The sequence below is a fragment of the Streptomyces sp. NPDC005181 genome (genome assembly GCF_040608395.1).
GTDB lineage: Bacteria > Actinomycetota > Actinomycetes > Streptomycetales > Streptomycetaceae > Streptomyces.
Map to the genome: position 1 here is coordinate 1 of NZ_JBEXID010000050.1, position 53797 is coordinate 53797.

Sequence of the window (53797 nt, forward strand, 5' to 3'; positions counted from 1 at the left end):
CACACACCACGTGATCATTCCGGGGCCGTCGCCATGCCCGGAGGGCAGATCACGACCGTCACGCTTCACGCATGATCAGCCACCCGACAGGCTCTGAGACAGGCGCACAGCCAGATGCAGACGGGCCCCTGGATTCCACTCCGGGGGCCTCTGCGCTTCTTCCTCAACGGGGGCTGCACTCCGGACTCTTCGGGGGCGCTCAGCGCCCTGTGAGGCGCGTACGCAGGTTCGAGCGATGCCGACCCCTGCCGGCTCGGGGGAAGCCGACAGAGGCCGACATAGGGGCGCGTGTCGCTCGACCGCTCTCCTTCCGGTGTACCGCGAAAGTCGTGCTCGCCGTCTCTCGGTACTCCGGGCGTTCTGGTCACTCCGCTCGCGCCACCAGGGCGAACGATGTGCATACCCGACGGAAGCTCTGATGCCCCGTCCGGCCGGTGTGACTCATGCACTCCACATCCACGGCCGCACCGTCCGCCGACGCGGACGCCGTCCACCCGCAGGGAAACGCCAGACACTCCGCTTCGAACGTCACGTCCGTCTCCGGGTGCTGAGTGATCCGGTGCTCCACGTAGCGCAGCACCGACCGGCTCACCAGTTCCCCCGTGTCCGGTGCGGATGGTTGCGGATCTCCACGTCCGCATCCGTTGCCGCCGACAGGTCGCCCCGGTCCCGTGCCGCCTGATGCTGCGCGACCAGAGCCGTGCACACCCCGCAGCCCGGCGCAGGGTCGGGCGGATTCAGGGGCAAGGACAGGTACACCGGACTCGACATGGTCGTCTTCGTTCTGCTCATCTCGAATGCCTCCCCGCACTTCAGCGATGGCACGGAATCATTGCCCGCTCACGGGGTGGGTTCGAGGTTCAATCACGCATTGGACTAAAGATCAGGAACGGAAGGCAGCGGCCCATTCGCTCAGCCGCTCGCGCGCGTCTTCGCCGAAGAGAGCGCGTTCGTCGTACCCGGCGAACTCATCGAGGTACATCCGGATATCCCGGGGGTCTCGGAAGACCATCACACCGGCCGTCGTCTCGACCGTGGCCAGCCGTTCGTCATAGACCGTGAACGTGTTCAACGGGCACCCCGGAAATCTCGTGTCCAAGGGCAGAACACCGATACGCAGATTCGGCAGGCGAGACAGGGAAACGAGCCGGTCGATCTGTACGGCCATAGCGCCGGCTGGGAGGAACGGAGAACGTACGGATTGCTCAGTGAGCACGAACGTGAACCCGCTTCGTGCGGTCGTAGAGAACCTCCTGCCGCTCCAGCTTCCTCGCCATCGCCTTGCCGTGGTCACCGGAGATATGGGCAAGGCTGGCCCGGATGTACTCCGGCGTCGAGAGCAGTGCCGTGAGCATCGACAACAGGAAGAACCGGAACTCAGTAGAGGACGATTCGAGACCGGCCAACTCAAGCTGTTTCTTGTCCAGCCCCTTCCGGCGCATCCCCCGCGCGTCCTGCCACTCCGTGGCAGCAATACGAGCCAGCGCCGATACCTCCGCCACCAGAGGTGCCGGAGCGTCGAGAGCCGTATGGATGCGCTCTATGTCCACCAGGGAAGGGCGCACCCTGCCGTTCTCAATCCGGCTCACCTTGGACTGGGACATGTTGCAGCGCGCGGCAAGCCGGTCCCCGGAGAGACCGGCCTGTTTACGCAGCTTCCGCAGCATCGCGGCAAGTTCCTGGGAGGACTGGCCGAACTGCTCGGGCTCGAACGTCACGCAGTCACGTACTCCAGAAAGGGAACAGACTCCGCGATCGCGATGCGCTGGTATTCGAGGAAGGGGGCCACGTCCCCCTCGTGCAGCTCCCGTTCGATCTGCGTCCCGTCCTCCTCGTACTTCATGAGGACGACCGTGGAGCGGTCGAACATCCAGAAGTCATCCACATCCGGCAAGGGGTTCTCCCGGTCCGTCACGTCGAGAATGCGGATGCCCTCCCCCACGGACGCCTGATGGCGGTAGTACCGCTCGAACTCGAAGCGCAGGTAATCCGAGAGCGGACGCGTCACGATGTGCACGCGCCCGATCGACCCACCTGCTTCCCGGTGCTTACGGATGAGCGCCGTCCAGTCGTCCTCGTACGGGCCGGGAAAGCGCTCCCCGGAAAGGAAGCGGCCGAACTCTTCCGCCTCCTGCGGCACGCGGTAGACGGGCCGTGTCTCCAGTCGCCACGCCTCCTTCTGGAAGGTCTGGAACTTCGCCTGCCACGCCTCACCAGCCAAGAGCACGAACGGCCTCCCTCAGGATCTCTTCGGGGATCTCCACCAGCCCTTCCCCGCTGGGCGGGGTGAAGCCGTCGAAGACGTCGCCCTGGACCACGAACGTCCCCTTCTCGGTGCGGTAGACGTTCGGACAGTCGCCCTGCCCGCACTCGTCGGGATCATTACCGGTAAGACGGGTGAGCCGTGCACGTTCCGACATCCGTAACCCCCTGGGTAGCAGCCCTGGTTGGACCCATGACACGACGGTACGGAGGACCAGACGGACCGTCTATGCACACTCGCGACTATGCGCGCTGTCGCATAAACCGGAGCGACCGAGCGTCCAGCCCTTGCTTGGAGTGAGCTCGAAGCAGTTGGCTTGTGCACCATGAAGTACACACAGCTGGGACGTACCGGACTCAAGGTCAGCCGACTCGTGCTGGGGACGATGAACTTCGGCCCGCAGACCGACGAACCGACCAGTCACGGCATTCTCGATGCCGCCCTCGACGCAGGTCTGAACTTCGTAGACACAGCGAATGTGTATGGGTGGGGCGAGAACAAGGGCCGCACCGAGGAAATCATCGGTACCTGGTTCGCGAAGGGCGGTGAGCGCCGCGACAAGACCGTTCTCGCCACCAAGGTGTACGGCGGGATGGCCGGCGACGGCGAGCCCTGGCCGAATCATGACCGGTTGTCCGCGCTCAACATCAAGCGGGCCGTCGAGGCGTCGCTGAAGCGGCTGCAGACGGACTACATCGACGTCTACCAGTTCCACCACATCGACCGGCTGACGCCGTTCGAGGAGATCTGGCAGGCCATCGACGTACTGATCAAGGAGGGGAAGATCCTGTACGCGGGGTCGTCGAACTTCCCCGGGTACAAGATCGCGCAGGCGAACGAGATCGCCGCCCGGAAGGGAATGGTCGGGCTCGTCACCGAGCAGTGCCTCTACAACCTGGCCGAGCGCCGCGCCGAGATGGAGGTCATCCCGGCCGCGCAGGAGTACGGGCTCGGGGTCATCCCGTGGTCGCCGCTGCACGGTGGTCTGCTCGGCGGGGTCATCAAGAAGGAGACCGAGGGCAAGCGGCGGGCCGCCGGGCGGTCGGCGGAGGCGCTGAAGAACACCGAGGTGCGCGAGCAGGTCCAGGCGTACGAGAACCTGCTCGACAAGCACGGTCTGGAGCCGGGCGAGGCCGCGCTCGCGTGGCTGCTCACGCGGCCGGGTGTGACCGGGCCGATCGTCGGACCGAGGACGAAGGAGCAGCTCGAAAGCGCGTTGCGGGCCGTCGAGTTGGAGCTGAGCGAGGAAGTGCTCACCGGGCTCGACGAGATCTTCCCGGGACCGGGGCCGTCACCGGAAGCGTTCGCCTGGTAGTCGAGGAACGACTCGCAGGCAGGGGGTGTCATCCGTTCCAACGGGTGGCACCCTCAAGGGCTGATTGGCAGTGTCGAAAAAGTTGACGCCCGCGTCCAGCGCGGCGTCCATGATCGCGTGGCTGTCGGCCTCATTGGTCTGCGGACCGAAGTTCATGGTGCCGAGGACGAGTCGGCTGACCTCAAGTCCGGTGCGTCCGAGCTGCGTGTACTTCATGGGCACCAAGCCAACGCCTTCGAGTCCGCTCGAAGCAAGGGCCCATCGGGCGGTCTCAGCGGGTTTCGAGATCCTTCAGCGTCGTTGCCGGCCAGCCCAGTTCCGCCTCGCTCGCCACGCGGGCGAGCGTGAGGACGCCTCGTCGGAACGGGTCGTCGAAGGCCTCCGCGCCGAGCGGGCGCTCGCCCCCGAGCCGTAGTCGTAGAAGAAACTGCTCGGCTCCCGCAGGAACGCCGGCCTGCCGCAGCACGTCCGCCTGCTCGGCGGGTGCCTGCAGGTGGCGGAGGAAGAAATCCCAGGATGGCCAGTTCCAGCATCTGAGCATCCTCCCTCCTCGCGTTATACATCGGCACCGATATATGGTCTCGCCGATAATTTCATGGCCGGAGGGGAGCGGGAGACATGAAGAACGCACAGGTGACAGCGGGCGGCGCGCGCATCCGGTGGGTGGAGATCCCCGGCAGCGGCACACGGACCCGCGTCTATCTGCATGGGCTCGGCGCCTCGTCCGGCCCGTACTTCACCGTGAGCGCCGTCCATCCGCTCCTCGCCGGCAGCCGTTCACTGCTCATGGACATGCTCGGTTTCGGCATCAGCGACCGGCCCACGGATTTCGACTACACGCTCGAAGCGCACGCCGACGCGATCGCCGTCGCGCTCAGGACCGCCGATGCGTACGCCACGGACGTGATCGCGCACAGCATGGGCGGCTCGGTGGCCATCGTGCTCGCGGCACGCCACCCGGAGCTGGTGGCGCGGCTCGTCCTGATCGACGCCAACCTCGACCCGGTCGCACCCGGGCGGCAGCGGCCCGGCAGCAGCGGCATCGCCGCGTACACGGAGGAGGAGTTCCTCGATCAGGGCATGCACGAAGTGCGCGACCGGGTGGGACCCCACTGGTGGTCGACGATGCGGCTCTCGGGCCCGGAGGCGCTGCACCGCAGCGCCGTGCAGCTGGCGCGCGCAACGACGCCCACCATGCGCGAGCAGCTGCTGGAGCTGAAGATTCCGCGCACATACCTGCGGCCGGAGGGCGACGGGCCGCTGCCCGACGAGGACGGTCTGGTCGCGGGCGGGGTGCGGGTCGTACCTGTCCCGGAGTGCGAGCACAACATCATGCTGGACAACCCCGAGGCGTTCGTGAAGGAGACGGCTCGGGCCCTGGCGCTCGCCTGACGGGAGCCGGTGTCAGCGTCTCAGCCTCCGACCGCGGCTGTCACGGCGACAATGGCGAACATCAGTACGAGCACGGCGGCCATGATGCGGTTTCTGGTCTTCGGGTCCACCCGTCGAGCGTAACCGCACCGCTCAGTGCCCCAGCGGCCAGGAGGCCACCACCTCGTACCGCGGCTGCTCCCCCGGCACCCCGGCGATCGGCAGATTGCTGCGTACGAGAGCGATCTCGCCGACCTCCCACGGTGTGCCCTCGAAGGTGTCCAGGGCCTCCAGATAGGGGTGCAGGTCCGCCTCGGTGCGACTGCGGGCGAGGGTCAGGTGCGGGGTGTAGCGGCGGTGCTCGTCCATCGGGACGCCGGCGCGGCGGGCCGCCGCGTCGGCTCGCTCGGCGAGGAGCCTCAGCGTGTCGAGGCCGCCCGAGGCCCCGGCCCACAGCACATGGCCGTCGAATCGGCCGCCGCGGTGGATACGCAGCGGGAACCGCTCGGTGCGGTGGGCGGCGCGCTCCAGCCGCTCGTACAGATCGGGCAGCAGCCCGTCGTCGACCACCCCTAGGAAGGCGAGCGTGAAGTGCCAGGCGTCGGTGCCGGTCCAGCGCAGGCCACCGGCGCCCGGAAGGGTGTGCAGTGGGGCGACGGCGCGGCGGAGCTCCGCGATGGCGGAGTCGGGCGGCAGGGCGGCGACGAAGAGTCTCATGCGGCTCATGGGCCGAGTGTCGCACCGTACCGGCCTGTCCCGGTCGCCGCGCATATCGCGTTGTCCATACGAAACGGCCCCGGCCGGTGTCCACCGGTCGGGGTCGTGCCGTGTCGCGTACGAGCGGTCCTCAGGCCGCCGTCGCCAGCTGTTCGCGGGGGACGAACCGCACATGCGGGTGACCCGGCCGCAGGTCGACCTTGATGCGCAGGCCGCCGACGCGGGCCAGCATGAAGCCGACGCCGAGTGCGGCGAACATCGAGAACGCGCCGCCGACCGCCATGCCGGTCCGGACGCCGTACGTGTCGCTGATCCAGCCCACGATCGGGGCGCCCACCGGCGTACCCCCGGCGAAAACCATCATGTACAGGCTCATCACCCGGCCGCGCATGGCCGGGTCGGCGGCCATCTGGACGCTCGTGTTCGCACTGATGTTGGTGGTCAGGCCGATCATGCCGATCGGGACCAGCAGGATCGCGAAGAGCCAGACGGACGGCGACAGGGACGCGATGATCTCCAGGAGACCGAACACCGTGCCCGCCGCCACCAGCATCCGCAGCCGCGAGGAGCGGCGGCGGGCGGCGAGCAGGGCCCCGGCCAGCGAACCGGCCGCCATGAGGATGTTGAAGAACGAGTACATCCCGGCGCCGCCGTGGAAGATCTCGTCCGCGAAGGCGGTGAGCCAGATCGGGAAGTTGAAGCCGAACGTGCCGACGAAGCCGACCAGGACGATCGGCCAGACCAGCTCGGGGCGGCCGGAGACGTAGCGCAGCCCCTCGCGCAGCTGTCCCTTGGCGCGCGGCACGACGACCGCCTTGTGCAGTTCGCTCGTACGCATCAGCAGCAGACCGATGAGCGGGGCGGCGAAGGACAGGCCGTTGAACATGAAGGCCCAGCCGCTGCCGACCGTCGTGATCAGGACACCTGCGACGGCGGGACCGATCAGCCGGGCCGACTGGAAGTTGGCCGAATTCAGACTGACCGCGTTGCGCAGTTGGGCGGGACCGACCATCTCGGAGACGAAGGACTGGCGGGCCGGGTTGTCCACGACCGTGACCATGCCGAGCAGGAAGGCGATCAGGTAGACGTGCCACACCTGGACGACGCCGGAGAGCGTGAGGGCGGCGAGGGCGAGGCCGCAGAGGCCGAACGCGGCCTGGCTGACGAGGAGGAGCTTGCGCTTCGGGAGCCGGTCGGCGATGACGCCGCCGTACAGGCCGAAGAGCAGCATGGGAAGAAACTGGAGGGCCGTGGTGATGCCGACGGCGGTGGCGGACCCGGTGAGGCTCAGAACGAGCCAGTCCTGCGTGATGCGGGACATCCAGGTACCGGTGTTGGAGATCACGGCGCCCGTGGCGAACAGGCGGTAGTTGCGGATCTTCAGCGACGAGAAGGTCCCGCCGGGCTTGCTCTCGTGGGTGGACGTCGGTGCGGGGGCGGAGTCTGCTCCGGATCCCGTACTCAAAAGGGTTCGCCTCCTCGGGCGTGGGCTGCGTGCGGACCGACGGGATGCGGCCGTACGGGCGGCGCGCCGACTGTGACCCGGCGGACCCCCCGTACCGCTACAGGTGGGCGAGCTTCTCCAGCACGGGTGCGGCCTTGCGCAGCGTCTCCCACTCGTCCTCGTCCAGGCCTTCGGCGAGGGTGGCCAGCCAGGCATTCCGCTTGGAGCGGCTCTCCTCGAGCATGGCCTCGGCCTGCTCGGTCTGGCTGACCATCTTCTGGCGACGGTCATCGGGGTGCGGTTCCAGTCTGACCAGTCCCTTGGCTTCGAGCAGCGCGACGATGCGGGTCATCGACGGAGGCTGCACATGCTCCTTGCGGGCCAGCTCACCGGGGGTGGCGGAACCGCAGCGGGCGAGTGTGCCGAGCACCGACATCTCGGTGGGGCTCAGCGACTCGTCGACGCGCTGGTGTTTGAGGCGCCGGCCCAGCAGCATCACGGCGGAACGAAGGGAGCTCACGGCGGCGGCACTGTCGCTGTCGTGGATCAGGTCAGGCATGTTTATTAGCGTAACTCATTACCTACCCTAAAGACCACTCGGCTGGTACACGCGCGGTCTATCGATCACCCAAATGAGTGAGTCAGATCCGGAAAGTGACGCGAAACGACCTCAAAGGCCGTATCCCTGCTTGCCATGGGATCGACAGTGCTCAGCCTGCGGATGGACGGTGAGCTGCTCGACCGGCTCCGGCAGCACGCCGCCAGACGCGGAATGAGCGTCCAGGACTATGTCGTCAGGACGCTCATCCGGGACGATTTCGACGAGCGCTTCAAAACGGCCGTCGAGGAGACGGAAAAGTTCTACGGGGCGGACGACCGGGTGAATCGAAGCGCCCGGCCATCCGCCCCGCAGGGGTGACGAGTGAGGGGTTACGACGTCAGGCCGAGGGCCGGCATCGCGTAGTAGAAGACGAAGACCGCCGACACGACGTACATGGCCACCGGCACCTCGCGCCGGCGACCGGCCGCCACCCGCAGCACGGAGAAGGCGATGAAGCCGATGCCGATGCCGTTGGTGATCGAGTAGGTGAACGGCATCATCACCATGGCCAGGAAGGCCGGGATCGCGAGCGTGTAGTCGCTCCAGTCGATGTCCCGCACCGACCCCGCGATGATCAGGAAGCCGACCGCCAGCAGCGCCGGGGTGGCCGCCTGCGACGGAACCATGGTCGCCAGCGGCGTCAGGAACAGCGCCACCGTGAACAGCAGACCCGTCACCACGCTCGCGAAGCCGGTGCGGGCACCCTCTCCGACGCCCGCAGTGGACTCCACGAAGCAGGTACTGGCGGAGGAGGAGCTCGCACCGCCCGCGGCGACCGCGATGCCGTCCACGAACAGCACCTTGTTGATACCGGGGAGGTTGCCGTCCTTGTCCATCAGCTTGGCCTCGTCGCCGACACCGAGGATGGTGCCCATCGCGTCGAAGAAGCAGGACAGCAGCACGGTGAAGACGAACAGAATGCCGGTGAGCGCACCGACCTTGTCGAAGCCGCCGAACAGACTGACCTTGCCGATCAGCCCGAAGTCGGGGGTGGCGACCGGGTTGCCCGGCCACTGCGGGACGGTCAGGCCCCACGCCTCACCCGGCAGATCGGCGATAGCGTCGATGACCAGCGCGACGATCGTCATCGCGACGATCGAGATCAGGATCGCGCCCGGCACCTTGCGGACGATCAGCGCGAGAGTGAGCAGCGCGCCGAGGATGAAGACCAGGACCGGCCAGCCATTGAGGTGGCCGTCGCTGCCGAGCTGAAGCGGCACGGTGGTGTGCGCGGCGTCCGGGATGCGGGAGACGAAGCCGGAGTCGACCAGCCCGATCAGCAGGATGAAGAGGCCGATACCGATCGCGATGCCCTTGCGGAGCGACTTCGGTGCCGCGTTCATCACGCGTTCACGCAACCCGGTCGCGACGAGCAGCATGACGACGATGCCCGCGAGGACGACCATGCCCATCGCGTCCGGCCAGCTCATCCGGGGGGCGAGCTGCAGGGCGACGACGGTGTTGACGCCGAGACCGGCGGCCAGCGCGATCGGCACATTGCCGATGACGCCCATCAGCAGCGTGGAGAACGCGGCGGTCAGCACGGTGGCGGTGACCAGCTGGCCGCCGTCGAGCTGGTGCCCGTACATGTCCTTCGCGCTGCCGAGGATGATCGGGTTCAGCACGATGATGTACGCCATCGCGAAGAACGTGGCGAATCCGCCGCGGACCTCGCGCGCGACCGACGACCCCCGCTCGGAGATCTTGAAGAAACGGTCCAGGCCGCCGTGCGGCTGTGGAGCTATGGGCTGCCTGGAGTCGACCGAAGCGGTGGCCGAGGGGGACATGTATGACCTCAGTCGTGCGTAGAGAGGGGGGAGAAAAGTGATCAGCTTTGGACTTTTGCACGAATAAATCGAGACAGCCGTAAGCGGATTCAGTATGAATACATAAGGCGAAGATCGCTATCTCCGCGCGTAGACCCTTGGCCCGACTGGCCCGACGGGCTTTACATACGAGCCGCATACACTGACCCCATGGCGAAGTGGACACCGACACACGAGGCACCCGAGCCCCTGGAGGGGCCCGTCGTCGCCACCATCACCGGCGGAACGATCCTCTGGTTCGTCCTCTTCCTCGTCCAGCTCCCGTTCTACGGCTGGTTCGACGACCACGGGCACACCTGGTGGGTGTGGACGTGCCTGGCCGGTGCGGGACTCGGGCTGATCGGCATCTGGTACGTGCGGGGGCGCGACGCGGCACTCAAGCGGGCAGCCGCCACCAAGGCCGGAACGGCCGACAGCAGCCACTGACGCCACCGGCGCAAGCCGCCGGTCAAGCCACCGCCGCACGTTCCTGCCGCGCAATCATGACGAAAGTCAGGGACAACCCCCGACTTCCCTGACGCCCCGGACCGCACCCCCTCCTCCTCCGGTCCGATCTTCGGATCCCCGGCGGGTGAATCGGGCGTTCCGCCCGTACCGTCGGAACCATGACGCAGCGGGCACTCGACTCCTCCGGGAAGCAGGAACCCCGCCGGCCCCGGCCGGCCCCCATCGACGCCGGTTCCGAACTCGACCCGGTCCACCCGGTGGAGCTGCCGGCCCCGGCCGTGCGCACCAGCGGGCTGACCGCCGCCGAGGTGGCCGAGCGGATCGCCCGGGGCGAGGTCAACGACGTACCCGTCCGCTCGTCCCGCTCCATCGGCGAGATCGTCCGCGCCAACGTCCTCACCCGGTTCAACCTGATCATCGGCGTGCTCTGGCTGGTCATGCTGTTCGTCGCGCCGCTCCAGGACAGCCTCTTCGGCTACGTGATCATCGCCAACACGGGCATCGGCATCGTCCAGGAGTGGCGTGCCAAGAAGACCCTGGACGGCCTCGCCCTCATCGGCGAGGCGAAACCCACGGTCCGGCGCGACGGGGTCGCGGCCGAGATATCCACCTCCGAGCTCGTCCTCGGCGATCTGGTCGAGCTCGGACCCGGCGACAAGGTCGTCGTGGACGGCACGGTCGCCGAGGCCGACAACCTGGAGATCGACGAATCACTGCTCACCGGCGAGGCCGACCCCGTACTGAAGCAGGCCGGCGACCCGGTGATGTCCGGCAGCTTCGTCGTCGCGGGCGGCGGCGCGTTCTCCGCCACCAAAGTCGGCCGCGAGGCCTACGCCGCGCAGCTCGCCGAGGAGGCCTCCCGCTTCACGCTCGTCCAGTCCGAGCTGCGCAGCGGGATCAGCACGATCCTCAAGTACGTCACCTGGATGATGGTGCCGACCGCGATCGGCCTGATCATCAGCCAGCTCGTCGTCAAGAGCAGCAACATCAAGGACTCCATCGCCCGGACCGTCGGCGGCATCGTCCCGATGATCCCGGAGGGCCTGGTCCTGCTCACCTCGGTCGCCTTCGCGATCGGCGTCGTGCGGCTCGGCCGCAAGCAGTGCCTGGTGCAGGAGCTGCCCGCCATCGAGGGCCTCGCCCGGGTCGACGTCGTCTGCCTCGACAAGACCGGCACGCTCACCGAGGGCGGGATGGACGTCACCGAGGTGCGGGCACTGGGCGGTGCGGACGACCCGTACATACGCCAGGTGCTGGCCAACCTCGGCGCGTCCGACCCGCGGCCCAATGCGAGCCTGCAGGCGATCATCGACGCGTACCCGTCCCCGAACGGCGAGGCGTGGCGCTGCACGGAGGCGCTGCCGTTCTCCTCGGCGCGCAAGTACAGCGGCGCCGCGTTCGACGAGGGCGGCGGAAGGGCGTCGAGCTGGCTGCTCGGCGCACCCGATGTGCTGCTGCCGGGCCACGACCCGGCGCTCGGCGAGATCGAGCAGCTCAACCAGCAGGGACTGCGGGTCCTGCTGCTGGCCCAAGCCCAGGGGGAGCTGGAAGGACCGCAGAGCGCCGCCGGGGCCGAACCGGCTGCGCTGATCGTCCTGGAGCAGCGGCTGCGGCCGGACGCCGGGCAGACACTGCGCTACTTCGCCGACCAGCGGGTCGCCGCGAAGGTCATCTCCGGGGACAACGCCGTCTCGGTCGGCGCAGTCGCGAGCAAACTCGGCCTGCCCGGCGCCGAACGCACCCTGGACGCGCGCCGGCTGCCCACGGACCCGGACGACATGGCCACGGCCATGGAGGAGAACGCAGTCTTCGGCCGGGTCACCCCGCAGCAGAAGCGGGAGATGGTCGCCGCGCTCCAGTCCCGCGGCCACACGGTCGCGATGACGGGCGACGGGGTCAACGACGTGCTGGCGCTCAAGGACGCCGACATCGGGGTCTCGATGGGCTCCGGCTCGGAGGCGACGCGCGCGGTGGCGCAGATCGTGCTCCTCAACAACAGCTTCGCGACCCTGCCGTCGGTGGTCGCCGAGGGCCGCCGGGTCATCGGCAACATCACCCGGGTCGCCACCCTGTTCCTGACGAAGACCGTCTACTCGGTGCTGCTGGCGATCCTGGTGGTCTGCTTCCAGGTCGAGTACCCGTTCCTGCCCCGGCATCTGACCCTGCTGTCGACGCTGACGATCGGCATCCCGGCGTTCTTCCTGGCCCTCGCGCCCAACAAGGAGCGGGCTCAGCCGCACTTCGTCCGCAGAGTCATGCGGTACTCGGCCCCGTCCGGCGTCATCGCGGCCATCGCCACGTTCGTGACGTATCTGATCGCCCGGCACTACTACACGGGTCCGGGTGCGCTGAACGCGGAGACCAGCGCGGCGACGCTCACGCTCTTCCTGGTCTCGATGTGGGTCCTCGCGATCATCGCCCGCCCCTACACCTGGTGGCGGATCATCCTGGTCGCGGCGATGGGCGCGGCATTCCTGATCGTGCTGACAGTGCCGTGGCTGCAGGAGTTCTTCGCGCTGAAGCTGGTGGGCTCGGTCATGCCGTGGGCGGCGGTGGGGATGGCGGTGGTGGCGGCGACTGCCCTGGAGTTCACCTGGCGCCTGGTCAGTCGCCGCTTCCCGGTATAGCTGTTACCGCACGTCGACGAAGTCACCGGCGGTGGTGACGGCCGGGGTGGTGGACGTACCGGCGAAGCTGTAGCGCCAGTAGCCGTCGACCGAGGCCGTGACCGTGGTCTTCAGGGCACCGGTGCTGCTCGACTTGATCGTCTTCACCGTGGTGTAGGCGGTGCTGGTCTTCTTACGGAACTGCAGCTTCACCGGCTGGACGGTGTAGCCGGCGTAGGCGTGCGTCTCCCAGTTGGCGCGCGTCAGCTTGCCGGTGACCGTGATGGTCCTGCCCTTCTTGACGGGCTCCGGGGCCGCGTTGACCGTCAGCTTCGACAGCCGCTGCACATGAGTCGTGGCGTAGGAGTCGTAGGACGTGCTGGAGCCGTCCTTGGCCTCGACGCCCGCGAGGATGTGCCAGGAGCCGGCCAGCGCGTTCTTGGTCAGGTCGGCCCTCGGGTCGACCGTGACGGTGAGCGAGCAGGTGGCGGTGGTGGCGCTCGCGTCCTTGCAGGTCGCGTCCTGCGTCGGCACCAGCGCGCCGTCCATGCCCTTTTCCAGGCTCGTCCCGTGCCAGAGGATCAGCCAGCCGCCGGCAATGCCGGAGGCGTGCGAGGCAGTGACCAAGACGGTGACCGTCTTCGGCACCGTCGTCCCCAGGACGATGTTCTTGCCGCCGTTGACGGTGACCTTGGAGATGACGGGATTCGCCGTTGCCGCGTGCGCGGCCGGCCCGGCGAGGGCGGAGAGAGCCAGAGCGCCCGATACTGCGGCAACGGTGGCACGCATACGCATAAGTGTCCCCAGTGGAGAAAGGGGCCCCGCAGGCAGTGGCTCCGATGGCTCCGGCCTCGGCGGGACCCGATGAGTCGGTGGGTCCGCCGGACAGCGGGACCCGATGAGTCGGTGGGTCCGCCGGACAGCGGGACCTCGCTCGGAGATCCCGCTGCCCGGGTGGAACCGCTGGTGGAACTACTGCTGTGACTACTGCACGTCGACGAAGTCACCGGCGGTGGTGACGGCCGGGGTGGTGGACGTACCGGCGAAGCTGTAGCGCCAGTAGCCGTCGACCGAGGCCGTGACCGTGGTCTTCAGGGCACCGGTGCTGCTCGACTTGATCGTCTTCACCGTGGTGTAGGCGGTGCTGGTCTTCTTACGGAACTGCAGCTTCACCGGCTGGACGGTGTAGCCGTGGTAGGCGAAGTCGTCCCAGTTGGCGCGCGTCAGCTTGCCGGTGACCGTGATGGTCTTGCCCTTCTTGACGGGCTCCGGGGCGGCGTTGACGGTCAGCTTCGAGAAGCGTTGGAGCTTGGTGGTGCCCAGGCCGTCCTGCAGCGCGTAGTCGATCAGGCTCGGGTCGAAATTGGGGTCGGACGGGTCCTGGCCGTTGAAGTCGACGGCGAAGCCGTCCGCCTTCCACGTCGTGGCGTCCGCGTTGCCGATGAAGTCGATCTGCGGCCAGACGTCGATCTGCCCCTTGCAGGTGGCGACCGTCGAGGAGACGGCCTGGCACGTGGGGGCCACGTCGCCGTAGAGGAAGTTCGTCGGCTCGTCGAACGAACCGCGGTAGAGCTCTATATCGAGCGCGAAGTCGTCGGCGAAGATGTCCACGTCGGCGGCGTGCGTCACAGTGAACGTGGTCGGCACGGTCTTCGTGTTGGTGGTGCCCACGACGATCGGCTTGCCGCCGTTCACCGACAGATTGGAGAAGGTGAGGTCGAGCGGGACGCCGGCGGTCTCGGCCGCGCCGACGGAGCGCGCGCCGGTCTTCGTGCCGGACGTGGCGTGCACGGCACGCAGGACGTCGGCGAGGGCCGAGTGGTGCACGTCGGTGGCCTGGGCCGCAGACGGTACGACGAGGGCGGAGAGAGCCAGGGCGCCGGTCAGGGCAGCCACAGTGGCACGTATACGCATGTTCATTCCCCATGTGGAGAAGGGGGCCCACGGAGGTCGTCCGCCCGTGGGGCCCAAGATCGTCTGTGAAGCCTGGTGGCTTCACAGACGAGATCAATGGGACGGGTGAACGGTTGTACGGCTGTAGAGATTCTTTACGTATACATGACCAGGCCCTGGCAAGGAGGCCTGTGCCGTCAGTCGAACCAGCGGTCGCGGGCCATTTCCTCCGTACGCGACGGGTCCTCCAGCAGCGCGGCGACCTCGAAGCGGCGCGGCCACTGCCCCGCCGCCCACGCCAGGCCGGCCGCGACGCCCTCCAGCGTCGACGCGTGGACGACCCCGTCCGGGGTGCGGCGCCAGTCCAGTTCGACGCCGCCCGCGCGGAGTTCGCCGTGTTCGATGTACGTGTCCGGGGTCCCGGCACCGAGCAGGATCCGTACCGGCTCCGGCACCTGGTGTTCCTCGCCCTCCGTCGTCACCTGCGCCTCGACCGTCTCGCCGAGCCGCCGCACCTGGAACAGCTCGGCCAGTTCGGCGGCGCGCGCCGGGGCCACCGGCAGCAGCGGAAGACTGTCCGTCAGCGGCAGCAGATCGGGGGCGTCCGCGATCACCGCGTCCGCCGCGTCGACGACCCGCACCTCGCCGTCGACCACGGCCCGCAGTTCGTCGGGCAGCGTGACGTGTTCGGGGTCGAGATCGGCCAGGGCCGTGTACAGCGCGTGGAGTTGTACGGAGCCGACCGGGCGGCCCTCGTCCGCGAGCCGGCCGAGAAGTTCGGCCGCACCGCCCGGCTCGTCCAGGAGCGCCGCGACGGACGTCCGGACGCCGAGGGCACGCAGCACCTGGACGTCGTCGAAGCCGGTCGCGTCGGCGGAGTCGTACAGTCCGGACAGCCGCGGGTCGCCGCCCGCAGCCCGCAGCCCCGCCGGGCGGCGGCCGCCGAGCACCGGGTGGTCGCGCAGCCACCAGGCGGTGTACGGGCGCACGGACCGGGTCGTGCCGTCCGGGAGCAGCACCCGCACCGGCTGCGTCAGTGCGTCGCGCAGCGGCGGCCGGGAGAGCAGGGCGAGCGCCTGCGGCCAGGCGTCGTCGTCGACGAGGTCGAGGTCGCGGACGGCGACGAGTTCGGTGGCGACCGGCGGCACAGGGGTGTCCGGCAGCTGGTCGAGGATGTCCTCGCACCACACGTCGACGGCGTCGAGCAGCCCCGCGTCGTCGGGTTCGGCGAAGTCACCTTCGCGCGGCTCCAGTTCGTCCGGGTCGAGGACGACATCGGTGGCACGGACGAGCGTGAAGGTGGCCAGCACCCCGCAGGCGGTCAGCGGCTGTTCGCCCCAGCGGTCGGCCAGTTCCTCGTCGCAGAGGGCGAGTTCGCCGTCGCGCATGATCTGCGCGAACGGGCTTCCCGGCAGCACGAGTTCACCGGCCGGCGCGGGCTCGCCGTCCTCGTCCGGGAGCGCCAGGGCGCCGAGCCAGGGTTCGTCACCGGGCGACAGATCGGCGTCCCGGACGAGCGTGAGGACGGTCTCCGCGAGCTCTTCGACGTCCAGCGCGTCCTCGTCCCACACCTCGCCCGCGTCCATCGAACCGGCGACGGCCGTGCGCACCTGCGGGGTCGTCAGCACGGCGCGCGGGGTGGCGGGCAGGGCGCCCAGCTTCTCCAGGAGCGGATGGGCGGCGTCCGGATGTGCGACCTTCAGCCCGAGCCGGGCCAGCCGGCCGAGGACGGAGCCGGTGAGCGCGTCGGGCAGCGGCAGCAGGACCTGACGGGGCCCGATCGTGGTGCGCGGGGCCGCGGGGCCGTCGGGCCCGCCGGTCGCCGGATCCACCGTCCCGGCCAGCGGCACCGGCAGTCCGGAGAGCCGGTCCGGGTCGATGCCGGACAGGCTGTCGTACAGCCGCCGCCACCAGTCGGGATCGCGCTCCAGACCGGCGAGCCGGTCGATGGCCTCGGTCAGCGGCACCCTGGCCACCCCGAGCGTGCGCAGTTCGCTGCGACGCTCAAGTCCCGCGGGCAGCAGGCACGGCAGCACCTCGGCAAGCACCTGGACGGTCTCGGCGCCGACCCCCTCCAGCACTTCGGCCTCGATGGGCCGCAGTGCGGTGGTGGCCTCGCGGGCGCTCTCCGACTCCGCGTCCCAGACGTCCCACCGGTCCGGTTCGGCGGCGGCGTCGCGCGGGGCCGCGGGCTCCAGGAACGCGACGCGCGGCAGCCGTTCCAGGATCGCGCCGCGCAGCGCGCCGTCCAGTTCGCCCTTGCCGAGCGGGCCGGGCACCAGGTCGATCGTGCCGACGCTCACCGGATGCCAGTCCGCGAGGAGTTCGGCGTACGCGTCGGCGGCGCGCTGCACCAGGAAGTCGGTGAGCGGGCCGGGCGCGGGGTGGCGGCGGGTGGTGTCGAGCGGCAGCGACGCGATGAGCAGGGCGGGCACGCCGAGGGGTTCGTCGGTGGGCGTCGGGGCGTGGACGACGGGAGCGGTACGGGGGTAGACCGGCGCCCCGTCGATGTCCACGGGCACCGCCCAGGTCACCGACCAGTGCGGGCGCAGCCGTTCCTCCAGCGGGCGGTCGGCGAGCAGGGCCGGCTCGATCGGACCGTGCTGCGCGACCGTGCGCCAGCGGTTCCTGCCGTGCACGGAGTCGTCGACGTGCGTGTACGGGCCGTGCTGGGAGCGGTGCAACGTCCGTACCCCGTCGGGGGTGTCGATGACGATCTCATCGAGGCCGGGCAGCGTCAGGAGCAGCGCGTCGTCGACGGCGGCGAGCAGCCGGCCGACGAGGTCCTCGGCGACACCGTCGCGCAGCGGCAGCACGACGACCGTGTCGTACCCGTCCGGTGCGGTGCCCTCGGCGGGCAGCGGGAGCCGGAGCAGCGGTACGTGACCGTCGCGGCGGCGGAGTTCGTCACCGAGACCGGGGCTGCCGACAGCGGCCTGCCGGGCGAGGTCACGGGCCTCGGCGAGGGACCAGCGGACCCCACCGTGCCGGCCGACGACGGCGGGCTCGTCACTGACCGCGAGCACGGCGGCGAAGCCGACACCGAACCTGCCGACGGCGGACTCGTGGCCCTCGCGCTTGGCGGAGGCACGGAGCGTGCTGAGCGATTCGACGCCGATGGCGTCGAGGGGGGCGCCGGTATTGGCGGCGGCGAGGACGGTGTTCCCGGCGTCGCCGGGGTGCAGGGTGAGACGGAGGCGGCCGGGAACGCCGGCGCGGGCGGCGGCGTCGGCGGCGTTCTGGGCGAGCTCGACGACGAGACGGTCACGGTAGCCGCCGAGCGCGAGGTCCTCCTCGGCGTTGGCGTCCTCCCGGAACCGGGCGGGACCGGCGCCCCAGGCGTCGAGCACCCCGCGCCGCAGCCGCGCCGTCCCGAACGGATCGGCCCCCTCGGTCGCATTCATGCTCACGCTCTGACTCCGCTCTGTCCGGTGACGCGTTACCCGTGTGCGGCGGGGGGTGCGGGTGCACCCGTGCCGCCAGTGTGCGCCCGAAGGTACCGCGAGCGGAAAGCCGGTGCGCCGAGCCCGTGCGCCACGCTTTGTCCCCAATCGCCGGACAGGCTTGATCCAGCCCATCCGGCGATTGGGGACAAAGCGGTCACCCGGCGGCCGTGCGCCGCAAGCGATCCGCGGGCCCGGACCCCAGCGGCCAGGAGCGTCAGGAGTGGCCCAGGTCCTCCGACGGCGCATCCGGCTCCGCCGGAACCGACCCGCTGTCCCGCGCCGGGCGCAGCAGGTACTCGTCCACCTGCATCGTGTCCAACGCATGCGGCGCCGGCTTCGGCGGCTTCGGCATCACCGCGGCCTCCGAGTGCCCGCCGCACCCGTACGACAGCGAGACGACCCGCCCGTCGGCCGGGCTGAACTCGTTCGCACACACCCCGAACGCCTGCCGCAGCGATCCCGCGATCGGAACCAGGAAGGCACACGTGTCGCAGGACGCCGGTGCCGCCTGCGCCATCGGTGTCTTCACGCCGAACGCCTCGTCCCACCGGTCGGCCGCCGCATGCAGCCCGTAGCGGGACAGCACCCGTGCCCGACGCATCCCGAGCGCTTCGGCGACCGCCGCGATCGAGCCACGGTCCGTCGTCCCCGGGCGCGTCGTCAGCTCCGCGTCCTCCGCGTCGACGAGATCGGCCAGTTCCTCCGACATCTCGGAGACCACCGAGTTCGGCGGCGGCTCGTCCTCACCGGTGTATCCCGGCTCCAGTCGGAGATCCTCCGCCTCGGTGGGCAGCAGATCGCCGGGTCCCATGTCGCCGGGGCGCAGCCGCTCGCTCCACGGCACCCACTCGGGCGCGAGCAGCGCATCCGTCCCGGGCAGCAGTACCGCCTCGTCGAGCGTGACGTTCTTGGCGCGGGAGGCCCTGGCGACCGTCACCGCCCAGCGCCAGCCCCGGTAGCCGGGTTCCTTGCACTCGAAGTAGTGCGTGACGACCCGGTCCCCTTCGGAGACCAGCCCCACGTGCTCACCGACCACTCCTGGCGCGGCGGCCTCCTCGGCCGCCGAGCGTGCGAGGTCTACCGCCTCGGCACACAGGCGGTCGGGGGCAGGGGTACGGGCAGTACGGCTTCGCGTCGTAGCAGCACTCACAGGTCTCGCTTCTCTCCATACGCCGTCTCACGAGCGCGCCAGCAGATCCATCGATTACGGCCATAACGGTTGCGGGCGGAGCGGACCTGGGGGCCGCGTCGACGTCCACACCCGTTGTGCCTGCCTCGGGCGCGCCTTCTGCTATCCATTCTGCGGGATCGCCGAGAGGCGCGCGGCCAAGAACAACCGCCGGTGGCGCGCTACGCACGCTACCCTCTCCGCCGCTCCCCGCCCACCTGCCCGTCCCAAACAAGGCCGTATCCACTGCCGTGTCCGTGTCAGCTCGGTCATGGGGACGGCGACGAGACGGACCCGGGGCGCACGTGGAACGCACGCGGAACGCACGTGGGACGCACGTGGGACGCACGTGGGACGGGCCGCCAGCGGTTTCATGACTGACCCGAGAGGGCGGCACTCATCGCGACTCGTACCGTTCTCGGTTCGTTACCGATGTGACTGGGGCACTATGACGAGGTGGCTTCCGCCAGGTCGCACGACGGGTCCGGCCCGCTCCGCAGGACGGGCCGGACGATCGGTCATGCCCTGCACGCGCCGTTCACCGGCACGGCGAAAGGCATCCGCAAGGCGACCCACGCGCACGGCGCCGGCGAATCCGGGCTCGGCAAACTGATCGAGCTGCATGCCGTGAACGGCGCGGGCGACGTGATGATCACGGTCGCGCTCGCCTCGACGGTGTTCTTCTCCGTGCCGACGGACGAGGCCCGCGGGCGCGTCGCTCTCTATCTCGCCATCACCATGGCACCCTTCACCCTCCTCGCCCCCGTCATCGGCCCGCTCCTGGACCGCCTGCCGCACGGCCGCCGCGCCGCGATGGCGGCCGCCATGCTGGCCCGGGCCCTGCTGGCACTCACCATGTCGGGCGCGGTCGCCACGGGCGGTCTGGAGCTGTATCCGGCGGCGCTGGGCGTCCTGGTCTCCTCGAAGGCGTACGGGGTCGTCCGAAGCGCGGTCGTGCCACGCCTGCTGCCACCCGGTTTCTCCCTGGTGAAGGCGAACTCCCGGGTCACCCTGGCCGGGCTCCTGGCCACCGGTGTGGCGGCGCCGATCGGGGCCGGGCTGCAGACCATCGGACCCGGCTGGCCGCTGTACGGCGCGTGCGTGATCTTCATCGGCGGCACCGTGCTCGCCTTCACACTGCCGCGCAAGGTCGACTCGTCGAAGGGTGAGCGCCGGGCCCAGCTGGTCGAGCTCCACGGCCATCAGCCGTCCGCCCTCACCAAACAGCCCAAGGCCAATGGAAAAAGGGCCGACGGGAAGAAAACCACCGCGAGGTCCGGGGAGAAGGAGAAGCGGCCCGGGCTGCGGACCGTCGGGCCTTCCGTCCTGCACGGGCTCCAGGCCAACGCCGCGCACCGCGCCCTCTCCGGCTTCCTGATCTTCTTCCTGGCGTTCCTGCTGCGCGAGCACCCGCTGGCCGGGCAGAGCGCCGCGGTCTCGCTCGGCATCGTCGGTGTCGCGGCCGGTGTCGGCAATGCGCTCGGGACGGCCATGGGCTCCTGGCTCCGGACCCGCGGCCCCGAGGTGATCATCGCCTCGGTGCTGGGGCTGGCCCTCGGCGTCGCCGTCCTCGCCGCGGTCTTCTTCTCCACCCTGATGGTCGCCGCGCTCGGCGCGATGGCCGGCTTCACCCAGGCTCTGTCCAAGCTGTCTCTGGACGCGATGATCCAGCGCGACGTGCCCGAGGAGGTACGGACCTCCGCGTTCGCCCGGTCCGAAACACTGCTGCAGGTGTCCTGGGTGGTCGGCGGCGCCATCGGCATCTCTCTCCCCCTCAACGGCGTACTGGGGATGTCGGTCGCTGCGGGGATCCTCGCCCTTGGTGCGGCAGCCTCCGTACGGGGTCTGCTGAGCGCTGCGCGGCGCGGCTCGCCGCACCCCCGCGTGGCGTGAGCGGGAGCGACCGATAACCTTCGGCCCATGACCGTTGCGTTCTTCTCCGGTAAGGGCCGTCGTATCGGCGTCGCTCTTGGTGCCGTGTCCGCGGGACTCCTTGTCCTGTCCGCCTGCGACAAGCCGACGCCGCTCGCCACCGTGACGGTCGGCGACACCTCGGTGAGCACCGAGGCGTCCTGCTACAACGACGGCGATGCCCTCAAGGACTCGCAGATCCAGACCTGCTTGAACAAGAAGGCGGAGAAGTCCGTCAAGGTCGCGATGGACGACAAGGTCCGCTTCGGCGTCGACCCGGAGATCGCGGACAAGGGCTGGACGCTCTTCATCAACGGCCAGCAGGCCGAGCAGGAGCCGTACAAGAAGACCTACCGGTCCATCCCGGGCAGCGCCTTCTTCTCCAGCCAGACCGGCGAGACCCCGAACAAGACGCAGATCAGCATCGTCGAGACCGACGGCAAGAAGCTCACCGGCATCTGGCACTTCGAGCTCAAGAAGACCGCCTGATCCCCTCCTGACCCGGGAGGGCCCTCCCCGTGCGTGTGCTTGTCGTGACCGCTGTCCCGGTGGAACGGGACGCGGTCACGCGTGCGTTCACGGACAGGCCGCAGGTCCTCTATGTGCCCGGCGCCGAGCTGCACCGCGCCGGTGACTTCGATGTCGTCGCGGGCGGCGCGGGTCCGGCTTCCGCGGCCGCCACGGCCGCCTTCGCCCTGGCCTCGGGGGCCGGGGCGGGGGCCGGTCCGGGCGCCGACGCCGGGGAGGGACCGTACGGCCTGGTCGTCTCGGCCGGGATCGGCGGCGGGTTCGCGCCCGGCGCCCCCGTCGGCTCCCTCGTCGTGGCGAGCGGCATCGTCGCCGCCGATCTGGGCGCCGAGACCCCCGACGGGTTCGTGCCCGTCACCGCCCTGGGCTTCGGACGGGAGCGGTTCGTGCCGCCGCCCGCCCTGGTACGGGACGTGGCCGCGGCCACCGGCGCGCTGACCGGCGAGGTCCTCACCGTCTCCACCGTGACCGGCAGCGCGGAACGCGCCGCCGCTCTGCGCACCGCCCACCCGCACGCCGCCGCCGAGGCCATGGAGGGCTTCGGGGTCGCCGAGGCCGCCGAGCGGCTGCGTGTACCGGTGCTGGAGATCCGGGCCGTCTCGAACGCCGTCGGCCCGCGCGACCGGGACGCCTGGCGCATCGGCGACGCGCTGGCCGCGCTCACCGAGGCGTTCGGGAAGCTCATCCCCGTACTGGAAGGCTGGACCACCCACCATGACCGACACCACTGACACGGCCGGCGGCGCCCTGCGCATCGCCTTCTCGCCCTGCCCGAACGACACGTTCGTCTTCGACGCCTGGGCGCACGGCCGGGTCCCCGGCGCGCCCGCCCTCGATGTCACGTTCGCCGACATCGACCTCACCAACGGCATGGCCGAGCGCGGCGAGCTGGACGTACTGAAGGTGTCGTACGCGGTGCTGCCGTGGGTTCTGGAGGAGTACGCACTGCTGCCCTGCGGCGGGGCGCTGGGGCGCGGCTGCGGCCCACTCGTCCTGACGAAGGAGCCGGGTACGGATCTGACGGGGAAGACCGTCGCCGTGCCGAGCGAGCGCTCCACCGCCTATCTGCTGTTCCGGCTCTGGGCGGCGGAGGTCGTCCCGGGTGACGTCGGCGAGATCGTCGTCATGCCGTTCGACGAGATCATGCCCGCCGTACGGGACGGGAAGGTGGACGCCGGTCTCGTCATTCACGAGGCGAGGTTCACGTACCGGAACTACGGGCTGCACAGCCTCGCCGACATGGGCGAGCACTGGGAGTTGACGACCGGGCTGCCCATTCCGCTCGGTGCGATCATCGCCAAGCGGTCGCTGGGCGCCGAGAAGCTGAAGGTACTGGCCGAGTCGGTGCGCACGTCGGTACGGATGGCCTGGGACGACCCGGAGGCATCGCGGCCGTACGTGCTGGAGCACGCCCAGGAGATGGACCCGGCCGTGGCCGACCAGCACATCGGGCTGTACGTCAACGAGTTCACCGCGGACCTCGGTGAGAACGGCTACGCGGCGATCCGCGGACTGCTGACCCGCGCGGCGGCCGAGGGGCTGGTACCGCCCCTCGGCCCGGACGCGCTGTCGTTCGTCTGACGGTGAGCGGCGCCGGTGGACCGGCTGCAGGCTGCGCGGCCCGCAGCCGGTCCGCTATACGTCGAGCTGGTCGGCGACCGCGCGCAGCAGGCCGCCGATCTGCTTGCCGGCCGCCTTGTCGGGGTAGCGGCCCCGCTCCAGCATCGGCGTGATGTTCTCCAGCAGCGTCGTCAGATCCTGCACGATCGATGCCAGTTCGTCCGGCTTGCGGCGCTGGGCGGCCGCGACGGACGGCGTCGGGTCGAGGATCGTCACCGACAGCGCCTGGTCTCCCCGTTGACCTGCCACGACGCCGAATTCGACGCGCTGGCCGGGCTTGAGGGCGTCGACTCCGTCAGGGAGCACCGACGAGTGCACGAACACGTCGCCACCGTCGTCGCGGGAAAGAAAGCCGAAGCCCTTCTCGCTGTTGAACCATTTGACCTTGCCAGTCGGCAAAGCACGCACCCCATCTCAACCTGTATGCCGGAACCAAGCCTCAGCAGGTCAGGCCGGACCATGGTCGTGCTCCCCTGCTGGCAGAAGCCTCCACAGGTGCAGTACCCCTCGTCAAGCCTGGTCATCCGGACTGTGTCCAGAAACGGCGCACTACGGGTGAAGAGGGGTTCTTCCGGGGTGGGAACTACCCTTGCGGGGTGAGTACTCCTCCTCCTTCTTCTGGCGCAGGCGACCGGCTCGTCCGGGTCGGCGCGATCGTCTTCTTCATCGGGGCACTGGCGACACTGGTCACCGTGGCCCCGCTGTTCCTCGGGACCGACCCGTTCCCGTCCATCGCGTATGCGGTGTGCATGTTGATGGGGGTGGGCTTCCTGATCGCGGCCGCCGGCGTGGTGCGGTCGGCGTGGTCAGGATCTCCGAAGCGGGACGCCGCGCGGTAGAGCGAACACGGGCGGGACGGGGGCCGCGGGGTGCGGTGTGCTCCGCCGGACAGCCCCTAGCCGGCCCGGTAGGCGTCCAGCCAGGCCGGGAACTCCGTCAGGTTCCGCAGGATCACGTCCGCGCCCGCCGCTCGCAGTTCGTCCGCGTCGCACGGGCCCGTCGTGACCGCCACCGACAGCGCCTCCGCCGTGCGGGCGCCGCGTACGTCCCCGGTGTGGTCGCCGACGTACACCTGTGCGCCGTGCTCGCGAAGCGCCCGCGCCTTCCCCTCCGCCCACAGGCCGCCGACGATCTCGTCGGCCTCGATCCCGAGGTGCGCCAGGTGGAGCCTGGCGTTCGGCTCGTGCTTCGCCGTGACGACGATCGTCCGGCCGCCCCGCTCGCGGATCGCGGCGACGGACTCCCGGGCGCCGGGCAGCGCCGGGGTCGGGGTGATGGCGTGTGTGGGATAGATCTCCCGGTAGCGGTCGGCCGTGGCGGCCACGACGTCCGCCGGGAACCAGTTCGCCAGTTCGTCCTCCAAGGGCGGACCGAGCCTGCTGACGACCAGGTCGGCGTCGATCGGCGTCCCCGTCTCGGCGGAAAGTGCCTGGTAGGCGGCCTTGATGCCGGGCCGGGAGTCGATGAGCGTCATATCGAGGTCGAAGCCGACCGTCAGGGGGTGCGAAGCCATGGTTCCCATTGTGCCGAGGCCGCAGATCTGACCCTCGCCCTTCGGGCCCCCTCACAGCCCGCCTAGACTAAGCCAAGCCTTACCTAGCTGTGCCCGGCCACGCGTGGCTGCACAGAGCCAGGTCGTCCCGTTTGTCGATTGGGTCCGATGCCAGCCGCCGCACCTCGCCGCCACAGACGCGCTCTCGCGACGGCGGCGGCCGTCCTGGCGCTGCTGGTGGCCGTCCTGCTCAGCCTTGCCGTGGGCGCGCGCACCATCGCGCCGTCCGCGGTGCTCGACGCCCTGCTGCACGGCGGGCACTCCGACGCCGCGGAAGTGATCCGCCAGCTGCGGGTGCCGCGCACCCTGATCGGGCTGATGGTCGGTGCGGCGCTGGCCCTCGCGGGCACAGTGCTCCAGGGCATCACCCGCAACCCCATCGCCGACCCCGGCATCCTCGGCATCAGCCAGGGCGCCTCGGTCGGGGTGGTGCTGGCCATCGCATACGCGGGGATCCACACGCTGACGGGGTACGTCTGGTACGCGTTCGCAGGGGCGGCCCTCGCGTCCGTCGCCGTGTACGCGATCGCGTCGCGCGGCCGCGGCGGGGCGACGCCGGTGAAGCTCGCGCTGGGCGGCGCCGCGATCAATGCGCTGCTGGTGTCGGTGACGATGGCCGTGCTGACGACGAAGGCGTCCGCGCTCGACGAGTTCCGCTTCTGGCAGGTCGGTTCGATCGCCGGGCGGGAGGCCGAGGTGGCGCAGCAGATCTGGCCGTTCCTGCTGGTCGGCACGGTGCTCGTGCTGTCCGTGGCGCGGGGTCTCGATGCGCTGGCGCTGGGCGAGGACGTGGCGAAGGGGCTGGGCCAGAAGGTCGCGACGGTACGGATCGTCGGTGGCATCGGGGCCACCGTGCTGACCGGGGTCGGGGTGGCCGCGGCCGGGCCGATCGCGTTCATCGGGCTGGCCGTCCCGCACATCGCCCGCGCGATCGTCGGCAGCGACCACCGGTGGGTGCTGCCGATGGCGGCGCTGATCGGGCCCGTGATGCTGCTGGTCTCGGACGTCATCGGTCGGATCGTCTTCCCGCCGAGCGAGGTCCCGGCGGGTGTCATGACAGCACTGATCGGGGTGCCGTTCCTGGTCGCACTGGTACGTCGGAAGGCGGTCCCGGCATGAGCGGCACCCTCACCCGGACCCGGGTCCGGCCCGCCGGGTACAGCGTCGTACGGATCGGGGCGCGCGGGCGGTTCCTGCTGCACCGGCGTGCGACCGTCGCCGCGACGGTCCTCGTCGTGCTGCTGGCGGTCGTCTGTGTCGCGTACCTCTGCGTCGGTGAGAGCTTCGTCGCGCCGGCCGAGGTCGTGAAGGTGATCCTCGGGCAGCCGTCGCCGTACGAACTGGTCGTCGGGACGCTGCGGCTGCCGCGCATGGTCGTCGGGCTGCTCGTCGGCGTGGCCTTCGGGATCGCCGGGGCACTGATCCAGACAGTGGCCCGCAATCCGCTGGCCAGCCCCGACATCATCGGCATCAGCCAGGGTGCGGGCGCGCTCACGGTCGGCGCGATGACGTTCGGCGTCACCTCGTACACCGTGCTGCCGTATCTGTCGGTCATCGGCGGGATCGCGGCGGCGGCGCTCGTGTACGTCTTCGCGTGGCGCGGCGGGCTGCACGCCACCCGGTTCGTCCTCATCGGCATCGGCTTCGCCATCGCGCTGCGGTCGGTCACCACGCTGTTCCTGACGAAGGGCGACTATCTGGTCGCCCAGCAGGCGCAGATCTGGATGACGGGTTCGCTGAACGGCCGCGGCTGGAACGAGGTGGCGCCGATCGGCTGGACGCTGCTCGCGCTCGTACCGGCCGTCCTGTGGGCGGCGCGTGCGCAGCGCACCGTCTCGATGGACGACGACACCGCGACCGCGCTCGGCGTACGGCTGGGCCGGGTACGCCTGGGGCTCGTCGCACTCGGCGTGATCCTGGCCTCCGTGGCGACGGGGACGGCCGGGCCGGTGGACTTCGTGGCGCTGCTCGCCCCGCAGATCGCCCGCCGCATGACACGTACCGCGCAGATCCCGCTGCTCTGCTCGGCGCTGCTCGGCGCAGTGATCGTCGTCTTCGCCGATCTGCTGGCACGCAAGCTCTTCTCGCCCACCGAGCTGCCGGTGGGCGTGCTGACGGCGGCGGTCGGCGCCCCATATCTGATCTGGCTGATCATCCGCGGTCACGGTGGCCGCAATGGAGGCAAGGCATGAGCTCGACCCGTACGTCCGATGCCGTCGCCGAGGTGACGACCGGCCGGCTCACCGCGCGCGGACTGACCCTCGCCTACGAGGAACGCACGGTCGTGCACGAGCTGGACCTCACCGTTCCCGACGGCCGGGTGACGGTCATCGTCGGCCCGAACGCGTGCGGCAAGTCGACCACCTTGCGCGCGCTGGGCCGACTGCTCAAGCCGCGCGGCGGGGCCGTACTCCTCGACGGTACGGAGCTGTCCCGGATCCCCACCAAGAAGATCGCCCAGTCGATAGGACTGCTGCCGCAGACCCCGGTCGCACCCGAGGCGATCACCGTCTCCGACCTCGTCGCCCGCGGCCGCCAGCCGCACCAGCACTGGTGGCAGCAGTGGTCGGAGGAGGACGAGCGGGCCGTCACCGACGCCATGGACCGTACGGACATCACGGCGCTCGGCGACCGGCCGGTGGACGAACTGTCCGGCGGGCAGCGGCAGCGGGTCTGGATCGCGATGGCGCTGGCCCAGGAGACGGATCTGCTGCTGCTCGACGAGCCGACGACATACCTCGACATCTCGCATCAGGTGGAGGTCCTCGACCTGGTGCGCCAGCTCGCCTCTCCGGCGGCGGACGGCAGCCGCGGCCGGACGGTCGTGACCGTGCTCCACGACCTGAACCAGGCCGCGCGGTACGCGGACCACCTGGTCGCGATGAAGGCGGGCCGGATCGTCGCCGAGGGGCACCCGGCGGACATCGTCACCGCGGAGCTCGTGCGCGAGGTGTTCGGCCTGGCGGCAGTGATCGTCCCGGACCCGGTGACGGGTTCGCCCCTGGTCGTGCCGGGCGCCCCCTGGACCCCGTCCGCACCCGTCTGAGCACCCCGAAGAAGCACTCCCCCGCAGGGACTGGCGCACGTGCCGGGTTCGTCCGCGTTGCCGGCTTCCGCGCCAGTTCTGCGGAGACACCCCGGAGGGGCACCGCCCACCACTCCCCGGGCAGACGCACCGGCGCCCACCCCATGGGCCCGAACCCGCCGGACGCGGCAGGCCCGCACACCCAGTCCGTCCGGCGCCTGAGGACAGATCCGGCCGCCGGACGCCACGGCACAAGCCCCCGCCTACTCCACCCGCTTCCGCGCCCGCCACACCAAGAACACCGCAGACGCCACCGCCGCCGCCCGCACCACCACCGGCCACACCCCTCTCAGCGCCTCGCCCATCCCGTCCTCCGGGATCGGCTCGCCCCAGCGCCCGTCCATCCGCCCCCACAGCCAGACCAGGCCGCCCGCCGCGACCACCCCCGGCAGCCCCATCGCGGCCAGCTTCGCCTCCCTGCGCGAGAGCGTGCGTGAGCCGTACGCGAGCAGCCAGCCGCCTGCCAGGGCCACCCAGTACCCGGTCACCGCACCGGTGACCAGCAGCGCGGCGGCGAGCAGCAACAACGGGTGGGAGAACCGGAATCCCTTGTTCTCAGGGGGTGTACGCCGACGCAGCCGCGGCCGCCACCGACCGCGCGGCGCGTCGTCCGCCTCATCGGAGCCGCCACCGTCGGAGCCGGCCCCGGCACCGTCGCCCCCCGCGCCCTCGTCCGCACCCGTATCCGGACCGGCCCCCTCCACGGCCCCTTCCACCGACTGCCGCGGTGGCCTCAACAGCTCGGCGATCTCCACCCCGCCCACGAACCCCGGCACCTCCACCCCGTCCCCGAACGGCCCCGGCTCGATGCGCCACCAGTCGGGTTCGCTCCCGGACGCGCCCAGCTCGTCCGTCCCCGCCATGTGCGGCGGCGAGGGCACCCGTTGCGCCGGCACATCGCCCCCCGCAATCCCCGGGACTCCCGAGACCCCCGAGGCCCCTGTCGCCCCCTCCGACGCGCCCTTGCGCGAACTCTCTTTCCGGAGCGTCCCTCTGCGTGGCCGCGGGATCCCCCGCGACTCCGGATCACCCGCATCCGGTGCCCCTGCCGCCCCCGGCAACGTCACCGTTCCGTCGGCCGACCGGGCCGCCGCGGCGACCAGTTCGTCCGGTGTGCCGAGCCGTCCGATGATGCGGCGCACCGACGCCGGCGTGTCCGTGGCCTGGCTTCCGCGCTGCCGGTCGATCTCGGTGCGCAGTGCCGCCACGAGCCGCATCCGGGTGCCCGAGGACAGCTGTTGCTGCTGGGCCAGATCCCCGACCCGGCTCAGATAGTCGTAGACGAGCTGGTCGCTCTCGATCCCCACGCGATGGTTCCCCTCTGACCGGTCTGCACCGACCGTAGCGCCCTCGGGCCTGTCCGGAGCGACTACCGTGGGACGGATGGGGATGACCACACCACCGCGGACGCTCGCCGAAGCTCTGCGCGCCCGGGACGACGAGTCGTTGGCCGGGCTGCTCCGTGCCCGCCCCGATCTGCTGTCCCCCGTGCCGAACGACATCACCCAGCTGGCGACGAGAGCCGGTACCCGGGCCTCTGTCGTACGCGCGCTGGAGCACCTCGACCGGTTCGCCCTGCAGACCGCGGAGGCGCTGGCCGTCGCACCCGATCCGGCCCCGTACGACACTCTGCTCGCCCTGCTGACCGGCGACGGCCAGGACGACGGCGCGCACCGCGACGACGCGGGTGCGGCGATCCGGAGCGCGGCACCCGGCGCCCTCGCGACCCTGCGCGAACAGGCCCTGGTCTGGGGCGAAAACGACCGGCTGCGGCTGGTGCGTACCGCGCGCGAACTCCTCGCCCCGTCCCCGCAGCACCCCTCCCCCACCGGTCTGGGGCCGACCGTCGCCGAGGCCACGGCCGGTATGTCGCCGGGCCGGCTCCAGGAGATCCTGACGGCGGCCTCGCTGCCCGCCACCCACGACCCGGTCTCCGCCGTGGCCTCCCTGTCCGCGCTCTTCACCGACCGCACCAGGATGGGCGAGCTGCTCGACACAGCCCCGGTCGAGGCCCTGTCCGTACTGGACCGGCTGGTGTGGGGCCCGCCGTACGGGGAAGTGACCCCGAACCCGACGCCGCCCGTGAAGTGGCTGCGCGACCGCGGGCTGCTGCTGCCCGTGTCGACACGCACGGTCGTCCTGCCGCGCGAGGCGGCCCTGCATCTGCGGGCCGGGCGCGCCCACCGCGTACCCGAGCCACTGCCGCCCGCCGTCGTGGCGGCCGTGACGCGCGATCCCCAGGCTGTGGACAGCGCGGCGGCGGGCCAGGCATTCCTGGCGGTGTCCACCGTCGAGGAACTGCTGACGAGCTGGAACGGCGGCGGCCCGCCGATACTGCGCGCCGGGGGCCTCAGCGTCCGCGAGCTGAAGCGGACCGCGGCCGTCCTCGACGTGTCCGAGCCGATCGCCGCGTTCTGGCTCGAACTCGCCTACGCGGCCGGGCTGCTGGCCCCCGACGGCGAGGCCGACGAGCGGTACGCGCCGACGCCCGCGTACGACGACTGGACCGAACTCCCCGTCCAGGACCGCTGGGTGCACCTCGCCACCGCCTGGCTCGCCGCCACCCGCACCGCCGGCCTGGTCGGCGGCCAGGACGCCAAGGGCCGGGCCCTGTCCGCGCTCGGCCCCGAACTCGACCGCTCGGCCGCCCCCGAGGTACGTCACCACATCCTGGCCCTGCTCGCCTCGCTGGACCCCGGCACCGCCCCGGACCCGGAGGCGCTGCTCGCCCGGCTCCGCTGGGAACGGCCGCTGCGCGGCGCCTCCACGTCCGCCGGGAACACCATCGACCTGCGGTCCCGGATCGCCCTGTGGACGCTGAACGAGTCCGAACTCCTCGGCATCACCGGCCGCGGCGCACTCTCCTCCCAGGCCCGCGCCCTGCTCGACTCCGGACCCGCGAAGGCCGCCGCGCTGCTCGCCCCGCTCATCCCGGAACCCCTCGACCACGTCCTGCTCCAGGCCGACCTGACGGCCGTCGCACCCGGCCCGCTGGAACGCCCCCTCGCCGACACGCTGTCCGCCCTCGCGGACATCGAGTCGAAGGGTGGCGCGACGGTCTACCGGTTCACGCCGGGCTCCGTGCGCCGCGCGCTGGACGCCGGACAGTCCGCGGCCGATCTGCACGCGTTCCTCGCCGCGCACAGCCGTACGCCGGTTCCGCAGCCCCTCAGCTATCTCATCGACGACGTCGCCCGCCGCCACGGCCATCTGCGGATCGGCGCCGCGTCCGCGTACGTACGCTGCGACGACGAGGCCGTGCTCAACGAGATCCTCGCCGACCGGCGCTCGGCCACCCTGCGCCTGCGCCGCCTCGCGCCGACGGCACTGGCCGCCCAGATCGACCCGGCGTCCCTGCTCGAAGGGCTGCGCGAGATGGGCTACGCCCCGGCCGCCGAGTCCGCCGAGGGCGACGTCCTGATCACCCGCGCGGGCATCCGCCGCACCCCGCCCCGTACACCCCCCGCCCCCGTCCCCGAGGGCCCACCGGTCCCCGACGGAACACTGCTCGGCGCGGCGGTGCGGGCGATCCGCGCCGGGGACACGGCCGCGACGATCGTCCACAAGGAAACGGACGGGACCCCCGCCGCCGCGGCCGGCTCGCTGCCCCGCACCACGTCCGCGGAGACCCTCGCCACCGTCCAGGCGGCGGCCATGACGGGCTCCGCGGTGTGGATCGGCTACGTCAACGCGGACGGCGCGGCCAGCCAGCGGGTCATCGCCCCGGTCCGGGTGGAGGGCGGCTTCGTGACGGCGTACGACCACACGGCGGACGAGGTCCGCACCTACCCGCTGCACCGGATCACCGGCGTCGCCGAACTGGCCGACGACGCCACTTCCTGACCCGTCGGCCCGCGAGACGAGCCACCGCCGACGCGGCTGCCCGGTCACCACGGCGGCCGGCGCTACGAGTGCGGCGGCGCAGCGCAGGACGGACGGCATGCGGTCGTCAGGCCGCACCGGACCGGCCCGTTCCGGGGCTGTGTCCCCGGCAGCGGCACGGGTCACCCGCGGCCCATGACACGTCCCGCTCGCCGACACCTACGCGCCACCTACCCCGCATGCGGCACACTGGACGTTTGGCCGCACAGGTGGCCGCACCCCGTAGAAAGGGCCGAGACGCGTGACCGGACCCCTCATCGTTCAGAGCGACAAGACGCTGCTCCTGGAAGTCGACCACGACCAGGCCGATGCCTGCCGTCGTGCGATCGCGCCCTTCGCGGAACTGGAGCGGGCGCCCGAGCACATCCACACCTACCGGCTGACTCCGCTCGGGCTGTGGAACGCACGCGCCGCCGGGCACGACGCCGAGCAGGTCGTCGACGCACTCGTGCAGTACTCGCGCTATCCGGTACCGCACGCGCTGCTGGTCGACATCGCCGAGACGATGGCCCGGTACGGCCGCCTCACGCTCTCCAAGCATCCGGTCCACGGGCTGGTGCTGACCTCCACCGACCGGCCCGTGCTGGAGGAGATCCTCCGGTCGAAGAAGGTCCAGCCGCTGGTCGGTGTCCGGATCGATCCGGACACCGTGGCGGTGCACCCGTCCGAGCGCGGACAGATCAAGCAGACGCTGCTGAAGCTGGGCTGGCCGGCCGAGGACCTGGCCGGATACGTCGACGGCGAGGCGCACCCGATCGAGCTGGCCGAGGACGGCTGGGCGCTGCGGCCGTACCAGAAGCAGGCCGTCGAGGGGTTCTGGCACGGCGGATCCGGTGTTGTCGTACTGCCTTGTGGTGCGGGCAAGACGCTGGTCGGGGCCGGTGCGATGGCGGAGGCCAAGGCGACCACGCTGATCCTGGTGACGAACACCGTCTCGGCCCGGCAGTGGAAGCACGAGCTGGTGAAGCGGACGTCGCTGACCGAGGACGAGATCGGCGAGTACAGCGGTACGCGCAAGGAGATCCGGCCGGTCACCATCGCCACGTACCAGGTGCTGACGACCCGCCGTAAGGGCATCTATCCGCACCTGGAGCTGTTCGACTCGCGCGACTGGGGTCTGGTGATCTACGACGAGGTGCACCTCCTGCCCGCACCCGTCTTCAAGTTCACCGCCGACCTGCAGGCCCGTCGGCGGCTCGGCCTCACCGCGACGCTCGTCCGCGAGGACGGCCGCGAGTCGGACGTCTTCTCGCTGATCGGCCCCAAGCGGTTCGACGCACCGTGGAAGGAGATCGAGGCGCAGGGGTACATCGCGCCGGCCGACTGTGTCGAGGTCCGGGTCAATCTGACGGACGCGGAGCGGCTGGCCTACGCGACCGCCGAGGCCGAGGAGAAGTACCGGTTCTGCGCGACGACCGCGACGAAGCGGAAGGTGACGGAGGCGCTGGTGCGCAAGCACCGGGGCGAGCAGACCCTCGTCATCGGGCAGTACATCGACCAGCTCGACGAGCTGGGCGAACATCTGAACGCCCCGGTGATCAAGGGCGAGACGAGCAATGCGCAGCGGGAGAAGCTCTTCGACGCGTTCCGCGAGGGCGAGCTCAGCGTCCTCGTCGTGTCGAAGGTCGCGAACTTCTCGATCGACCTTCCGGAGGCGACCGTCGCCATTCAGGTGTCGGGCACGTTCGGCTCGCGGCAGGAGGAGGCGCAGCGGCTCGGCCGGGTGCTGCGGCCGAAGGCGGACGGGCACGAGGCCCGGTTCTACTCGGTGGTCGCCCGCGACACGATCGACCAGGACTTCGCGGCACACCGCCAGCGCTTCCTGGCCGAGCAGGGCTACGCGTACCGGATCGTGGACGCGGACGAGCTGCTGGCGGACAACTGAGCCACTGAGTCGACCGGTCCCGGGGAGCGCGGCTCAGCCGCCCGGGGCCACGAGCGGGCATTGATGCCCGCCGAGCAGTCGCCGGGGCGGCAGCTGTCCGTACTCAGTGTTCGCGGCGTGTCGATCGGTCGTGCTGTTCTCGATGGTCGCGGCGGAGGACGCCTGCCTCCTCCGCGTACTCGCCGAGGACAGCCACGCCGAACGCGGCGCGTGCGAAGACCTTCACGGCGCGCACGGCGTCGCCGACACGGTGGGTGGGCGGGTGACCGGTGGCCGCCGTCGCGCCGTGCGCGGGGCCGGTCCCGTGTGGGTTCAGACTGGCGGTGCTCATGTATCCCATGGTCCTGCGCCCGTCCCGTAGAGGCATCGGCCCGCGGGCGGAATCCCCGTGGTCTTCGCATAGGCCTCCGGTCGGATGCCGTCCCCTACGGGGTGGACGGGGGGTGGACAGAGGGTGGACCGGGCAGCCTAATTCGTTCGACCCTGCCGGTCGTGGTGGATACAATCGCCGGTCTGCCCGCCTCCCGCACCGTGGTACCGGCTCGTCGCCGGCAGCCGGGGGAGCGCCGCCGGCCGGACGGAAACCGGCCGACAGCCGTACGTGCACCTGCGTGCGTATCCCGTGATCGATCCTCGAGCGGACCGCGTCGCCCCCTGGCCAACCGGGAGCGTGCTGCGGTCCGCCGTCCTGCGTTGAAAAGCCGGAGGCCACACCGTGCCCGCGCACGAACACGAAAGCGACACCACCACCGATCCGCTGGCTCGCGAGCGCGCCCATCTCGCGGCGTCCCGGGCCGCGTTGCGCGCCATGCGTGAGGACGCCCAGGCCCTCGACATCCGCGATGTCACCGCGAACTGGGTCAACGCCGCCGTCCTGCAGGCCCAGATCGACGAACGCATCAAGTCGCTCGCCGATCTCTCCCACACCCCGCTCTTCTTCGGCCGCCTCGACTATCTGCACCCGGTCGGTGCCGAGCAGGCCGAGGGCGCGGAGGGAGAGCAGTTCTACATCGGGCGCCGCCACGTCCATGACGCCGACGGCGATCCGATGGTCATCGACTGGCGTGCGCCCGTCTCGCAGCCGTTCTACCGGGCTTCGAAGAAGGACCCGCAGGACGTCGGACAGCGCCGCCGCTTCGGGTACACCGGCGGCGAGCTGACCGCGTACGAGGACGAGCACCTCACCGACCCCACAGAGGCCCCGCAGACCAGCAAGCTGCTCCAGGCGGAGATCGAGCGGCCGCGCGTCGGTCCGATGCGCGACATCGTGGCGACGATCCAGCCCGAGCAGGACGAGATCGTCCGCAGCGGGCTCGGCGGGACGGTCTGCGTGCAGGGAGGACCCGGTACCGGCAAGACCGCCGTCGGCCTGCACCGGGTCGCATATCTGCTGTACGCGCACCGCGAGCGGCTCGCCCGTACCGGCACGCTGGTCATCGGGCCGAACCGGTCGTTCCTCCACTACATCGAGCAGGTGCTCCCGGCCCTCGGCGAGCTGGAGGTGAAGCAGGCGACCGTCGACGATCTGGTGGCGGCGCATGTCGAGGTGCGGGGTACGGACGCGGCGGACGCGGCCGTCGTCAAGGGGGATGCCCGGATGGCGGAGGTGCTTCGGCGGGCGCTCCGTTCGCATGTGAAGCTGCCGACGGAGCCGGTGATGGTGGTGCGCGGTTCGCGCCGCTGGCGGGTGCCCGCGTACGAACTGGAGGAGATGGTCACGGAGCTGCTGGCCCGCGACATGCGGTACGGCGCGGCACACGAGGCGCTTCCGCAGCGCATCGCGCACGCCGTCCTGGTACGGATGGAGGAGGCCGGTGAGGCCCCCGACGACCGGGTGCAGAACGCGGTGGCCCGCACTCCGGCGGTCAAGGCGGCCGTGAAGGCGATCTGGCCCGCCGTCGACCCGGCAAAGCTGGTGCTGCGGCTGCTCTCCGACCCGGAGTTCCTGGCCGCGCACGCGGACGGGCTGCTCACCGAGGACGAGCGGAAGACGGTCCTGTGGACGAAGCCGGCCCGGAGCGTGAAGTCCGCGCAGTGGTCGGCGGCGGACGCGGTGCTGATCGACGAGGCGAGCGACCTGGTGGCGCGTACGCACTCGCTCGGCCATGTCGTCCTCGACGAGGCACAGGACCTCTCCCCCATGCAGTACCGGGCGGTGGGCCGCCGCTGCACGACCGGTTCGGCGACCGTGCTCGGCGACCTGGCGCAGGGGACGACGCCGTGGTCGACGGAGAGCTGGGCGCAGGCGCTGCACCACCTGGGCAAGGAGGACGCCGTGGTGGAGGAGCTGACGGCGGGCTTCCGTGTGCCGAGGGAGGTCATCGCGTACGCGTCACGGCTGCTGCCGGTGATCTCGCCGGGTCTTGCGGAGGTGGAGTCGGTGCGTGAGTCGCCGGGTTCGCTGGCGGTACGGAAGGTGCCCGACGCTGCCGGACTGGACGCGGCGGTGCTCGCGGCCTGCGAGGAGTCGCTGGCGCAGGAGGGATCGATCGGGCTGATCGCGGCGGACGCGCGGATCCCGGCGCTGGCGGAAGCGCTGACGGCGGCGAGTCACGCGTATCTGTCGCCGGGTGAGGAGACGACGGCCGAATCCCGGCTGACGCTGGTCCCGGCCTCGCTGGCGAAGGGCCTGGAGTACGACTACGTGGTGCTGGACGAACCGGCGGCGGTGGTCGACGGCGAACCGGACGAGCGCACGGGCCTGCGCCGGTTGTATGTGGCGCTGACCCGTGCGGTGTCGGGGCTGACGGTGGTGCATGCGGCGGGGCTGCCGGAGGTGCTCGGGGCTACCGGGGCCGTCCGGTAGCCGCTCTGTCCTCAATCGCCGGGCGGGCTTTATCGCCCGAGCCCGTCCGGCGTTCGAGGACGGAACCGGTGTCCCCGGTGCGCCGCCTACCCGTCGAGCCGCGCCCGCCACTCCCGTACCGCTGCCGCGTCCACCGGCGCGTCCCATCCCTTGGGCCGCGCCGCGCCCCCGATGTGCACCGCGTCGATGCCCGCGGCCAGCAGCTCCGGCAGGCGTTCGAGCCGCAGCCCGCCCCCCACCAGGATCTGCGGCTCGTACCCGGGCTCGCCCTTCCGTGCCGCCTCGACGAGCAGCGTCGGGATGCCGTCGTCGACGCCGCGCGTCGATCCCGCCGTGAGGTACGTGTCGAGGCCGGGCAGATCCGCAAGCTGCTTGCGCAGGGCGTCCCGGTCGGCGGCGCGGTCGATCGCGCGGTGGAACGTCCAGCGGCAGCCGTCCAGCTCGGCGACGAGCCGCTCGACGGTCACGAGGTCCGCATGGCCCTGCGCGTCCAGGAAGCCGAGGACGAATTCCTCGGCGCCCTCGGCCCGCAGCTCGCACGCCTTCCGTACGAGTACGTCGATGTCACCGGCTGCGAAGCCGTCGGCCACCCTGAGCATCACCCGCAGCGGGATGTCGACTGCGGCACGGATCTCCGCGAAGGTCGCGCACGACGGGGTCAGTCCGTCCGCCGTCATGTCGGTGACCAGCTCGAGCCGGTCTGCACCACCCGCCTGGGCAGCGACCGCGTCCTCCGCGTCGAGAGCGATCACCTCCAGGACTGCACGGTTGCTCATGGGACCCCATTCCTCCAGTAAACAGCTATAGGTCTAGTCCAATGGCCAGCCTACGGGTCAGTCGGCTGAAGGTGCAGCCTCCCTGCGAACGTGAAGATACGCGAGGTCAGAGGGGTGCCCGAGGGCCGGACGCGCCCGGTCCGCACCTCCGCACCGGATCCACACTTGCGCTTCATAGGGGCGGGGGGTATACATGCATCAGCATTAGATACCCCCCAGGGGTATACCCCCACCCAGGGAGGACACCGTGCCCGCGCACACCGCCGCAACCGGCATCGGCACCGACACCACGGCAGAGGTCGAGCTCTCCATCGGTGGCATGACCTGCGCATCGTGCGCGGCCCGCATCGAGAAGAAGCTCAACCGGATGGACGGCGTCAGCGCCACCGTCAACTACGCCACCGAGAAGGCCAAGGTCAGCTACCGGGGCGAGGATCTCTCCGTACAGGACCTGATCGCCACCGTCGAGAAGACCGGCTACGCGGCACAGGAGCCGGCACCTCCGGTACGCACCGAGGAGTCCGCGCCCGCAGCCGAGGACGGGGCCGACGCGCTCCGCCCGCTGCGGAAGCGGCTGCTCACCGCCGTCGTGCTCGCCGTACCGGTGATCGCGATGTCGATGATCCCGGCGCTGCAGTTCACGTACTGGCAGTGGCTCTCGCTGACCCTGGCGGCCCCCGTCGTCACCTACGCCGCCTGGCCGTTCCACCGCGCCGCCTGGACCAACGCCCGGCACGGAGCGGCGACGATGGACACGCTGATCTCCGTCGGCACATCGGCCGCGTTCCTGTGGTCGCTGTGGGCGCTGTTCTTCGGCACGGCCGGGATGCCGGGCATGACGCACCCCTTCGAGCTGACCATCGGCCGCAGCGACGGCGCCGGGAACATCTATCTGGAGGCCGCGGCCGGCGTCACCGCCTTCATCCTGGCCGGCCGCTGGTTCGAGGCCCGTTCCAAGCGGAAGGCGGGCGCGGCGCTCAAGGCGCTCCTGGAGCTGGGTGCCAAGGAAGTCACTGTGCTGAGGAACAGCCGCGAGGTGACCGTACCGACGGCGGAGCTGCGGGTCGGGGACCGGTTCCTGGTCCGTCCCGGTGAGAAGATCGCCACTGACGGCACCGTCGTCGAGGGCGCCTCGGCGGTGGACGCGTCGATGCTCACCGGCGAGTCCGTGCCGGTCGAGGTCGGTGCCGGTGACGCCGTCACGGGTGCCACGCTCAACGCGGGCGGGCGGCTCGTCGTCGAGGCGACCCGGATCGGCGCAGACACGCAGCTGGCGCGGATGGCGAAGCTCGTCGAGGACGCGCAGAACGACAAGGCGGCGGCCCAGCGGCTGGCCGACAGGATCTCCGCGGTCTTCGTGCCCGTCGTGATCGCGCTCGCGCTCGGCACGCTCGGGTTCTGGCTCGGCAGCGGGGCGGGTCTGACAGCCGCGTTCACCGCCGCCGTCGCCGTACTGATCATCGCCTGCCCGTGCGCCCTCGGCCTCGCCACGCCCACCGCCCTCATGGTCGGCACGGGGCGCGGGGCGCAGCTCGGCATCCTGATCAAGGGGCCCGAGGTCCTGGAGACCACACGCCGTATCGACACGATCGTCCTCGACAAGACCGGTACGGTCACGACCGGCCGGATGACGCTGCTGGACGTCCACGTGGCGGCCGAGGCGGCGGACAAGGCGGCGGTCGAAACGCAGGTGCTGCGACTGGCGGGCGCTCTGGAGCACGCCTCCGAGCACCCCATCGCCCGGGCGGTCGCCGCGGGCGCGGCCGAGCGGACCGGGACGGCGCTGCCCGTCCCCGAGGACTTCGCCGGCGTCGCCGGCCTGGGCGTCCAGGGTGTTGTCGAGGGCCACGCCGTCCTCGTAGGCCGTGAGCAGCTGCTCGCCGAGTGGGAGATCCACCTGCCCGGGGAACTGGCCCGGAAGAAAGCGGCGGCGGAGGCGGCCGGCCGGACGGCCGTCGCGGTGGCCTGGGACGGCGAGGCGCGGGCGGTCCTGGAGGTCGCCGACGCGGTGAAGGACACCAGCGCCGAGGCCATCGTGCGGCTGCGGGCCCTGGGCCTGACACCCATCCTCCTCACCGGGGACAACAGGGCGGTGGCGGAGTCGGTCGCGGCGGAGGTCGGGATCGACCGGGACGACGTGTACGCGCAGATCATGCCCGAGGAGAAGGTCGATGTCGTCAAGCGGCTGCAGACGCAGGGCCGTTCGGTCGCGATGGTCGGCGACGGCGTCAACGACGCGGCGGCGCTGGCCCAGGCGGACCTGGGCCTGGCAATGGGTACAGGCACGGACGCGGCGATCGAGGCCGGCGACCTGACCCTGGTCCGCGGGGACCTGCGGGCGGCGGCGGATGCGATCCGGCTGTCGCGGAAGACGCTGGGGACGATCCGTACGAACCTGTTCTGGGCGTTCGCGTACAACGTGGCGGCGCTGCCGCTGGCCGCGGCCGGGCTGCTGAACCCGATGATCGCGGGGGCGGCGATGGCGTTCTCGTCGGTGTTCGTGGTGGGCAACTCGTTGCGGCTGCGGGGGTTCCGGGCGGAGGCGTAGGACCGCGCACCGGCCCGACGGGGCCGGTGCTCAGCCCGCGCTCACGAACCGCACCCGGGTGCCCGGCACCGCCTGTGCCGCCCCCGCGAGTGCGGTCTCGTGCACGACACCGACGACCGGGTATCCCCCGGTCGTCGGATGGTCGTTGAGGAAGACCACCGGCCGCCCGTCCGGCGGCACCTGAATCGCCCCCAGCACCATCCCCTCGCTGGGCAGTTCGCCCTCCCGCGCACGCTCCAGCGCAGGCCCCTCCGTCCGCAGGCCGATGCGGTTGCTGTGCGGCGAGACCCGGTACACCGCAGTGGCAAGGGTGCGCAGCGCCCGCTCCGTGAACCACGAATGGCGCGGACCCAGTTGCACAGGCAGCACGAGTTCGGTCGGCGCCGCCGGCCACGGCACGGTGTCGGGCACCGGCACAACGGGGCACGCGGACACCCCCAACGGCACCACGTCCCCGTCCCGCAGCGGCGTCGGCCCGAGCCCCGACAGCAGATCCGCCGACCGGCTGCCGAGCACGGGCTCCGGCACGAGGCCGCCCCCGAAGGCCAGATAACTCCGCAGGCCACGCTCCGCAGGCCCCGCGTCGATCACCGCCCCCGCCGGTACGTGAACGGCGGCGCCCCATGCCACCGGTCGCCCGTCCACCGTGACCCGGCACCCCGCGCCCCCCACCACGGCGACCACCGAACGCGACGGCCGCACAGCGCAACCGGTGACCGTGGTCTCCAGCACGGCGGCGTCCGCGGGATTGCCGACGAGCCGGTTGGCGAGCCGGCGAGCCGGGGAGTCCAGGGCCCCGGCCCGCGGCACCCCGAGATGCGCCCAGCCGACCCGCCCCGCGTCCTGAACGGTGGTCAGGGCTCCGGCCCTCATCACCTCGATGGCACCGGTCATGGCCGCACCTCCGCCGCGACAAAGCGCACCCGCGCCCCGGGGCTCAGCAACGCCGCCGGCTCCCGCGCCGGATCCCACAGCTCCCCCGGTTCCGGCATCCGCCCGATGAGCTGCCAGCCGCCGGGCGACGGGCGCGGATAGACCCCGGTGTACGGCCCCGCCAGAGCCACCGCCCCCGCTGGAACCTTCGTACGCGGAGTCGCCCGCCGCGGCACATGGAGGTGCCCGGGAAGACCGGTCAGATAGCCGAAGCCGGGTGCGAACCCGCAGAACGCCACCCGGAACTCCGTACCGGCGTGCATGCCCGGCACCTCGTCGACGCCGACACCCCACGCCGCCGCGACATCGGCGAGATCCGGCCCGTCGTAGACGACGGGGATCTCGACCGCGTCACCGGTGCCGCTCCGCAGCGGCGGTATCCGCCAGGACTCCAGCTCGCGGGCCAACCGCTCCCGGCCCTCCGGGCTGCTGTCCGCGATCCCGTCGAGCAGCACGGTCCGCGCGCCGGGGACGATCTCCCGTACGGCAGGCAGCTCACCGCGCGCACGGCGACGCAGCAGCTCGGCATGGAAGGCTTCGGCGTGTTCGCCGGAGCTCAGCTCGACGAGCAACGCCTCCCGCCCGGCGGGCAGCACCAGCACCTCATCAGCACCGGCACCGGTGTCCCCACTCACGCGAACGCCCGCACGGCAACGCCCGCTTCTTCCAGCGCCCCCCTGACCCGGCGGGCCAGTTCCGCCGCGCCCGGGGTGTCGCCGTGGACGCACAGGGAGCGGGCGGCGACCGGTATGCGGATGCCGTCGACGCCGGTGACCCGGCCGTCGACCGCCATCCCCACACTGCGGCGTACGACCTCGTCCTCGTCGTGCACGACCGCGCCCGGCTCGCTGCGCGGCACCAGCGTGCCCTGCGGGGTGTACGCGCGGTCGGCGAAGGCTTCCTCGACCGCTGCCAGGCCCGCCGCTTCCGCATGGACGAGCAGCCGGGAGCCGGGCAGGCCGAGGACCGCGAGCCGGCCCCCCGCCAGCCGGACGCCCTCGACGACGGCGGCGGCCTGGTCGTCGTCCCAGACGGCACGGTTGTACAGCGCGCCGTGCGGCTTGACGTACGACACCGTGGAACCCGCCGCCTCCGCGAACACCCGGAGCGCGCCGATCTGGTACGCGACCTCAGCGGTCAGTTCGGCGGGCGGCACATCCATGGAGCGGCGCCCGAAGCCGGCCAGATCGCGGTAGGCGACCTGCGCGCCGATCCGTACGCCCCGCTCCGCCGCCGCATCGCAGACCCGCCGCATCACGGAGGCGTCGCCCGCGTGGAACCCGCAGGCCACATTGGCGCTGGTGACGCAGTCGAGCAGCGCGTCGTCATCGGTGAGGGTCCAGTGCCCGAACCCTTCGCCGAGATCAGCGTTGAGATCCATCGGGTTCGTCGGGTTCGTCGGGTTCGTCGGGTTCGTCAGATCCATCACGGACGCACGCTAGCGATTGTTCAACAATCTGACAAGACCTGGCTTGGGGAGTGAGACGGCCGTACGGTTCACTGGACACAGAGTGCGCACCGGACGAAGCGCACGGCAATAGGCAGGGGACGGGGCATGGCGGGGAATGCGGGCGGCCGGACTTCTCCGGATCTCTCGGAACTGGCGGCGGACAGTGCCTCTCTGGCCCGCTCCGGCACCGCCGAGCGGGTCGCCGCCATCCTGCGGGACCGGATCACCGAAGGCTACTTCCCGCCGGGCAGCCGGCTCTCCGAGGAGAGCATCAGCGGCGCCCTCGCCGTGTCCCGGAACACCTTGCGCGAGGCGTTCCGCCTGCTGTCGCACGAACGCCTCCTGGAACACCGGCTCAACAAGGGCGTCTTCGTCCGCGTCCTCGCCGTCGACGACCTGGTGGACATCTACCGGGTCCGGCTGCTCGTCGAGTGCGCCGCCCTGCGGACGCTCGGCGAGCCGCCGTACGACCTGACGGCCGTCGAGGCCGCCGTGTCGACGGGCGAGCAGGCGGCGCTGGCCAACGACTGGCCGGTCTGCTCGACCGCCAACATCCGCTTCCACCAGGCCCTGGCCGGCCTCGCGAACAGCCCCCGCACGGACGAGCTGATGCGCAACGTCCTCGCCGAACTGCGGCTGGCCTTCCACGTGATGGCCGACCCGCGTCGGTTCCACGAGCCCTACCTCACCCGGAACAGGGAGATCGCGGACAGACTCGCCGAGGGAGACGCGGCGGGCGCCGAGCGGATGCTGGCCTTCTACCTGGAGGACTCACGGCGCCAGCTGGCGGAGGCGTACGCGGAGCGCCTGACCGCGCGATAGCCCCGCCCCGGGCACCCGCCACGCAGCAACCCCACTCCGTACGCCCCCGCGCTTCACCCCGCGCCGCGTCGTGTCACGCATGGACCGTTCCACAATCTGCACCGCCCCCCGAACCCCGGCCGTACGCCACGCGCCGGACTCCCTCTGGGCAAAACCGCAGATCAGGGCAATATCGCACCATCTGCCGCCCGCACCGACCGAACCGTGCACCACCCGCCCCGGCCACACCACGGTCCCACCTCACACTTTGCTATCCATGTACCTCACACCCTTGTGGGCTTGTTGAACAATCGCTTAATGTCTCGCGCACTACCCCGTCCCCTCAGGACCGAGCAGGCCTGCCCGCACGTCCATGCGCGGAAGAAGGCCGACGCGTGATCGTTCTCCTCGGCGTGCTCGTGGTGATCCTCGGATTCGCCACCCGCCGCAATCCCCTCCTTGTGGTGGGTGTCGCAGGCATCGTCACAGGGCTGCTCGGCAAGCTCTCCCCGCAGGAGGTGCTGGCCACATTCGGCAACAGCTTCGCCTCCGCGCGCTCCGTGACCGTCTTCGTCATCACCCTGCCCGTCATCGGGCTCCTTGAGCGGTACGGACTCCAGGAGCAGGCCCGTACTCTCATCGGCAAGCTGGGCAGGCTGACCACCGGCCGCTTCCTGGCGCTCTACCTGCTGATACGGCAGCTCACCGCCTCCGTCGGACTCACCAGCATCGGCGGTCCCGCGCAGAGTGTGCGGCCGCTGATCGCCCCGATGGCCGAGGCCGCCGCCGAGGCCAAGGCGGGTCGCCCGCTGCCGCAGAAGCTGCGCGAGAAGGTCCGCTCGCACGCGTCCGGCGTCCGGGCAGGACTTCCTCTCCCCCGCCCTGACCGAGGCGGACGCGATGCGCCGAGTGCTCCCCGTCGCAGAGTTCCGGACCTGGCTGTCCGTGTTCCTGCCGGGGCTGACGGACTCTCCGCTGCTCACCCCGCCCGTGGTCTCCGACCACTCGGACCCGCAGATCGGCCACCTCCTGGGCCTCACCCTGAGCCGGGCAGCGGCCCTCCGTACGATCGGCGACGCGCTGGGCGAGGGCCCCGCCCACACCGCTCTGACCGCTTCGGCCGAGGCTCATCTCGCCGCCGGCCTGCCCTCGGTCTCCTCCGGTGACTTCAGCACGGACCACTGGCTGGCCACCTTCGCCGCACTGGCCCTGGACACCCCGCCCGGCCACTGACCGTCGGCCTCGGCCCGAAGGGGAGCCGCCCCGGCCGGTCGGCTCCCCCGGGCCCCAGGACCTAAGGTCTAGGCATGGACGCCAGCGCCGCCCCCGACACACGTGCCACCGACGACGCCCTCCGCCGCCGCTGGCACGCGGCCCTCGTCGCCGTCCGGGGCGGCTCCCCCGTCCCCGATCCGCTGCCGTACGCCGACAACCTGCTGGACCGCTGGGCCGAACCGCAGCGGAAGTACCACACCACCGCCCATCTGACGGCGGTCCTCGACCGCATCGACACGCTGGCCGGCCACGCCGCCGGCCCGGACGCCGTCCGCCTTGCCGCGTGGTTCCACGACGCGGTGTACCGCCCGGACCGCTCCGAGAACGAGGAGCGCAGCGCCGCTGTCGCCGAGCGCGCCCTGCCCGAGGCCGGTGTCCCGGACGACATCACCGCCGAGGTGGCCCGGCTGGTCCGGCTCACCGTCACGCACGACCCGGCGGACGGCGACACCAACGGCGAGGTGCTGTGCGACGCGGATCTGGCAATTCTGGCGGCCGCCCCCAGGGAGTACGCGGAGTACGCGGCGCAGGTGCGGGAGGAGTACGGCTTCGTCCCCGACGACGCGTTCCGGGACGGCCGGGCGGCCGTACTGCGCCAGTTGCTCGGGCTGCCGAGACTGTTCCGTACGCCCCACGGCATCGCGGAGTGGGAGCCGCGCGCCCGGCAGAACCTGCTGACGGAGCTTGAGCTGCTCACCCGTTGAGACAACGGGCACGATCCGCCGATACGGGAATGTAACGGCCGACATCGCCGTTGGCACCTGCCATGCCCGACTCCGCCGTTCGTCACCGCACCCGTATGCCTCTGGCCGTATACATTTTGGGCCTTTCGGTTTTCGCCCTCGGTACGAGCGAGTTCATGCTCTCCGGACTGCTGCCGCCGATCGCCGACGACATGAACGTGTCGATCCCCCGGGCCGGGCTCCTCATATCCGCCTTCGCCATCGGCATGGTGATCGGCGCACCCCTGCTCGCCGTGGCCACGCTCCGGCTGCCGCGCCGGACCACCCTCATCACACTGATCTCGGTCTTCGGCCTCGGGCAGGTCGCGGGTGCGCTTGCGCCGACGTACGAGGTGCTCTTCGCGTCCCGGGTGGTGAGCGCCTTCGCATGTGCCGGGTTCTGGGCGGTGGGGGCGGCGGTCGCCATCGCGATGGTGCCGGTGAACGCGCGGGCCAGAGCGATGGCCGTGATGATCGGCGGGCTGTCGATCGCGAACGTCCTCGGCGTACCGCTGGGGGCGTTCCTCGGTGAGAACCTCGGCTGGCGGTCGGCGTTCTGGGCGGTCGGTGCGGCGTCGGCCGTGGCTCTGGCCGGTGTGGCGACGCTGATCCCCCGCATCCCGCTCCCTGCGGAGAAGCCGCAGCTCAAGCGGGAGATGTCCATCTACCGCGACCGTCAGGTGTGGCTGTCGATCGTGGTCACGGCGCTGGCGGCGGGCGGGGTCTTCTGTGCGTTCAGCTATCTGGCACCGCTGCTGACGGATGTCGCCGGGCTGGACTCGGGCTGGGTGCCGACGGTCCTCGCGCTGTTCGGGATCGGTGCGCTGATCGGTACGACGATCGGCGGCCGGGTCGCAGACGCACACCTCTTCGGGGTGCTGATGAGCGGCATCGCGGCCTCGACGGTCTTCCTGGTCGCGCTGGCACTGTTCGCCTCGAACCAGGTCGCCGCGGTCGGGCTCGCCTTCCTGCTGGGCCTGTCGGCGTTCTACACGGCCCCGGCGCTGAACGCCCGGATGTTCAACATCGCGGGCGCGGCCCCGACCCTGGCGGGTGCGACGACGACTGCCGCGTTCAATCTGGGCAACACGGGCGGCCCCTGGCTGGGCGGCACGGTGATCGACGCGGACTTCGGGTTCGGGGCCACGGCCTGGGCGGGCGCGGCGATGACGGTGCTGGCGCTGGTCGGGGTGGTGTGGTCGCTGCGGCTGCAGGGCGGGGGCAGGTCGCGCCGGGTGGCCGGTTCGCCCGCGGCGGCGTCTTCGTCGGAGGCGTCCGTGGAAGCAGCTGCCCCGGCGGTGTGACCCCGGCAGCCGCGTCCGCCGCATGCGTTCAACTGCCAGGAGCCGGGCGTCCCTTGGGGCGTCGCAGCCCCGCGTCCGTCAGCCGGCGCACCAGTTCCTTGGAGCCGACCTCGCGCGCCCCGGCCCGCACCGCGTCCGCGTACCGGGTTTCCGGCACGTCGTAGTGGTCGCGCTCGAAGGCCTTCGGCGGGCAGCCGATCGAGGCGGCGAAGGCGTGCAGCTCCTCGAACGAGACATCGCTGACCAGGTGCGACCAGAGACGTCCGTGACCCGGCCAGTCCGGCGGGTCGATATAGACCGTCACCGGCGCAGCACCCCGCTCAGCGCGCCGACGCGTGCCACCATCACGGTCGCCTTGGTGCACACCCAGCGCGGGTCGGGCCCCAGTTCCGGTTCGACGTCGAGGGCGTGCGGGTCGCCCGCGTCGCAGACCGGGCAGAGCGGCCACCGGCCGTATCGCTCCAGCAGCGCGTCCTGGACGTCCTGGGCGACCAGGCCGACCACGTACTCCACGCCCTCCGGCCACTGTTCGACCCACCAGCGCCGGTGCATCACCGCGTCCTCGACGAGGGAGACGATTTCGGCCTCGGCGACGTCGCCGGCGGCGAGATCGGCCATCACCAGCGCGCGGGCGGTGTGCAGCGCCTGCTCCAGGCGGTTCAACTCCATGGAGCCATTCTCACCCCGTACCCGACCGGCCTTCGCCGTAAGCGGGCCTTCGGCACAGGCAGATTCTCGGTTCTGCCAGAGGTCGGGACCAAAGGGGGTTGACGGACCGCAGGGTTGAAAATATCTTTCAAATGTGACCAAGGACCTGAAGGAAAGTTTCAGCGGTGATTCTCCGCCCGCCCCGGCCGCCCTCGCGGCCAAGGTGCGGACGCTCGCACCGTCCATGACGCGCTCCATGCAGCGGGTCGCCGAAGCCGTCGCCGGCGACCCCGCCGGCTGCGCCGCCCTGACGGTCACCGGTCTCGCCGAGCTCACCGGCACCAGCGAGGCGACCGTGGTCCGCACGGCCCGCCTCCTCGGCTACCCCGGCTACCGGGATCTGCGCCTCGCCCTGGCCGGGCTCGCCGCCCACCAGCAGTCCGGCCGCGCCCCCGCCGTCACGGCGGACATAGCGGTCGACGACCCGATCGCCGATGTGGTCGCCAAGCTCGCCTTCGACGAGCAGCAGACCCTCGCCGACACGGCCGCCGGGCTCGACACGGTGCAGCTCGGTGCCGCCGTCGCCGCCGCGTCGACCGCCCGCCGGATCGACATCTACGGCGTCGGTGCCTCGTCCCTCGTCGCCCAGGACCTGGGGCAGAAGCTGCTCCGGATCGGCCTGATCGCGCACGCCCACATGGACCCGCACCTGGCCGTGACCAACGCCGTGCAGCTCCGCTCCGGCGACGTGGCGATCGCGATCACCCACTCCGGCTCCACGGTCGACGTCATCGAACCGCTCCGGGTGGCCTTCGACCAGGGGGCGACGACGATCGCGATCACCGGCCGCCCCGACGGCCCGGTGACGCAGTACGCCGACCACGTGCTGACGACGTCCACCGCCCGCGAGAGCGAGCTGCGCCCCGCCGCGATGTCGAGCCGTACGAGCCAGCTGCTCGTCGTGGACTGCCTGTTCATCGGGGTCGCCCAGCGGACGTACGAGACGGCCGCCCCGGCGCTGGCCGCCTCCTACGAGGCGCTCGCCCACCGGCACACCCCTCGCAGCACCCGCTGACCCCGACGCCGTACCCGCTGAACCGCACGAGACACGAGATCGAGAAAGCAGAGCCGCTGTCATGACCTCCACCACCGACGCCAACGCCGCGACGCCCGGCCGGGACTCCGAGTACGGGGAGCTGCGCGCCGAGCTCGCCACCCTCACCACCGAGGCGTTCCGGCCCGAGCTCGCCGAGATCGACCGGCTGGGCACGCTGGAGATTGCCCGGATCATGAACGGCGAGGACCGGACCGTCCCGACCGCCGTCGCCGCCCGGCTGCCCGAGATCGCAGCGGCGATCGACGGCACGGCCGCCCGCATGGCCCGCGGCGGCCGGCTGATCTACGCGGGCGCGGGCACCCCGGGCCGGCTGGGCATCCTGGACGCCAGCGAGTGCCCGCCCACGTTCAACACCGACCCGTCCGAGGTCATCGGCCTGATCGCGGGCGGACCCTCCGCGATCATCACGGCCGTCGAGGGTGCCGAGGACAGCAAGGAGCTGGCCGCCGCCGACCTCGACGCCCTGGACCTCACCCCCGACGACACGGTGGTCGGCATCTCCGCCTCCGGCCGCACGCCGTACGCGATCGGGGCCGTCGAGCACGCCCGCGCCAAGGGCGCGCTGACCATCGGCCTGTCCTGCAACGCGGACTCGGCGCTCGGCGCCGCGGCCGATCACCCCATCGAGATCGTCGTCGGTCCCGAGCTGCTCACCGGCTCGACCCGGCTGAAGGCCGGTACGGCGCAGAAGCTCGTCCTCAACATGCTGTCGACGATCACGATGATCCGGCTCGGCAAGACCTACGGAAACCTGATGGTCGACGTCCGCGCCTCCAACGAGAAGCTGCGCGCCCGCTCCCGCCGGATCGTCGCCCTCGCCACCGGCGCCTCCGACGAGGAGATCGAAGCCGCACTCGCCGCCACCGACAGCGAGGTGAAGAACGCGATCCTCACCATCCTCGGCCAGGTCGACGGTCCCACCGCCGCCACACTCCTGTCCGCGTCCGACGGCCACCTCCGCGCCGCCCTCGCGGCCGCACCACGCACCACCACCTGACCCCATCCGGGGTACCGCTCCGCTCTCCCCCGCACAGCAAGGCACCACGCACCATGGCTACAGAAGACAAGAACCGCGCCACTGCCGCCGCGATCCTTCCGCTCGTCGGTGGCGCCGCGAACGTCAGCTCCGTCGTCCACTGCATGACCCGGCTCCGCCTGGGCCTGCACGACCGCTCGCTCGTCGACGACGAGGCCCTGAAGGCGCTCCCCGCCGTCATGGGTGTGGTCGAGGACGACACGTACCAGATCGTCCTCGGCCCGGGCACCGTCGCCCGGGTCACCCCGGAGTTCGAGAAGCTGGTCCGCGAGGGCCGCGCAGCCGCCCCCGAACCGGCCGTCCCCACCGAGCCGGCCCCCACCGCCGCGGCCGAACTCACCGCCCAGGGCGCCGCGATCAAGGCGGCACGGAAGGCGAAGAACGCCACCCCGTTCAAGCTCTTCCTCCGGAAGATCGCGAACATCTTCGTCCCGCTGATCCCGGCCCTCATCGGCTGCGGCATCATCGCCGGTCTCAACGGCCTGCTGAAGAACCTGGGCTGGCTGACCTCGGTGACGCCCGCGCTCGGCGCGATGGCGTCCGGCTTCATGGCGCTGATCGCCGTCTTCGTCGGCTACAACACGGCGAAGGAGTTCGGCGGTACGCCGATCCTCGGCGGTGCGGTCGCCGCGATCATCGTCTTCCCCGGCGTCGCGGACATCGAGGCGTTCGGCCAGAAGCTCTCCCCCGGCCAGGGCGGCGTACTGGGCGCGCTCGGCGCGGCGGTCCTCGCGGTGTACGTGGAGAAGTGGTGCCGCCGCTGGGTCCCGGAGGCGCTGGACGTCCTGGTCACCCCGACGCTGACGGTGCTGGTCTCCGGCCTGGTGACGATCTTCGGCCTGATGTACGTCGCCGGTGAGGTCTCCACCGCGATCGGCGACTTCGCCAACTGGCTGCTGTCCAACGGCGGTGCGGGCGCGGGTCTGGTCCTCGGCGGCTTCTTCCTCCCCCTGGTCATGCTGGGCCTGCACCAGGCGCTGATCCCGATCCACACCACCCTGATCGAGCAGCAGGGCTACACGGTCCTCCTCCCGATCCTCGCCATGGCGGGCGCGGGCCAGGTCGGCGCGGCCCTCGCGGTCTACCTCCGTCTCCCCCGCAACGAGTCGATCCGCAGGACGATCAAGTCGGCGCTCCCGGCCGGTCTGCTGGGCGTGGGCGAGCCCCTGATCTACGGTGTCTCGCTCCCCCTCGGCCGCCCGTTCATCACGGCGTGTGTGGGCGGTGCGTTCGGCGGGGCGTTCGTCGGCTTCTTCAACCAGCTCGGCAGCTCGGTCGGCTCCACGGCGATCGGCCCGTCCGGCTGGGCCCTGTTCCCGCTCCTCGACGGCAACCACGGCCTGGGCACGACGATCGCGATCTACGCGGGCGGCCTGCTGGTCGGCTACCTGGCGGGCTTCGTCGCCACGTACTTCTTCGGCTTCAGCAAGGACCTGCTGGCGGAGTTCAACGTGTCGCAGGAGCCGGCGGTTTCGACGGTCGCGGCTACCGGCACCCCGACCGCCCCGGTCACCGACCCGGCACCGGAACCGGCCCGCGCCTGATCCCGTAACGCAACAGAGGGCGGCACCCGCACGGGTGCCGCCCTTTCACGCTTCCCCGGCCGCAGTACGCAGGAACCGCACCAAGTCGTCCATGCTGTAACCGAGTTTCGGCCCACGTTCCGCCGCCATGAGCAGCAGCTGACCGACGATCTCGGCACCCCACCCGTCGCTGCCGTCCGAGGACCACTCCCAGAGCTTCTCGATCCCCAGGTCGGTCATCAGCAGCCCATGCTCGGCCCTGATCTCGGCGCACACGTCGGCGACGGCGTCGAGCAGCGTGGCCCCGGGGCGCTCACATCTGAGCCCGAAATACGAACCGAGATCCTCCACTGCGCACCCCTCGGGTGGGCGCGCCCTGATTCCGTCGTAGCGGGGATCATCCGCACGGGGATACTCCGCCACCGGGCAGTGGGCCAGCGTGAATCGGTGCCACCCTGCCGGTAGGGGTTGCGGCGGGCGGCACGCATCGAGACCGAAGGCCTCGTGCGCCAACGCCGAAGCCTCGTCGTGCGTATTCGCGGTCACGGTGGCCGTCCTGCTGCCGTCATCGGCCACCGCCGTCCACCGGCCAGTGGACTCGTCACAGCTGAAACGAATCGAAAGCGCCATACCTCACCGTCCCACCCACCACTGACAACACCGCCTCATCTCGGCCACCGCCCCTCCCGGTTGGCCTCCGTGACCCGCGCCCGCAGCACCACCCCGGGCGGCGCCGGTTGCACCGATTCCGGTGGACAGTCCCACTCCGCCCCACCGCCCGGCGGCCGCAACTGCACGTACGGTCCGACGCACCCCATCACGCGCCCCACCCGTCCGTCCCGCGCGTCCACCGCGTACGTCCCGGGCTCCGGCGTACACGGTTCGAGTCCCTCACCCGTCATGACCGGCCTCCCCGTCACACTTCTTCTCCAGAACGGCGCTCAGCCGCAGCGCCGTGTCGATGGCGCACCGCCCGAGATCCACCAGCGGCGTGGGCTCGTTCCCCGCGCACGACACCGGATCGATCCGCAACGACGGCAGCGTGAGCCCCACACCCTTCAGCCCCTGCCTCAGCGTCTCCACCGCGTCCTCCGCCTCCCGCACTCTTCCGGCGGCAACCCGTCGTCGCTCCGTAGTGGTCATCCTGCACACCTTCCACGCTCGGTAATCGCAATGCATACCCAGCGTGTCCGACGCTCGACTAGCCTGGAAGTGGCGCAGGTCCAACAACCGCAGGTGTGTCACAGGGAGTTGCCATGCCGGGCCCCAAGAAGCTCGATCCGTCCTCCTCCCCACGCGCCCTTCTCGGCGCCGAACTCCGGCACCGACGGGACAAAGCCGGTCTCTCCCAGGAAGAACTCGGTCACCCGCTCTTCGTCAGCGGCTCGTTCATCGGCCAACTGGAGTCCGGTACGCGCCGGATGCAGGTGGACCAGGCCCAGAAGTTCGACGAGATCCTGACGACGGACGGGTTCTTCGTACGGAACTGCGTCGCCCTGAAGAAGTCGAAGTACCCGGACCACTTCGCGGAGGCGGCGGAGGCGGAGGCCGTCGCGAAGACCATCAAGGAGTACGCGCCGCAGCTGATCCCCGGGTTGTTGCAGACGGAGCCGTACGCACGGGCGGTGTTCCGCGCATACCAGCCGACAGCTCCGGAGAACGTGATCGACGATCTGGTCGCGGCGAGGCTGGAGCGGGCGCACCTGCTGTCCGATCCAACAACCCCCTTGGTTTGGGCGGTTCTGGACGAGGCGGCGTTACGTCGGGAGGCCGGCGGACCGGCAGTGACGGCAGAGGCGCTCAACCACGTCCTGAAGCTGGCACGCGAACACCGGATCATCGTGCAGGTGCTGCCGTTCAACGCGGACGCACACATGGCCATGGAAGGTCCGCTCAAGCTGATGTCCTTCGATGACGCGCCCCCACTCGCCTACCTTCAGGGCCTGGGTACAGGGAAGTTGCACGACGATCCCGCAACCGTCAGGCACTACGAACTGACTTACGATCTGGTGGCGGCCAGCGCATTGTCACCGGAAGCGTCCCTGGTCCTGATCGAGTCGGTGGCGGAGGATTACGCCCATGAAGCTCAGCAGTTCTGACTACGACCTGGCCACAGCAACCTGGCACAAGTCCTCGTACAGCGGCGCAAGCGGTGGCGACTGCCTCGAGGTCGCCACGTGGCGGAAGTCGACATACAGCGGCGGAAGCGGCGGCGACTGCCTGGAAGTCGCCGACGGCCACCCCGGTGTCGTCCCCGTCCGCGATTCCAAGGCCCCGGACGGCCCGGCGCTCGTCTTCCGTACGGCGGCGTGGTCGTCCTTCGTCGCGGACCTCAAGCGCAACTGAGACCCGGGGCTCAAGCCCCGTACTCCGAGCGCTTTTTCAAGGAATGGGTGGAGGGCCCCATCCCACCCACCCTCCCCAGCAGGCACGTTCACTTTTCGTGACCGGCTTGCCACACACGGTGCGAACGCTCTAGCGTTCCGCATAACGAACGACCCCTGCCGGTGCGGGAACACCGAACAGGGGCCTGACCAACGAGATCGAAACAGGCGATCAAATGGCTGACAGCCAGCTTAGTGCTGCCCCGCGCACACCGCACGCACCCCCTCACATCCCCCCGCACGCATCGCAGCACCCGATGGCCGGTCCGGGTTACGGCAAGCGGTCCGCGTCCGGTCAACGCCCCTGCGCAGCAGGCGACTTCGCGCACCTTCCGCCGCGTGAGGCCGCGGTCGCCGCCTATGTCGACCGGTTGCCGGACGGCGCCGACATCTCCGTGAAGACGCTGGCCAAGGTGTTGCCGTACGGGCAGTGCGCGCTGCGGACCGCGCTGAACAACCTCCAGCGGGCCGGGTATCTGCGCCGGGGCAGCGAGCACGTCATCGGTTCGGGCAGCGCGCGCTGGGTGACGCGTACGTTCTTCTCCCGCACGCCTCGCGACGACAGTTGGTGGGCGGCGTTCACCAGGGGCGACGTACCGCCGGAGCAGCAGCGAGGGCAGACCCGCTCCCGGGCGTTCGTCCTGCTGGCCGCGCTCGGCCGCACCGCACCCATGCTGAGCCTGTCGTCGGCGGACTGCGCGGCGCTGGAGCCGTACGTCACGGCGTGGTTCGACCGGGGCGCCACCGAGCTGCAGCTGCTGCACGCACTGACCGACGGGTTGCCGGTGCAGGTGCATCACGCGGCGGCGCTGGTCCGCAGCCGCCTAATGGGAGCTACGGAGTCGGGGAATGCTCGATTCCGTAGCCGCCAGCAGGTGAGCACTTATGCCGCCGGAAGCACTCGACTTCTGTGG

The 53797-nt window shown here is 70.9% G+C and carries 50 protein-coding genes and 5 pseudogenes; 28 read left to right on the forward strand and 27 right to left on the reverse strand.

Features of this window, described 5'->3' with window-relative positions:
* Positions 1-588: 588 nt before the first annotated feature.
* From ABZV38_RS26605 to ABZV38_RS26620, 4 genes and pseudogenes are all read right to left on the reverse strand, one after another.
* Positions 589-792 (reverse strand): hypothetical protein, encoded by a 204-nt coding sequence (locus tag ABZV38_RS26605; RefSeq protein ID WP_356330944.1) that lies wholly within the window; start codon positions 790-792, stop codon positions 589-591.
* 91 nt (positions 793-883) lie between these two features.
* Positions 884-1718 (reverse strand): annotated as a pseudogene (locus tag ABZV38_RS26610) (helix-turn-helix transcriptional regulator).
* Positions 1715-2227, reverse strand: coding sequence for a DUF6879 family protein (locus tag ABZV38_RS26615; RefSeq protein WP_356330946.1), 513 nt, complete (start codon positions 2225-2227; stop codon positions 1715-1717). Before ABZV38_RS26615 ends, ABZV38_RS26610 begins: the two are co-directional and overlap by 4 nt.
* Entirely contained in the window at positions 2211-2420 is a 210-nt protein-coding gene (locus tag ABZV38_RS26620) for a hypothetical protein (protein ID WP_356330947.1), read from the reverse strand. Before ABZV38_RS26620 ends, ABZV38_RS26615 begins: the two co-directional genes overlap by 17 nt.
* Positions 2421-2588: 168 nt before the next feature.
* Here ABZV38_RS26620 and ABZV38_RS26625 point away from each other — a divergent pair, with 168 nt between their 5' ends.
* Positions 2589-3578: an aldo/keto reductase gene (locus tag ABZV38_RS26625; protein ID WP_356330949.1), complete on the forward strand. Its 990-nt coding sequence runs from the start codon at positions 2589-2591 to the stop codon at positions 3576-3578.
* A gap of 63 nt (positions 3579-3641) precedes the next feature.
* On the opposite strand, the pseudogene ABZV38_RS26630 reads toward ABZV38_RS26625, so the two are convergent.
* Positions 3642-3794: pseudogene (locus ABZV38_RS26630) on the reverse strand (aldo/keto reductase); the annotation flags it as partial.
* A gap of 55 nt (positions 3795-3849) precedes the next feature.
* Positions 3850-4083 (reverse strand): annotated as a pseudogene (locus ABZV38_RS26635) (PadR family transcriptional regulator); the annotation flags it as partial.
* Positions 4084-4196: 113 nt separating this feature from the next.
* Between ABZV38_RS26635 and ABZV38_RS26640 the strand changes: the two are divergent.
* Positions 4197-4970 (forward strand): alpha/beta hydrolase, encoded by a 774-nt coding sequence (locus ABZV38_RS26640; protein ID WP_356330951.1) that lies wholly within the window; start codon positions 4197-4199, stop codon positions 4968-4970.
* Positions 4971-5102: 132 nt separating this feature from the next.
* On the opposite strand, the gene thpR is transcribed toward ABZV38_RS26640, so the two are convergent.
* The 3 genes from thpR to ABZV38_RS26655 all read right to left on the reverse strand — a co-directional run bounded on the left by thpR (position 5103) and on the right by ABZV38_RS26655 (position 7669).
* Positions 5103-5666, reverse strand: coding sequence for an RNA 2',3'-cyclic phosphodiesterase (gene thpR, locus ABZV38_RS26645; RefSeq protein WP_356331022.1), 564 nt, complete (start codon positions 5664-5666; stop codon positions 5103-5105).
* A 130-nt stretch (positions 5667-5796) separates the two neighbouring features.
* Positions 5797-7131 carry an MFS transporter gene (locus ABZV38_RS26650; RefSeq protein WP_356330953.1) on the reverse strand — a complete coding sequence of 445 codons (1335 nt, stop codon included), beginning with the start codon at positions 7129-7131 and terminating at the stop codon, positions 5797-5799.
* Between the two features lie 97 nt (positions 7132-7228).
* Complete coding sequence (locus ABZV38_RS26655) at positions 7229-7669, reverse strand: MarR family transcriptional regulator (protein ID WP_356330955.1); 441 nt, start codon at positions 7667-7669, stop codon at positions 7229-7231.
* Between the two features lie 135 nt (positions 7670-7804).
* Here ABZV38_RS26655 and ABZV38_RS26660 point away from each other — a divergent pair, with 135 nt between their 5' ends.
* The gene (locus tag ABZV38_RS26660) at positions 7805-8029 is read left to right on the forward strand and encodes a ribbon-helix-helix protein, CopG family (protein ID WP_356330957.1); all 225 of its coding nucleotides are present in this window, start codon (positions 7805-7807) and stop codon (positions 8027-8029) included.
* Between the two features lie 11 nt (positions 8030-8040).
* On the opposite strand, the gene ABZV38_RS26665 is transcribed toward ABZV38_RS26660, so the two are convergent.
* Positions 8041-9498, reverse strand: a complete 1458-nt coding sequence (locus ABZV38_RS26665; protein WP_356330959.1) for an NCS2 family permease — start codon at positions 9496-9498, stop codon at positions 8041-8043.
* 189 nt (positions 9499-9687) lie between these two features.
* Between ABZV38_RS26665 and ABZV38_RS26670 the strand changes: the two genes are divergently transcribed.
* Complete coding sequence (locus ABZV38_RS26670) at positions 9688-9963, forward strand: DUF2530 domain-containing protein (RefSeq protein WP_356330960.1); 276 nt, start codon at positions 9688-9690, stop codon at positions 9961-9963.
* A 179-nt stretch (positions 9964-10142) separates the two neighbouring features.
* Positions 10143-12611 carry an HAD-IC family P-type ATPase gene (locus tag ABZV38_RS26675; protein ID WP_356330962.1) on the forward strand — a complete coding sequence of 823 codons (2469 nt, stop codon included), beginning with the start codon at positions 10143-10145 and terminating at the stop codon, positions 12609-12611.
* 3 nt (positions 12612-12614) lie between these two features.
* Here the strand turns inward: ABZV38_RS26675 and ABZV38_RS26680 are convergent, their stop codons facing one another.
* From ABZV38_RS26680 to ABZV38_RS26695, 4 genes are all read right to left on the reverse strand, one after another.
* Positions 12615-13385 (reverse strand): DUF5707 domain-containing protein, encoded by a 771-nt coding sequence (locus ABZV38_RS26680; protein ID WP_356330964.1) that lies wholly within the window; start codon positions 13383-13385, stop codon positions 12615-12617.
* 189 nt (positions 13386-13574) lie between these two features.
* Complete coding sequence (locus ABZV38_RS26685; protein ID WP_356330966.1) at positions 13575-14504, reverse strand: hypothetical protein; 930 nt, start codon at positions 14502-14504, stop codon at positions 13575-13577.
* 176 nt (positions 14505-14680) lie between these two features.
* Entirely contained in the window at positions 14681-17887 is a 3207-nt protein-coding gene (locus tag ABZV38_RS26690) for a molecular chaperone Hsp90 (protein WP_356331023.1), read from the reverse strand.
* Between the two features lie 256 nt (positions 17888-18143).
* A complete protein-coding gene (locus ABZV38_RS26695) occupies positions 18144-19079 on the reverse strand; it encodes a DUF3027 domain-containing protein (RefSeq protein ID WP_356330968.1) in 936 nt (311 codons plus the stop codon).
* Between the two features lie 474 nt (positions 19080-19553).
* On the opposite strand from ABZV38_RS26695, the gene ABZV38_RS26700 reads away from it, so the two are divergent.
* Genes ABZV38_RS26700 through ABZV38_RS26715 form a run of 4 tightly spaced genes read left to right on the forward strand, consistent with a single transcriptional unit; the run spans position 19554 to position 23117 of the window.
* Positions 19554-20990, forward strand: a complete 1437-nt coding sequence (locus tag ABZV38_RS26700; protein ID WP_356330970.1) for an MFS transporter — start codon at positions 19554-19556, stop codon at positions 20988-20990.
* Positions 20991-21017: 27 nt separating this feature from the next.
* On the forward strand, positions 21018-21497 hold the full coding sequence (locus ABZV38_RS26705) for a DUF2771 domain-containing protein (protein WP_356330972.1): 480 nt from the start codon (positions 21018-21020) through the stop codon (positions 21495-21497).
* Positions 21498-21526: 29 nt separating this feature from the next.
* Entirely contained in the window at positions 21527-22267 is a 741-nt protein-coding gene (locus ABZV38_RS26710; protein ID WP_356330973.1) for a futalosine hydrolase, read from the forward strand.
* The gene (locus ABZV38_RS26715) at positions 22251-23117 is read left to right on the forward strand and encodes a 1,4-dihydroxy-6-naphthoate synthase (protein ID WP_356330975.1); all 867 of its coding nucleotides are present in this window, start codon (positions 22251-22253) and stop codon (positions 23115-23117) included. Before ABZV38_RS26710 ends, ABZV38_RS26715 begins: the two co-directional genes overlap by 17 nt.
* A gap of 54 nt (positions 23118-23171) precedes the next feature.
* On the opposite strand, the gene ABZV38_RS26720 is transcribed toward ABZV38_RS26715, so the two are convergent.
* Positions 23172-23555, reverse strand: coding sequence for a cold-shock protein (locus ABZV38_RS26720; RefSeq protein ID WP_030926546.1), 384 nt, complete (start codon positions 23553-23555; stop codon positions 23172-23174).
* A gap of 197 nt (positions 23556-23752) precedes the next feature.
* On the opposite strand from ABZV38_RS26720, the gene ABZV38_RS26725 reads away from it, so the two are divergent.
* The gene (locus tag ABZV38_RS26725) at positions 23753-23995 is read left to right on the forward strand and encodes a hypothetical protein (protein WP_356330977.1); all 243 of its coding nucleotides are present in this window, start codon (positions 23753-23755) and stop codon (positions 23993-23995) included.
* 56 nt (positions 23996-24051) lie between these two features.
* Here ABZV38_RS26725 and ABZV38_RS26730 read toward each other — a convergent pair whose 3' ends face one another.
* On the reverse strand, positions 24052-24669 hold the full coding sequence (locus ABZV38_RS26730; protein ID WP_356330979.1) for an HAD family hydrolase: 618 nt from the start codon (positions 24667-24669) through the stop codon (positions 24052-24054).
* 147 nt (positions 24670-24816) lie between these two features.
* Between ABZV38_RS26730 and ABZV38_RS26735 the strand changes: the two genes are divergently transcribed.
* Genes ABZV38_RS26735 through ABZV38_RS26745 form a run of 3 tightly spaced genes read left to right on the forward strand, consistent with a single transcriptional unit; the run spans position 24817 to position 27754 of the window.
* Positions 24817-25827 carry an iron ABC transporter permease gene (locus ABZV38_RS26735; RefSeq protein ID WP_356330981.1) on the forward strand — a complete coding sequence of 337 codons (1011 nt, stop codon included), beginning with the start codon at positions 24817-24819 and terminating at the stop codon, positions 25825-25827.
* Entirely contained in the window at positions 25824-26900 is a 1077-nt protein-coding gene (locus tag ABZV38_RS26740) for an iron chelate uptake ABC transporter family permease subunit (protein WP_356330983.1), read from the forward strand. The genes ABZV38_RS26735 and ABZV38_RS26740 overlap by 4 nt, the downstream gene beginning before the upstream one ends.
* Positions 26897-27754, forward strand: a complete 858-nt coding sequence (locus ABZV38_RS26745) for an ABC transporter ATP-binding protein (protein ID WP_356330985.1) — start codon at positions 26897-26899, stop codon at positions 27752-27754. The genes ABZV38_RS26740 and ABZV38_RS26745 overlap by 4 nt, the downstream gene beginning before the upstream one ends.
* 242 nt (positions 27755-27996) lie before the next feature.
* Here the strand turns inward: ABZV38_RS26745 and ABZV38_RS26750 are convergent, their stop codons facing one another.
* On the reverse strand, positions 27997-29100 hold the full coding sequence (locus tag ABZV38_RS26750) for a hypothetical protein (protein WP_356330987.1): 1104 nt from the start codon (positions 29098-29100) through the stop codon (positions 27997-27999).
* A gap of 76 nt (positions 29101-29176) precedes the next feature.
* Here ABZV38_RS26750 and ABZV38_RS26755 point away from each other — a divergent pair, with 76 nt between their 5' ends.
* The gene (locus tag ABZV38_RS26755) at positions 29177-31636 is read left to right on the forward strand and encodes a helicase C-terminal domain-containing protein (RefSeq protein WP_356330989.1); all 2460 of its coding nucleotides are present in this window, start codon (positions 29177-29179) and stop codon (positions 31634-31636) included.
* 280 nt (positions 31637-31916) lie between these two features.
* On the forward strand, positions 31917-33560 hold the full coding sequence (locus tag ABZV38_RS26760) for a DNA repair helicase XPB (protein WP_356330990.1): 1644 nt from the start codon (positions 31917-31919) through the stop codon (positions 33558-33560).
* A 103-nt stretch (positions 33561-33663) separates the two neighbouring features.
* Here ABZV38_RS26760 and ABZV38_RS26765 read toward each other — a convergent pair whose 3' ends face one another.
* Positions 33664-33891, reverse strand: a complete 228-nt coding sequence (locus tag ABZV38_RS26765) for a hypothetical protein (RefSeq protein ID WP_356330992.1) — start codon at positions 33889-33891, stop codon at positions 33664-33666.
* 384 nt (positions 33892-34275) lie between these two features.
* Between ABZV38_RS26765 and ABZV38_RS26770 the strand changes: the two genes are divergently transcribed.
* The gene (locus ABZV38_RS26770; RefSeq protein WP_356330995.1) at positions 34276-36366 is read left to right on the forward strand and encodes a UvrD-helicase domain-containing protein; all 2091 of its coding nucleotides are present in this window, start codon (positions 34276-34278) and stop codon (positions 36364-36366) included.
* Positions 36367-36452: 86 nt separating this feature from the next.
* Here ABZV38_RS26770 and ABZV38_RS26775 read toward each other — a convergent pair whose 3' ends face one another.
* On the reverse strand, positions 36453-37142 hold the full coding sequence (locus tag ABZV38_RS26775; protein WP_356330997.1) for a copper homeostasis protein CutC: 690 nt from the start codon (positions 37140-37142) through the stop codon (positions 36453-36455).
* A gap of 247 nt (positions 37143-37389) precedes the next feature.
* Between ABZV38_RS26775 and ABZV38_RS26780 the strand changes: the two genes are divergently transcribed.
* A complete protein-coding gene (locus ABZV38_RS26780) occupies positions 37390-39690 on the forward strand; it encodes a heavy metal translocating P-type ATPase (protein ID WP_356330999.1) in 2301 nt (766 codons plus the stop codon).
* A gap of 30 nt (positions 39691-39720) precedes the next feature.
* Here the strand turns inward: ABZV38_RS26780 and ABZV38_RS26785 are convergent, their stop codons facing one another.
* Genes ABZV38_RS26785 through ABZV38_RS26795 form a run of 3 tightly spaced genes read right to left on the reverse strand, consistent with a single transcriptional unit; the run spans position 39721 to position 42004 of the window.
* Positions 39721-40584 carry a biotin-dependent carboxyltransferase family protein gene (locus tag ABZV38_RS26785; protein ID WP_356331001.1) on the reverse strand — a complete coding sequence of 288 codons (864 nt, stop codon included), beginning with the start codon at positions 40582-40584 and terminating at the stop codon, positions 39721-39723.
* Complete coding sequence (locus ABZV38_RS26790; protein WP_356331025.1) at positions 40581-41219, reverse strand: allophanate hydrolase subunit 1; 639 nt, start codon at positions 41217-41219, stop codon at positions 40581-40583. Before ABZV38_RS26790 ends, ABZV38_RS26785 begins: the two co-directional genes overlap by 4 nt.
* A gap of 35 nt (positions 41220-41254) precedes the next feature.
* Entirely contained in the window at positions 41255-42004 is a 750-nt protein-coding gene (locus ABZV38_RS26795; protein WP_356331026.1) for a 5-oxoprolinase subunit PxpA, read from the reverse strand.
* A 174-nt stretch (positions 42005-42178) separates the two neighbouring features.
* Here ABZV38_RS26795 and ABZV38_RS26800 point away from each other — a divergent pair, with 174 nt between their 5' ends.
* The 5 genes and pseudogenes from ABZV38_RS26800 to ABZV38_RS26820 all read left to right on the forward strand — a co-directional run bounded on the left by ABZV38_RS26800 (position 42179) and on the right by ABZV38_RS26820 (position 46175).
* Positions 42179-42895, forward strand: a complete 717-nt coding sequence (locus tag ABZV38_RS26800; protein ID WP_356331003.1) for a GntR family transcriptional regulator — start codon at positions 42179-42181, stop codon at positions 42893-42895.
* 374 nt (positions 42896-43269) lie between these two features.
* A pseudogene (locus ABZV38_RS26805) lies at positions 43270-43728 on the forward strand (DUF969 family protein); the annotation flags it as partial.
* Between the two features lies 1 nt (position 43729).
* Positions 43730-44107 (forward strand): annotated as a pseudogene (locus ABZV38_RS26810) (DUF2891 family protein); the annotation flags it as partial.
* 74 nt (positions 44108-44181) lie between these two features.
* Positions 44182-44853: a hypothetical protein gene (locus ABZV38_RS26815; protein ID WP_356331005.1), complete on the forward strand. Its 672-nt coding sequence runs from the start codon at positions 44182-44184 to the stop codon at positions 44851-44853.
* A 95-nt stretch (positions 44854-44948) separates the two neighbouring features.
* Positions 44949-46175, forward strand: coding sequence for a Cmx/CmrA family chloramphenicol efflux MFS transporter (locus ABZV38_RS26820; protein ID WP_356331007.1), 1227 nt, complete (start codon positions 44949-44951; stop codon positions 46173-46175).
* 28 nt (positions 46176-46203) lie between these two features.
* On the opposite strand, the gene ABZV38_RS26825 is transcribed toward ABZV38_RS26820, so the two are convergent.
* Both ABZV38_RS26825 and ABZV38_RS26830 read right to left on the reverse strand, forming a co-directional pair.
* Positions 46204-46479 (reverse strand): DUF4031 domain-containing protein, encoded by a 276-nt coding sequence (locus tag ABZV38_RS26825; protein WP_352304469.1) that lies wholly within the window; start codon positions 46477-46479, stop codon positions 46204-46206.
* Complete coding sequence (locus tag ABZV38_RS26830; protein WP_356331009.1) at positions 46476-46844, reverse strand: hypothetical protein; 369 nt, start codon at positions 46842-46844, stop codon at positions 46476-46478. The genes ABZV38_RS26825 and ABZV38_RS26830 overlap by 4 nt, the downstream gene beginning before the upstream one ends.
* Before the next feature lie 133 nt (positions 46845-46977).
* Here ABZV38_RS26830 and ABZV38_RS26835 point away from each other — a divergent pair, with 133 nt between their 5' ends.
* The 3 genes from ABZV38_RS26835 to ABZV38_RS26845 all read left to right on the forward strand — a co-directional run bounded on the left by ABZV38_RS26835 (position 46978) and on the right by ABZV38_RS26845 (position 50520).
* Complete coding sequence (locus ABZV38_RS26835) at positions 46978-47898, forward strand: MurR/RpiR family transcriptional regulator (RefSeq protein WP_356331010.1); 921 nt, start codon at positions 46978-46980, stop codon at positions 47896-47898.
* 61 nt (positions 47899-47959) lie between these two features.
* A complete protein-coding gene (gene murQ, locus ABZV38_RS26840) occupies positions 47960-48937 on the forward strand; it encodes an N-acetylmuramic acid 6-phosphate etherase (protein WP_356331012.1) in 978 nt (325 codons plus the stop codon).
* Between the two features lie 53 nt (positions 48938-48990).
* Positions 48991-50520, forward strand: a complete 1530-nt coding sequence (locus ABZV38_RS26845; RefSeq protein WP_356331014.1) for a PTS transporter subunit EIIC — start codon at positions 48991-48993, stop codon at positions 50518-50520.
* A 45-nt stretch (positions 50521-50565) separates the two neighbouring features.
* On the opposite strand, the gene ABZV38_RS26850 is transcribed toward ABZV38_RS26845, so the two are convergent.
* The 3 genes from ABZV38_RS26850 to ABZV38_RS26860 form a co-directional block, all read right to left on the reverse strand.
* Positions 50566-50850: a hypothetical protein gene (locus ABZV38_RS26850; protein ID WP_356331015.1), complete on the reverse strand. Its 285-nt coding sequence runs from the start codon at positions 50848-50850 to the stop codon at positions 50566-50568.
* A 314-nt stretch (positions 50851-51164) separates the two neighbouring features.
* Positions 51165-51401, reverse strand: a complete 237-nt coding sequence (locus tag ABZV38_RS26855; RefSeq protein WP_356331016.1) for a hypothetical protein — start codon at positions 51399-51401, stop codon at positions 51165-51167.
* Positions 51391-51642 carry a hypothetical protein gene (locus ABZV38_RS26860; protein WP_356331017.1) on the reverse strand — a complete coding sequence of 84 codons (252 nt, stop codon included), beginning with the start codon at positions 51640-51642 and terminating at the stop codon, positions 51391-51393. The genes ABZV38_RS26855 and ABZV38_RS26860 overlap by 11 nt, the downstream gene beginning before the upstream one ends.
* 113 nt (positions 51643-51755) lie before the next feature.
* On the opposite strand from ABZV38_RS26860, the gene ABZV38_RS26865 reads away from it, so the two are divergent.
* The 3 genes from ABZV38_RS26865 to ABZV38_RS26875 all read left to right on the forward strand — a co-directional run.
* Positions 51756-52598, forward strand: a complete 843-nt coding sequence (locus tag ABZV38_RS26865; RefSeq protein ID WP_356331018.1) for a helix-turn-helix transcriptional regulator — start codon at positions 51756-51758, stop codon at positions 52596-52598.
* Positions 52579-52845, forward strand: coding sequence for a DUF397 domain-containing protein (locus ABZV38_RS26870; RefSeq protein ID WP_356331019.1), 267 nt, complete (start codon positions 52579-52581; stop codon positions 52843-52845). Before ABZV38_RS26865 ends, ABZV38_RS26870 begins: the two co-directional genes overlap by 20 nt.
* A 295-nt stretch (positions 52846-53140) precedes the next feature.
* The coding region (locus tag ABZV38_RS26875; RefSeq protein ID WP_356331021.1) for a hypothetical protein at positions 53141-53797 on the forward strand (657 nt) is incomplete at its 3' end.

Coding starts and splice junctions, on each gene's coding strand:
- ABZV38_RS26605 (WP_356330944.1), bottom strand. CDS start 792: ATGAGCAGAACGAAGACGACCATGTCGAGTCCGGTGTACCTGTCCTTG.
- ABZV38_RS26620 (WP_356330947.1), bottom strand. CDS start 2,420: ATGTCGGAACGTGCACGGCTCACCCGTCTTACCGGTAATGATCCCGAC.
- ABZV38_RS26625 (WP_356330949.1), top strand. CDS start 2,589: ATGAAGTACACACAGCTGGGACGTACCGGACTCAAGGTCAGCCGACTC.
- ABZV38_RS26640 (WP_356330951.1), top strand. CDS start 4,197: ATGAAGAACGCACAGGTGACAGCGGGCGGCGCGCGCATCCGGTGGGTG.
- thpR (WP_356331022.1), bottom strand. CDS start 5,666: ATGAGACTCTTCGTCGCCGCCCTGCCGCCCGACTCCGCCATCGCGGAG.
- ABZV38_RS26655 (WP_356330955.1), bottom strand. CDS start 7,669: ATGCCTGACCTGATCCACGACAGCGACAGTGCCGCCGCCGTGAGCTCC.
- ABZV38_RS26660 (WP_356330957.1), top strand. CDS start 7,805: ATGGGATCGACAGTGCTCAGCCTGCGGATGGACGGTGAGCTGCTCGAC.
- ABZV38_RS26665 (WP_356330959.1), bottom strand. CDS start 9,498: ATGTCCCCCTCGGCCACCGCTTCGGTCGACTCCAGGCAGCCCATAGCT.
- ABZV38_RS26670 (WP_356330960.1), top strand. CDS start 9,688: ATGGCGAAGTGGACACCGACACACGAGGCACCCGAGCCCCTGGAGGGG.
- ABZV38_RS26675 (WP_356330962.1), top strand. CDS start 10,143: ATGACGCAGCGGGCACTCGACTCCTCCGGGAAGCAGGAACCCCGCCGG.
- ABZV38_RS26680 (WP_356330964.1), bottom strand. CDS start 13,385: ATGCGTATGCGTGCCACCGTTGCCGCAGTATCGGGCGCTCTGGCTCTC.
- ABZV38_RS26685 (WP_356330966.1), bottom strand. CDS start 14,504: ATGCGTATACGTGCCACTGTGGCTGCCCTGACCGGCGCCCTGGCTCTC.
- ABZV38_RS26690 (WP_356331023.1), bottom strand. CDS start 17,887: ATGAATGCGACCGAGGGGGCCGATCCGTTCGGGACGGCGCGGCTGCGG.
- ABZV38_RS26705 (WP_356330972.1), top strand. CDS start 21,018: ATGACCGTTGCGTTCTTCTCCGGTAAGGGCCGTCGTATCGGCGTCGCT.
- ABZV38_RS26715 (WP_356330975.1), top strand. CDS start 22,251: ATGACCGACACCACTGACACGGCCGGCGGCGCCCTGCGCATCGCCTTC.
- ABZV38_RS26730 (WP_356330979.1), bottom strand. CDS start 24,669: ATGGCTTCGCACCCCCTGACGGTCGGCTTCGACCTCGATATGACGCTC.
- ABZV38_RS26735 (WP_356330981.1), top strand. CDS start 24,817: ATGCCAGCCGCCGCACCTCGCCGCCACAGACGCGCTCTCGCGACGGCG.
- ABZV38_RS26740 (WP_356330983.1), top strand. CDS start 25,824: ATGAGCGGCACCCTCACCCGGACCCGGGTCCGGCCCGCCGGGTACAGC.
- ABZV38_RS26745 (WP_356330985.1), top strand. CDS start 26,897: ATGAGCTCGACCCGTACGTCCGATGCCGTCGCCGAGGTGACGACCGGC.
- ABZV38_RS26755 (WP_356330989.1), top strand. CDS start 29,177: ATGGGGATGACCACACCACCGCGGACGCTCGCCGAAGCTCTGCGCGCC.
- ABZV38_RS26765 (WP_356330992.1), bottom strand. CDS start 33,891: ATGAGCACCGCCAGTCTGAACCCACACGGGACCGGCCCCGCGCACGGC.
- ABZV38_RS26775 (WP_356330997.1), bottom strand. CDS start 37,142: ATGAGCAACCGTGCAGTCCTGGAGGTGATCGCTCTCGACGCGGAGGAC.
- ABZV38_RS26785 (WP_356331001.1), bottom strand. CDS start 40,584: ATGACCGGTGCCATCGAGGTGATGAGGGCCGGAGCCCTGACCACCGTT.
- ABZV38_RS26795 (WP_356331026.1), bottom strand. CDS start 42,004: ATGGATCTCAACGCTGATCTCGGCGAAGGGTTCGGGCACTGGACCCTC.
- ABZV38_RS26800 (WP_356331003.1), top strand. CDS start 42,179: ATGGCGGGGAATGCGGGCGGCCGGACTTCTCCGGATCTCTCGGAACTG.
- ABZV38_RS26815 (WP_356331005.1), top strand. CDS start 44,182: ATGGACGCCAGCGCCGCCCCCGACACACGTGCCACCGACGACGCCCTC.
- ABZV38_RS26820 (WP_356331007.1), top strand. CDS start 44,949: ATGCCTCTGGCCGTATACATTTTGGGCCTTTCGGTTTTCGCCCTCGGT.
- ABZV38_RS26830 (WP_356331009.1), bottom strand. CDS start 46,844: ATGGAGTTGAACCGCCTGGAGCAGGCGCTGCACACCGCCCGCGCGCTG.
- murQ (WP_356331012.1), top strand. CDS start 47,960: ATGACCTCCACCACCGACGCCAACGCCGCGACGCCCGGCCGGGACTCC.
- ABZV38_RS26845 (WP_356331014.1), top strand. CDS start 48,991: ATGGCTACAGAAGACAAGAACCGCGCCACTGCCGCCGCGATCCTTCCG.
- ABZV38_RS26855 (WP_356331016.1), bottom strand. CDS start 51,401: ATGACGGGTGAGGGACTCGAACCGTGTACGCCGGAGCCCGGGACGTAC.
- ABZV38_RS26860 (WP_356331017.1), bottom strand. CDS start 51,642: ATGACCACTACGGAGCGACGACGGGTTGCCGCCGGAAGAGTGCGGGAG.
- ABZV38_RS26865 (WP_356331018.1), top strand. CDS start 51,756: ATGCCGGGCCCCAAGAAGCTCGATCCGTCCTCCTCCCCACGCGCCCTT.
- ABZV38_RS26870 (WP_356331019.1), top strand. CDS start 52,579: ATGAAGCTCAGCAGTTCTGACTACGACCTGGCCACAGCAACCTGGCAC.